The 54,752-nt window shown below is 40.9% G+C and carries 70 protein-coding genes, 2 rRNA genes and 2 other annotated features (1 of these 74 cut by a window edge); of the genes, 68 read left to right on the top strand and 4 right to left on the bottom strand.

Annotation, left to right across the window (positions count from 1 at the left end; all coding sequences use genetic code 11):
• The 68 genes from ACSVDJ_RS00515 to rpsI form a co-directional block, all read left to right on the top strand.
• Nucleotides 1–412 (top strand): 23S ribosomal RNA (locus ACSVDJ_RS00515); it begins 2,521 nt to the left of the window's first position.
• Between the two features lie 194 nt (nt 413–606).
• Nucleotides 607–722, top strand: a 5S ribosomal RNA gene (gene rrf, locus ACSVDJ_RS00520).
• A gap of 154 nt (nt 723–876) precedes the next feature.
• Nucleotides 877–1,338, top strand: coding sequence for a CtsR family transcriptional regulator (locus ACSVDJ_RS00525; RefSeq protein WP_439170746.1), 462 nt, complete (start codon nt 877–879; stop codon nt 1,336–1,338).
• 15 nt (nt 1,339–1,353) lie between these two features.
• A complete protein-coding gene (gene mcsA / locus ACSVDJ_RS00530; protein ID WP_439170748.1) occupies nt 1,354–1,905 on the top strand; it encodes a protein-arginine kinase activator protein McsA in 552 nt (183 codons plus the stop codon).
• The gene (gene mcsB / locus ACSVDJ_RS00535) at nt 1,896–2,951 is read left to right on the top strand and encodes a protein-arginine kinase McsB (RefSeq protein ID WP_439170749.1); all 1,056 of its coding nucleotides are present in this window, start codon (nt 1,896–1,898) and stop codon (nt 2,949–2,951) included. Before mcsA ends, mcsB begins: the two co-directional genes overlap by 10 nt.
• A gap of 20 nt (nt 2,952–2,971) precedes the next feature.
• Nucleotides 2,972–5,407 carry an ATP-dependent protease ATP-binding subunit ClpC gene (gene clpC / locus ACSVDJ_RS00540; protein ID WP_100404170.1) on the top strand — a complete coding sequence of 812 codons (2,436 nt, stop codon included), beginning with the start codon at nt 2,972–2,974 and terminating at the stop codon, nt 5,405–5,407.
• Nucleotides 5,408–5,496: 89 nt separating this feature from the next.
• Complete coding sequence (radA, locus tag ACSVDJ_RS00545; RefSeq protein ID WP_439170750.1) at nt 5,497–6,870, top strand: DNA repair protein RadA; 1,374 nt, start codon at nt 5,497–5,499, stop codon at nt 6,868–6,870.
• A gap of 100 nt (nt 6,871–6,970) precedes the next feature.
• Complete coding sequence (locus tag ACSVDJ_RS00550) at nt 6,971–8,059, top strand: PIN/TRAM domain-containing protein (protein WP_439170751.1); 1,089 nt, start codon at nt 6,971–6,973, stop codon at nt 8,057–8,059.
• Between the two features lie 14 nt (nt 8,060–8,073).
• Nucleotides 8,074–8,754, top strand: a complete 681-nt coding sequence (gene ispD, locus ACSVDJ_RS00555) for a 2-C-methyl-D-erythritol 4-phosphate cytidylyltransferase (RefSeq protein WP_439170752.1) — start codon at nt 8,074–8,076, stop codon at nt 8,752–8,754.
• 13 nt (nt 8,755–8,767) lie between these two features.
• Nucleotides 8,768–9,250 carry a 2-C-methyl-D-erythritol 2,4-cyclodiphosphate synthase gene (ispF, locus tag ACSVDJ_RS00560; RefSeq protein ID WP_439170753.1) on the top strand — a complete coding sequence of 161 codons (483 nt, stop codon included), beginning with the start codon at nt 8,768–8,770 and terminating at the stop codon, nt 9,248–9,250.
• Between the two features lie 75 nt (nt 9,251–9,325).
• Nucleotides 9,326–10,786 (top strand): glutamate--tRNA ligase, encoded by a 1,461-nt coding sequence (gene gltX, locus ACSVDJ_RS00565; protein ID WP_439170755.1) that lies wholly within the window; start codon nt 9,326–9,328, stop codon nt 10,784–10,786.
• 44 nt (nt 10,787–10,830) lie between these two features.
• Nucleotides 10,831–11,054: a binding site (T-box leader), on the top strand.
• Nucleotides 11,055–11,118: 64 nt separating this feature from the next.
• Nucleotides 11,119–11,784 (top strand): serine O-acetyltransferase, encoded by a 666-nt coding sequence (gene cysE / locus ACSVDJ_RS00570; protein ID WP_439170757.1) that lies wholly within the window; start codon nt 11,119–11,121, stop codon nt 11,782–11,784.
• Entirely contained in the window at nt 11,765–13,165 is a 1,401-nt protein-coding gene (gene cysS, locus ACSVDJ_RS00575; RefSeq protein WP_439170759.1) for a cysteine--tRNA ligase, read from the top strand. The genes cysE and cysS overlap by 20 nt, the downstream gene beginning before the upstream one ends.
• A gap of 2 nt (nt 13,166–13,167) precedes the next feature.
• A complete protein-coding gene (locus ACSVDJ_RS00580; RefSeq protein WP_439170760.1) occupies nt 13,168–13,569 on the top strand; it encodes a Mini-ribonuclease 3 in 402 nt (133 codons plus the stop codon).
• An 18-nt stretch (nt 13,570–13,587) separates the two neighbouring features.
• Nucleotides 13,588–14,331 (top strand): 23S rRNA (guanosine(2251)-2'-O)-methyltransferase RlmB, encoded by a 744-nt coding sequence (gene rlmB / locus ACSVDJ_RS00585; protein ID WP_439170762.1) that lies wholly within the window; start codon nt 13,588–13,590, stop codon nt 14,329–14,331.
• 3 nt (nt 14,332–14,334) lie between these two features.
• Nucleotides 14,335–14,844 (top strand): NYN domain-containing protein, encoded by a 510-nt coding sequence (locus ACSVDJ_RS00590; RefSeq protein WP_439170764.1) that lies wholly within the window; start codon nt 14,335–14,337, stop codon nt 14,842–14,844.
• A 66-nt stretch (nt 14,845–14,910) separates the two neighbouring features.
• A complete protein-coding gene (gene sigH, locus ACSVDJ_RS00595; RefSeq protein WP_518620569.1) occupies nt 14,911–15,561 on the top strand; it encodes an RNA polymerase sporulation sigma factor SigH in 651 nt (216 codons plus the stop codon).
• A 68-nt stretch (nt 15,562–15,629) separates the two neighbouring features.
• Nucleotides 15,630–15,776, top strand: coding sequence for a 50S ribosomal protein L33 (gene rpmG, locus ACSVDJ_RS00600; RefSeq protein WP_439170768.1), 147 nt, complete (start codon nt 15,630–15,632; stop codon nt 15,774–15,776).
• Between the two features lie 38 nt (nt 15,777–15,814).
• Nucleotides 15,815–16,000, top strand: a complete 186-nt coding sequence (secE, locus tag ACSVDJ_RS00605; RefSeq protein WP_439170769.1) for a preprotein translocase subunit SecE — start codon at nt 15,815–15,817, stop codon at nt 15,998–16,000.
• Between the two features lie 147 nt (nt 16,001–16,147).
• The gene (gene nusG / locus ACSVDJ_RS00610) at nt 16,148–16,684 is read left to right on the top strand and encodes a transcription termination/antitermination protein NusG (protein WP_439170770.1); all 537 of its coding nucleotides are present in this window, start codon (nt 16,148–16,150) and stop codon (nt 16,682–16,684) included.
• A 166-nt stretch (nt 16,685–16,850) separates the two neighbouring features.
• A complete protein-coding gene (gene rplK / locus ACSVDJ_RS00615; protein WP_041101809.1) occupies nt 16,851–17,276 on the top strand; it encodes a 50S ribosomal protein L11 in 426 nt (141 codons plus the stop codon).
• Between the two features lie 124 nt (nt 17,277–17,400).
• On the top strand, nt 17,401–18,099 hold the full coding sequence (rplA, locus tag ACSVDJ_RS00620) for a 50S ribosomal protein L1 (RefSeq protein ID WP_439170772.1): 699 nt from the start codon (nt 17,401–17,403) through the stop codon (nt 18,097–18,099).
• A gap of 48 nt (nt 18,100–18,147) precedes the next feature.
• Nucleotides 18,148–18,293, top strand: a sequence feature (ribosomal protein L10 leader region).
• 71 nt (nt 18,294–18,364) lie between these two features.
• Nucleotides 18,365–18,865 (top strand): 50S ribosomal protein L10, encoded by a 501-nt coding sequence (rplJ, locus tag ACSVDJ_RS00625; RefSeq protein WP_439170773.1) that lies wholly within the window; start codon nt 18,365–18,367, stop codon nt 18,863–18,865.
• A gap of 66 nt (nt 18,866–18,931) precedes the next feature.
• Nucleotides 18,932–19,297, top strand: a complete 366-nt coding sequence (rplL, locus tag ACSVDJ_RS00630; RefSeq protein WP_439170774.1) for a 50S ribosomal protein L7/L12 — start codon at nt 18,932–18,934, stop codon at nt 19,295–19,297.
• A gap of 160 nt (nt 19,298–19,457) precedes the next feature.
• A complete protein-coding gene (locus ACSVDJ_RS00635) occupies nt 19,458–20,069 on the top strand; it encodes a class I SAM-dependent methyltransferase (RefSeq protein WP_439170775.1) in 612 nt (203 codons plus the stop codon).
• Nucleotides 20,070–20,303: 234 nt separating this feature from the next.
• Nucleotides 20,304–23,858 (top strand): DNA-directed RNA polymerase subunit beta, encoded by a 3,555-nt coding sequence (gene rpoB, locus ACSVDJ_RS00640; RefSeq protein ID WP_439170776.1) that lies wholly within the window; start codon nt 20,304–20,306, stop codon nt 23,856–23,858.
• Nucleotides 23,859–23,963: 105 nt separating this feature from the next.
• Nucleotides 23,964–27,557, top strand: coding sequence for a DNA-directed RNA polymerase subunit beta' (gene rpoC, locus ACSVDJ_RS00645; protein ID WP_439170777.1), 3,594 nt, complete (start codon nt 23,964–23,966; stop codon nt 27,555–27,557).
• A 131-nt stretch (nt 27,558–27,688) separates the two neighbouring features.
• Entirely contained in the window at nt 27,689–27,940 is a 252-nt protein-coding gene (locus ACSVDJ_RS00650) for a 50S ribosomal protein L7ae-like protein (protein ID WP_439170779.1), read from the top strand.
• Between the two features lie 94 nt (nt 27,941–28,034).
• Nucleotides 28,035–28,457, top strand: a complete 423-nt coding sequence (rpsL, locus tag ACSVDJ_RS00655; RefSeq protein WP_094833969.1) for a 30S ribosomal protein S12 — start codon at nt 28,035–28,037, stop codon at nt 28,455–28,457.
• 52 nt (nt 28,458–28,509) lie between these two features.
• Nucleotides 28,510–28,980, top strand: coding sequence for a 30S ribosomal protein S7 (rpsG, locus tag ACSVDJ_RS00660; protein ID WP_095479276.1), 471 nt, complete (start codon nt 28,510–28,512; stop codon nt 28,978–28,980).
• 51 nt (nt 28,981–29,031) lie between these two features.
• On the top strand, nt 29,032–31,110 hold the full coding sequence (gene fusA, locus ACSVDJ_RS00665; RefSeq protein WP_439170781.1) for an elongation factor G: 2,079 nt from the start codon (nt 29,032–29,034) through the stop codon (nt 31,108–31,110).
• A 126-nt stretch (nt 31,111–31,236) separates the two neighbouring features.
• Nucleotides 31,237–32,424 (top strand): elongation factor Tu, encoded by a 1,188-nt coding sequence (gene tuf / locus ACSVDJ_RS00670; protein ID WP_439170782.1) that lies wholly within the window; start codon nt 31,237–31,239, stop codon nt 32,422–32,424.
• A 307-nt stretch (nt 32,425–32,731) separates the two neighbouring features.
• The gene (rpsJ, locus tag ACSVDJ_RS00675; protein ID WP_025729837.1) at nt 32,732–33,040 is read left to right on the top strand and encodes a 30S ribosomal protein S10; all 309 of its coding nucleotides are present in this window, start codon (nt 32,732–32,734) and stop codon (nt 33,038–33,040) included.
• A gap of 37 nt (nt 33,041–33,077) precedes the next feature.
• A complete protein-coding gene (gene rplC, locus ACSVDJ_RS00680; protein WP_439170784.1) occupies nt 33,078–33,704 on the top strand; it encodes a 50S ribosomal protein L3 in 627 nt (208 codons plus the stop codon).
• Nucleotides 33,705–33,734: 30 nt separating this feature from the next.
• Nucleotides 33,735–34,358 (top strand): 50S ribosomal protein L4, encoded by a 624-nt coding sequence (gene rplD, locus ACSVDJ_RS00685; protein ID WP_439170785.1) that lies wholly within the window; start codon nt 33,735–33,737, stop codon nt 34,356–34,358.
• The gene (rplW, locus tag ACSVDJ_RS00690; RefSeq protein WP_439170787.1) at nt 34,358–34,642 is read left to right on the top strand and encodes a 50S ribosomal protein L23; all 285 of its coding nucleotides are present in this window, start codon (nt 34,358–34,360) and stop codon (nt 34,640–34,642) included. The genes rplD and rplW overlap by 1 nt, the downstream gene beginning before the upstream one ends.
• A gap of 31 nt (nt 34,643–34,673) precedes the next feature.
• Nucleotides 34,674–35,504, top strand: a complete 831-nt coding sequence (gene rplB / locus ACSVDJ_RS00695; RefSeq protein WP_439170789.1) for a 50S ribosomal protein L2 — start codon at nt 34,674–34,676, stop codon at nt 35,502–35,504.
• A 60-nt stretch (nt 35,505–35,564) separates the two neighbouring features.
• Nucleotides 35,565–35,843 (top strand): 30S ribosomal protein S19, encoded by a 279-nt coding sequence (rpsS, locus tag ACSVDJ_RS00700; protein ID WP_094833976.1) that lies wholly within the window; start codon nt 35,565–35,567, stop codon nt 35,841–35,843.
• A gap of 18 nt (nt 35,844–35,861) precedes the next feature.
• On the top strand, nt 35,862–36,203 hold the full coding sequence (gene rplV, locus ACSVDJ_RS00705) for a 50S ribosomal protein L22 (RefSeq protein WP_094833977.1): 342 nt from the start codon (nt 35,862–35,864) through the stop codon (nt 36,201–36,203).
• Nucleotides 36,204–36,206: 3 nt separating this feature from the next.
• On the top strand, nt 36,207–36,863 hold the full coding sequence (rpsC, locus tag ACSVDJ_RS00710; RefSeq protein ID WP_439170791.1) for a 30S ribosomal protein S3: 657 nt from the start codon (nt 36,207–36,209) through the stop codon (nt 36,861–36,863).
• A gap of 2 nt (nt 36,864–36,865) precedes the next feature.
• Nucleotides 36,866–37,300 carry a 50S ribosomal protein L16 gene (rplP, locus tag ACSVDJ_RS00715; protein ID WP_100404152.1) on the top strand — a complete coding sequence of 145 codons (435 nt, stop codon included), beginning with the start codon at nt 36,866–36,868 and terminating at the stop codon, nt 37,298–37,300.
• Nucleotides 37,290–37,493 carry a 50S ribosomal protein L29 gene (rpmC, locus tag ACSVDJ_RS00720; protein WP_041101766.1) on the top strand — a complete coding sequence of 68 codons (204 nt, stop codon included), beginning with the start codon at nt 37,290–37,292 and terminating at the stop codon, nt 37,491–37,493. Before rplP ends, rpmC begins: the two co-directional genes overlap by 11 nt.
• A 19-nt stretch (nt 37,494–37,512) precedes the next feature.
• Nucleotides 37,513–37,776 (top strand): 30S ribosomal protein S17, encoded by a 264-nt coding sequence (gene rpsQ, locus ACSVDJ_RS00725; RefSeq protein WP_095479271.1) that lies wholly within the window; start codon nt 37,513–37,515, stop codon nt 37,774–37,776.
• 46 nt (nt 37,777–37,822) lie between these two features.
• Nucleotides 37,823–38,191: a 50S ribosomal protein L14 gene (gene rplN / locus ACSVDJ_RS00730; protein WP_439170793.1), complete on the top strand. Its 369-nt coding sequence runs from the start codon at nt 37,823–37,825 to the stop codon at nt 38,189–38,191.
• 46 nt (nt 38,192–38,237) lie between these two features.
• A complete protein-coding gene (gene rplX / locus ACSVDJ_RS00735; protein WP_439170794.1) occupies nt 38,238–38,549 on the top strand; it encodes a 50S ribosomal protein L24 in 312 nt (103 codons plus the stop codon).
• Between the two features lie 30 nt (nt 38,550–38,579).
• Nucleotides 38,580–39,119, top strand: a complete 540-nt coding sequence (gene rplE, locus ACSVDJ_RS00740; protein ID WP_095479269.1) for a 50S ribosomal protein L5 — start codon at nt 38,580–38,582, stop codon at nt 39,117–39,119.
• A gap of 24 nt (nt 39,120–39,143) precedes the next feature.
• Nucleotides 39,144–39,329, top strand: coding sequence for a 30S ribosomal protein S14 (gene rpsN / locus ACSVDJ_RS00745; protein ID WP_001085700.1), 186 nt, complete (start codon nt 39,144–39,146; stop codon nt 39,327–39,329).
• 29 nt (nt 39,330–39,358) lie between these two features.
• Nucleotides 39,359–39,757 carry a 30S ribosomal protein S8 gene (gene rpsH, locus ACSVDJ_RS00750; RefSeq protein ID WP_439170797.1) on the top strand — a complete coding sequence of 133 codons (399 nt, stop codon included), beginning with the start codon at nt 39,359–39,361 and terminating at the stop codon, nt 39,755–39,757.
• Nucleotides 39,758–39,787: 30 nt separating this feature from the next.
• Nucleotides 39,788–40,324, top strand: a complete 537-nt coding sequence (gene rplF / locus ACSVDJ_RS00755) for a 50S ribosomal protein L6 (protein WP_439170799.1) — start codon at nt 39,788–39,790, stop codon at nt 40,322–40,324.
• A gap of 32 nt (nt 40,325–40,356) precedes the next feature.
• Nucleotides 40,357–40,719 carry a 50S ribosomal protein L18 gene (rplR, locus tag ACSVDJ_RS00760; RefSeq protein WP_439170801.1) on the top strand — a complete coding sequence of 121 codons (363 nt, stop codon included), beginning with the start codon at nt 40,357–40,359 and terminating at the stop codon, nt 40,717–40,719.
• A 20-nt stretch (nt 40,720–40,739) separates the two neighbouring features.
• Complete coding sequence (gene rpsE / locus ACSVDJ_RS00765) at nt 40,740–41,240, top strand: 30S ribosomal protein S5 (protein ID WP_439170802.1); 501 nt, start codon at nt 40,740–40,742, stop codon at nt 41,238–41,240.
• 12 nt (nt 41,241–41,252) lie between these two features.
• Nucleotides 41,253–41,435, top strand: a complete 183-nt coding sequence (gene rpmD, locus ACSVDJ_RS00770; protein WP_094833988.1) for a 50S ribosomal protein L30 — start codon at nt 41,253–41,255, stop codon at nt 41,433–41,435.
• A gap of 31 nt (nt 41,436–41,466) precedes the next feature.
• Nucleotides 41,467–41,907, top strand: coding sequence for a 50S ribosomal protein L15 (gene rplO / locus ACSVDJ_RS00775; RefSeq protein ID WP_439170804.1), 441 nt, complete (start codon nt 41,467–41,469; stop codon nt 41,905–41,907).
• On the top strand, nt 41,907–43,208 hold the full coding sequence (gene secY, locus ACSVDJ_RS00780) for a preprotein translocase subunit SecY (RefSeq protein ID WP_439170805.1): 1,302 nt from the start codon (nt 41,907–41,909) through the stop codon (nt 43,206–43,208). Before rplO ends, secY begins: the two co-directional genes overlap by 1 nt.
• A 48-nt stretch (nt 43,209–43,256) precedes the next feature.
• Entirely contained in the window at nt 43,257–43,907 is a 651-nt protein-coding gene (locus ACSVDJ_RS00785; protein ID WP_439170806.1) for an adenylate kinase, read from the top strand.
• Nucleotide 43,908: 1 nt separating this feature from the next.
• A complete protein-coding gene (map, locus tag ACSVDJ_RS00790) occupies nt 43,909–44,655 on the top strand; it encodes a type I methionyl aminopeptidase (protein WP_439170807.1) in 747 nt (248 codons plus the stop codon).
• Nucleotides 44,656–44,757: 102 nt separating this feature from the next.
• The gene (gene infA, locus ACSVDJ_RS00795; RefSeq protein ID WP_094833992.1) at nt 44,758–44,976 is read left to right on the top strand and encodes a translation initiation factor IF-1; all 219 of its coding nucleotides are present in this window, start codon (nt 44,758–44,760) and stop codon (nt 44,974–44,976) included.
• 35 nt (nt 44,977–45,011) lie between these two features.
• The gene (rpmJ, locus tag ACSVDJ_RS00800) at nt 45,012–45,125 is read left to right on the top strand and encodes a 50S ribosomal protein L36 (RefSeq protein ID WP_016205879.1); all 114 of its coding nucleotides are present in this window, start codon (nt 45,012–45,014) and stop codon (nt 45,123–45,125) included.
• 24 nt (nt 45,126–45,149) lie between these two features.
• Complete coding sequence (gene rpsM / locus ACSVDJ_RS00805; protein ID WP_094833993.1) at nt 45,150–45,515, top strand: 30S ribosomal protein S13; 366 nt, start codon at nt 45,150–45,152, stop codon at nt 45,513–45,515.
• 25 nt (nt 45,516–45,540) lie between these two features.
• Nucleotides 45,541–45,930, top strand: coding sequence for a 30S ribosomal protein S11 (rpsK, locus tag ACSVDJ_RS00810; protein WP_439170809.1), 390 nt, complete (start codon nt 45,541–45,543; stop codon nt 45,928–45,930).
• Nucleotides 45,931–46,099: 169 nt separating this feature from the next.
• Nucleotides 46,100–47,044 (top strand): DNA-directed RNA polymerase subunit alpha, encoded by a 945-nt coding sequence (locus tag ACSVDJ_RS00815; RefSeq protein ID WP_439170810.1) that lies wholly within the window; start codon nt 46,100–46,102, stop codon nt 47,042–47,044.
• 41 nt (nt 47,045–47,085) lie between these two features.
• Nucleotides 47,086–47,481: a 50S ribosomal protein L17 gene (rplQ, locus tag ACSVDJ_RS00820; RefSeq protein ID WP_094833996.1), complete on the top strand. Its 396-nt coding sequence runs from the start codon at nt 47,086–47,088 to the stop codon at nt 47,479–47,481.
• Nucleotides 47,482–47,784: 303 nt separating this feature from the next.
• Entirely contained in the window at nt 47,785–48,624 is an 840-nt protein-coding gene (locus tag ACSVDJ_RS00825) for an energy-coupling factor ABC transporter ATP-binding protein (RefSeq protein ID WP_439170811.1), read from the top strand.
• On the top strand, nt 48,600–49,469 hold the full coding sequence (locus ACSVDJ_RS00830; protein ID WP_439170813.1) for an energy-coupling factor ABC transporter ATP-binding protein: 870 nt from the start codon (nt 48,600–48,602) through the stop codon (nt 49,467–49,469). The genes ACSVDJ_RS00825 and ACSVDJ_RS00830 overlap by 25 nt, the downstream gene beginning before the upstream one ends.
• Nucleotides 49,466–50,263: an energy-coupling factor transporter transmembrane component T family protein gene (locus ACSVDJ_RS00835; protein ID WP_439170814.1), complete on the top strand. Its 798-nt coding sequence runs from the start codon at nt 49,466–49,468 to the stop codon at nt 50,261–50,263. Before ACSVDJ_RS00830 ends, ACSVDJ_RS00835 begins: the two co-directional genes overlap by 4 nt.
• A 14-nt stretch (nt 50,264–50,277) precedes the next feature.
• Nucleotides 50,278–51,021: a tRNA pseudouridine(38-40) synthase TruA gene (gene truA, locus ACSVDJ_RS00840; RefSeq protein WP_439170815.1), complete on the top strand. Its 744-nt coding sequence runs from the start codon at nt 50,278–50,280 to the stop codon at nt 51,019–51,021.
• Between the two features lie 150 nt (nt 51,022–51,171).
• The gene (rplM, locus tag ACSVDJ_RS00845) at nt 51,172–51,609 is read left to right on the top strand and encodes a 50S ribosomal protein L13 (RefSeq protein WP_439170816.1); all 438 of its coding nucleotides are present in this window, start codon (nt 51,172–51,174) and stop codon (nt 51,607–51,609) included.
• 30 nt (nt 51,610–51,639) lie between these two features.
• Nucleotides 51,640–52,032: a 30S ribosomal protein S9 gene (gene rpsI, locus ACSVDJ_RS00850; protein WP_100404139.1), complete on the top strand. Its 393-nt coding sequence runs from the start codon at nt 51,640–51,642 to the stop codon at nt 52,030–52,032.
• A gap of 68 nt (nt 52,033–52,100) precedes the next feature.
• On the opposite strand, the gene ACSVDJ_RS00855 is transcribed toward rpsI, so the two are convergent.
• From ACSVDJ_RS00855 to ACSVDJ_RS00870, 4 genes are all read right to left on the bottom strand, one after another.
• The gene (locus tag ACSVDJ_RS00855) at nt 52,101–52,550 is read right to left on the bottom strand and encodes a site-specific integrase (protein WP_439170817.1); all 450 of its coding nucleotides are present in this window, start codon (nt 52,548–52,550) and stop codon (nt 52,101–52,103) included.
• Nucleotides 52,551–52,603: 53 nt separating this feature from the next.
• Entirely contained in the window at nt 52,604–53,014 is a 411-nt protein-coding gene (locus ACSVDJ_RS00860) for a tyrosine-type recombinase/integrase (protein WP_439170818.1), read from the bottom strand.
• A 221-nt stretch (nt 53,015–53,235) separates the two neighbouring features.
• On the bottom strand, nt 53,236–53,430 hold the full coding sequence (locus ACSVDJ_RS00865; RefSeq protein WP_439170819.1) for a DNA-binding protein: 195 nt from the start codon (nt 53,428–53,430) through the stop codon (nt 53,236–53,238).
• 43 nt (nt 53,431–53,473) lie between these two features.
• Nucleotides 53,474–54,520 carry a hypothetical protein gene (locus tag ACSVDJ_RS00870; RefSeq protein ID WP_439170820.1) on the bottom strand — a complete coding sequence of 349 codons (1,047 nt, stop codon included), beginning with the start codon at nt 54,518–54,520 and terminating at the stop codon, nt 53,474–53,476.
• Between the last annotated feature and the right edge of the window lie 232 nt (nt 54,521–54,752).

A 54,752-nucleotide genomic window follows, 5' to 3' on the forward strand; every position in this document is an offset into this window, starting at 1 on the left:
AGGTTTGGCACCTCGATGTCGGCTCATCGCATCCTGGGGCTGTAGTCGGTCCCAAGGGTTGGGCTGTTCGCCCATTAAAGCGGTACGCGAGCTGGGTTCAGAACGTCGTGAGACAGTTCGGTCCCTATCCGTCGCGGGCGCAGGAAATTTGAGAGGAGCTGTCCTTAGTACGAGAGGACCGGGATGGACGCACCGCTGGTGTACCAGTTGTCTTGCCAAAGGCATCGCTGGGTAGCTATGTGCGGACGGGATAAGTGCTGAAAGCATCTAAGCATGAAGCCCCCCTCAAGATGAGATTTCCCATAGCGCAAGCTAGTAAGATCCCTGAAAGATGATCAGGTAGATAGGTTCGAGGTGGAAGCGTGGCGACACGTGGAGCTGACGAATACTAATCGATCGAGGACTTAACCAATAAAGCAGAGGCGACTGTTCAGACATGACAAGCAAATGTTCTGACGCTGGAAAGACGTTAGTCTTGTAAGCGGCAGGTTATTTGACTCGAATGTCTAGGAGCCGGAGCTAGAAATAGATACACCAATAGGCGATTTGCAAGGTTACAATACTTATTATCCAGTTTTGAAAGAACAACTCTTTCAAACTTTATAGTCTGGTGGCGATAGCGAAGAGGTCACACCCGTTCCCATACCGAACACGGAAGTTAAGCTCTTCAGCGCCGATGGTAGTTGGGGGGTTCCCCCTGTGAGAGTAGGACGTTGCCAGGCACCAACCAAAAGAACAGCTTATGCTGTTCTTTTTTTAGTATGGGAAAATATAAATTGGTTCATGCTAATCTATACATATAAATTGCCATAAACAAACTTCATCATGTATAATTAACGTCAAATATAGTCAAAGTCAGAAATGGAGGAGGTATTGGTGCGAAATATATCTGATATCATTGAGGATTATTTGAAAAGAGTGTTGAAAACAAGCGGTAGCGAAATAGTAGAAATAAAAAGAAATGAAATTGCTGATAAGTTCCAATGCGTCCCTTCGCAAATTAATTACGTCATTAATACTCGTTTTACCATTGAAAGAGGGTATATTGTTGAAAGTAAAAGAGGGGGTGGAGGATACATTCGAATTATTAAAGTGCAAGTTCATGATCAACAGGATTTAATTGATCAGATAATTGCACTTGTTGGGAAGCGGATTTCACAGGCGAATGCTGATGATATTCTTTCTCGCTTAGTAGAAGAAGAAGTGATTTCAAATCGAGAAGCAAAAATAATGATAAGTGTGACGGATCGCTCTGTTTTGGATATAGAACTTCCTAGTCGAGATGAACTCAGGGCAAGAATGATCATAGCTATGTTAATGGCATTGAAATACAAATAAAAGGAGGGATCTCTTTTGATTTGCCAAGAATGTAAAGAAAGTCCAGCTAACTTGCATGTTACTAAAACAATAAATGGCGAAAAAACAGGACTGTATTTATGTGAAAGGTGTGCACGGGAAAGAGGAGAACAATATATGCTCAGTGGTCATCCTCAATTTTCTATCAACAATTTGCTTAGCGGCTTGTTTAATCTCGATTCTCTTTTTTCATCAAAGCCCGCTCAATATCCACAACAAAAGCCATTGAAATGTGATCATTGTCAAGTAACCTTTCAGCAATTCGTTAATATGGGTAAGTTTGGGTGTCCTCATTGTTATGAAGCGTTTAGTGAGCAATTAGATCCCATTTTAAAAAGGCTTCAAAATGGTAATAATGTGCATGTAGGGAAGATTCCACAAAGAGCAGGCGGAACTCTTCAATTGAAAAAAGAAATAGGAGTTCTTAAAGAGGAACTTCAACAGTTAATTATGCACGAAGAGTTTGAGCAGGCAGCTGAACTAAGAGACAAAATTCGCTCCCTCGAAAAAAATTTACATTTTGAAGGAGGAGAGTCTTCATGTCTCTAGAAAGATTTATTAATCAGGCTGCTAGCTCATGGATGAGCAGTGAAGGCCCTCAATCTGATATTGTGTTAAGTTCTAGAATTCGTTTAGCTAGGAATTTGGCACAATATAAATTTCCTGTTTTTTCAACAGCTGAAGAAGCAGTGGAAATGACAGAAGAGATTACTAAGGCTGTACAATCTTATTCTCCTGTCGAGCTACTTACAATGAAAGAGTTGTCTTCCTTGCAAAAAAGAGTATTAGTAGAGAAGCACTTAATAAGCCCTCTACTAGCAGATTCCTCTCCTTATGGGGCGGTTCTCCTCTCTGAAGTGGAAGATATTAGCGTCATGATTAATGAGGAAGATCATATTCGAATTCAATGCTTGTCACCTGGGTTACAATTAAAAGAAACGTTAGAAAAAGCGAATGCAATTGATGATGCGATTGAAGAGCAAGTGCAGTTTGCTTTTGATGAACAAAGAGGTTATTTAACGAGTTGCCCAACGAATGTTGGAACGGGATTAAGAGCATCCGTGATGATGCATCTTCCTGGTTTAGTATTAACCCAACAGATTAATCGAGTTATTCCGGCAATTAATCAATTGGGATTAGTTGTTAGAGGAATTTATGGTGAGGGTAGCGAAGTGTTAGGGAATATATTTCAAATTTCTAACCAACTTACACTTGGGAAATCTGAAGCTGATATTGTGGAAGACTTATTGAGTGTAGTTCATCAACTAATTGCACAAGAACACTCGGCAAGAGAAATGTTAATGAGTACTTCTGCTATCCGTTTGGAAGATAGAGTTTTTCGTTCATATGGCGTTTTAACGAATGCGCGAATTATTGAAACAAAGGAAGCAGCTCAATGTCTTTCCGATGTGAGACTTGGAATTGATATTGGATATATTAAACACATTTCAAAAAGCATTTTAAATGAGTTAATGATTTTAACACAACCGGGATTTTTACAACAGTATGCTGGTGAAGTTCTTCATCCAGAAGAAAGAGATATTAGACGAGCGGCTCTTATTCGCGAGCGGCTCAAAATGGAAGAAAACTGTTGATGTAAAGGAGATGGATGGACATGATGTTCGGTCGATTTACTGAAAGAGCTCAGAAGGTTTTAGCACTAGCACAGGATGAAGCAATTCGTCTTGGGCATAGCAATATAGGAACAGAGCATATTCTTTTAGGATTAGTGCGAGAAGGAGAAGGAATTGCGGCAAAAGCTTTGTACGGGCTTGGACTTAGCTCGGAGAAAATCCAGCAAGAAGTGGAGAAATTGATTGGTCGAGGAGAAGGAAGCGCACAAACAGTCCATTACACTCCTCGTGCAAAAAAAGTAACTGAATTATCAATGGATGAGGCAAGAAAGCTAGGTCACTCTTATGTCGGAACAGAACATATTCTGCTCGGGTTGATTCGAGAAGGAGAAGGCGTGGCGGCGCGAGTTCTCAGTAATTTAGGGGTAAGCTTAAATAAGGCTCGTCAGCAAGTTCTTCAATTATTAGGCAGCAATGAAGCTAATGGACATCAAGGGGGAGCAGCATCTAGTGTGAATACGCCGACGCTTGATAGTCTAGCACGAGACTTAACGGTGATCGCGAGAGAAGGTAGCCTAGATCCCGTTATTGGCCGTAGTAAAGAAATTCAACGAGTTATTGAAGTGTTAAGTAGAAGAACGAAAAATAACCCGGTGTTAATTGGTGAGCCAGGCGTCGGGAAAACAGCTATTGCAGAAGGTTTAGCTCAGCAAATTATTAATAATGAAGTGCCGGAAACTCTCCGTAATAAGCGAGTTATGACATTAGATATGGGGACGGTTGTGGCTGGTACGAAATATCGCGGCGAATTCGAAGATCGTTTAAAGAAAGTAATGGATGAAATTCGTCAGGCAGGAAATATCATTTTATTCATTGATGAATTGCATACACTCATTGGTGCAGGTGGAGCAGAAGGCGCGATTGACGCTTCTAACATTTTAAAACCATCTTTAGCTCGCGGGGAACTGCAATGTATTGGTGCAACTACACTAGATGAGTATCGGAAATATATCGAAAAAGATGCTGCGCTTGAGCGTCGTTTCCAACCGATTCAAGTAGACGAACCAACATTAGACGAATCCATTCAGATTTTAAAAGGATTACGAGATCGCTATGAAGCGCATCACCGTGTATCCATCACGGATGAAGCGATTGAAGCGGCTGTAAAAATGTCGGATCGATATATTTCAGATCGCTTTCTTCCAGATAAAGCGATTGACTTAATTGATGAGGCGGGTTCTAAAGTTCGATTACGCTCCTTTACAACACCTCCAAATTTAAAAGAATTGGAAGTGAAGTTAGAGAGTATTCGAAACGAAAAAGATGCAGCTGTCCAAAGTCAAGAGTTTGAAAAAGCGGCATCTTTGCGCGATTCAGAGCAAAAACTTCGTGAAGAGCTAGAGCGTACGAAAAACAGTTGGAAAGAAAAGCAAGGAAAAGAAAACAGTGAAGTGACCGTTGAAGATATTGCGATTGTTGTCTCTAGCTGGACCGGCATTCCAGTTTCTAAACTTGCTCAAACAGAAACAGAAAAACTGTTAAACTTAGAAGAAATTCTACACTCTCGTCTGATCGGACAGGAAGAAGCAGTGAAAGCTGTTTCTAAAGCAGTTCGTCGTGCAAGAGCTGGTTTGAAAGATCCGAAGCGACCAATTGGTTCATTTATTTTCTTAGGACCAACGGGTGTCGGTAAAACGGAACTAGCAAAAGCGTTAGCTGAATCAATGTTCGGTGATGAGGATGCGATGATTCGCATTGATATGTCTGAATACATGGAAAAACACTCAACATCTCGTTTGGTTGGTTCACCTCCTGGGTATGTCGGTTATGAAGAAGGCGGCCAGCTAACGGAAAAAGTTCGTCGCAAACCATACTCCGTTGTTTTATTAGACGAAATCGAAAAAGCGCATCCAGATGTATTTAATATTTTATTGCAAGTGCTTGAGGACGGTCGTTTAACAGATTCTAAGGGACGCACAGTAGACTTCCGTAACACGGTACTGATTATGACGTCCAATGTAGGAGCTCAATCACTGAAACGCAATAAATATGTAGGCTTTAATATTCAAGATGGAGAGCAAGATTTCAAAGATATGAAGGGCAAAGTGATGGAAGAGTTAAAACGTGCCTTCCGACCAGAATTCCTTAACCGGATTGATGAAATTATTGTGTTCCATGCTTTAGAGAAAAAGCATTTGAAAGAAATTGTAACATTGATGTCTGATCAGTTAACGAGTCGCTTGAAGGAGCAAGATATTATCGTTGAGCTAACCGATCAGGCGAAAGAAAAAATTGCCGATGAAGGGTACGATCCAGAGTACGGAGCTCGTCCGCTGCGTCGTGCGTTGCAAAAGCAAGTGGAAGATCGCTTATCCGAAGAGTTATTAAAAGGAAAAGTATTAACGGGTCAACATGTGATCGTCGATGTTGATAATAATGAATTTGTCGTGAAAATAAAGGAACCATCCGCTTTTTAATTAAGAGGAAAGGATGCACAACAAGAATTCATAGTGCATCCTTTTTTTAAATTTGATGAATATAAGGTAATATTAGAAAGGAACAAGATATGGCGAAGAAGAAAACAAAATTTATTTGTCAGTCATGTGGCTATGAGTCACCGAAATGGATGGGAAGATGCCCTGGTTGTAGTCAGTGGAACCAAATGGTTGAAGAAGTATCGATTACTGGTACGCCAAAGCGGACATTTATGCATTCAGAAACAACGGTTTCTACAAAGCCGGCTAAGTTGTCAGCAGTAGAAACAGTCCAAGAGCCAAGGGTGACAACGGATTTACAGGAATTTAACCGAGTGCTAGGTGGCGGTGTTGTACCAGGGTCGCTCGTCTTAATTGGAGGAGATCCAGGAATCGGGAAATCGACGTTGTTATTACAAGTTTCTTCACAGCTGAGTGCTAAAGCAAGTAAAGTGTTATATATTTCTGGTGAGGAATCGATTAAGCAGACGAAATTACGAGCGGATCGACTAGCGGTGAAGGATGATAATCTATTCATCTATTCCGAAACGAATTTGCAGCTTATTCATTCGGCGATTGAAGAGTTAGCACCATCCTTTGTGATCATTGATTCTATCCAGACGGTGTACCACCCTGAAGTGACGTCTGCTCCAGGAAGTGTGTCCCAAGTTCGTGAATGTACAGCTGAATTGATGCGAATTGCCAAAATGAATGGGATTGCGATCTTTATTGTCGGGCATGTGACAAAAGAAGGTTCGATTGCCGGGCCTCGATTGTTGGAACATATGGTTGACACTGTGTTATATTTTGAAGGAGAACGTCATCACACGTACCGAATTTTGCGAGCAGTCAAAAATCGTTTTGGTTCTACAAATGAAATGGGTATTTTTGAAATGAAGGAAGATGGACTAGAAGAAGTAGCGAATCCATCGGAAATTTTTTTAGAAGAACGTTCTCAAGGTACATCTGGCTCCACTGTTGTTGCCTCAATGGAAGGAACACGCCCCGTTCTTGTTGAAATCCAAGCACTCATATCACCCACTGTGTTCGGAAACCCTCGTCGAATGGCAACAGGCATGGATCATAACCGTGTGACACTTTTAATGGCGGTACTTGAAAAGCGAGTGGGCTTATTGTTGCAGAATCAAGATGCGTATTTAAAAGTGGCTGGTGGGGTAAAATTAGATGAACCAGCGATTGATCTAGCGATTGCTGTGAGCATTGCTTCAAGCTTTCGTGATCAGCCAACAAATCCGACTGATTGTATTATTGGAGAGGTTGGATTGACAGGTGAAGTGAGGAGAGTATCAAGAATTGAACAGCGAGTCTCTGAAGCCGCTAAGCTAGGGTTTACTCGAATTATTGTACCAGCTAATAACCTAGGTGGATGGAAAGTACCTGAAGGCGTAGAAATAGCGGCAGTCTCTACCGTTAACGAAGCTCTCAAAATTATTTTTGGTAAATAACTATTTTAAGATTTATAAAAATAAATAAAAATAGTTTTTTCAAAAAAACGGTTTTAAGTGGAAAAAAGTGTTTATAATAATATGAGGAGGTGAAAGTAGGATGTTAAAACGTCTTGTACAGGCGGGGTTTATTATTTTAGGTGGTACACTAGGTATTATTTTGATTCCGGACTTATTACAATTAATTAAATTAGATCAAGTGCACTTAATTAATAACTCGTATGCGGCAGCTATATTAGGAGCAGTGCTTTTCTATGTGCTAACTTTTTGGGCCATTGATCATATCGTTCACTTTGTGAAATGGTTAGAAGATCGTATTGTTACTGCTCCATTGACGGACATTCTTTCTGGAAGTTTAGGTTTGATTTTAGGGTTAATTGTAGCTTTCTTGGCGGGGAATGCCCTCTATTCTGTTGAAATTCCACTCGTGGATACGGTAGTACCGATTCTCTTAACGATATTACTTGGTTATTTAGGATTTCAAGTAGGTCTTAAAAAGCGAGATGAGATTATTAGCCTTTTCTCGATCAATAAAGGTGCAAAGAAAAAAGAAGTTGCTGAGGAGCCAGTAGTACCGAAGCGGCTTTATAAAATTTTAGATACAAGCGTGATTATTGATGGGCGGATTGCAGATATTTGTCAAACGGGATTTTTGGAAGGATGTATGATCATTCCTCAATTTGTCCTTGAGGAGTTACAGCATATTGCGGACTCTTCTGACACGTTGAAGCGAACGAAAGGACGAAGAGGGTTAGATATTTTAAATCGTATTCAAAAAGATATCCCGGTTGATGTGGAGATTATTGAGCGAGATTTTGAAGATATTCAAGAAGTCGATAGCAAGCTTGTAAAGCTAGCGAAAGAAATGAACGGAATCGTTGTGACGAATGATTTTAATTTAAACAAAGTGTGTGAGCTCCAAAAAGTCCAAGTGTTGAATATTAACGATTTAGCCAACGCGGTCAAGCCTTTAGTCATTCCTGGCGAGGAAATGCATGTGCTTGTCATTAAGGATGGGAAAGAGCAGAAGCAGGGGATTGCCTATTTGGACGATGGTACGATGATCGTTGTAGAAGAAGGGCGAGACTATATTGGCAAGCATATCGATGTAGTAGTAACAAGTGTGCTACAAACATCAGCGGGACGAATGATTTTTGCTAAACCGAAAATGATTGAAAAAGCGCTTTAAAGGGGAATCGAAGGATGGCGTATCAAGTAGTGATTCCGGCAGCAGGTCAAGGAAAGCGGATGAAAGCAGATCGTAACAAGCTGCTACTTTCGTTACAAGACCGCCCGGTCATTATTCATACATTAGAAGTATTTGAAAAGGACCCAGCTTGTGATGGTATAGTTCTGGCTGTTAAAGAAGAGGAGAAGCCGCTATTTACTCATTTGATCACTGAGTATAATGTGTCAAAAGTTTACAAACTCGTAACGGGTGGAGAAGAGCGGCAGCAAAGTGTATATAGCGGCTTAAAGCAGCTTGAGCACGCCGACATTGTTCTTGTTCACGATGGTGCTCGTCCATTTATGACGAGCAAGATGATCGATCAATTAGTTGAGCAAGCAAACATATCAGGAGCGGCGATTGCTGCTGTTCCTGTGAAAGATACAATTAAGCGTGTACACGATGGGACTGTTGTTGAGACAGTCGAGCGTTCTAGCTTGTGGGCGGTACAAACACCACAAGCTTTTCGCTTGTCTTCTTTACTTCAAGCACACGAACAAGCAGAAAAGGATGGCTTTTTAGGAACCGATGACGCTTCTTTGATCGAAAGAATGAACGTTCCTGTTCAAATTGTAGCAGGTGACTATGATAATATTAAATTGACAACGCCGGAGGACTTAGTCTTCGCTGAGGCAATTATTCAAAAAAGAAAATAAAGGAGGCGGAATCATGTTTCGTATTGGACAAGGCTTTGACGTTCATCAATTAACGGAAGGACGTCCGTTAATTATTGGAGGAATTGAGATTCCATATGAAAAAGGATTGCTCGGACATTCTGATGCAGATGTTTTACTACACACGATCGCCGATGCTTGCCTTGGGGCGGTTGGCGAAGGAGACATCGGTAAGCATTTCCCAGATACTGATCCGGCGTTTAAAGATGCGGACTCCGCTGTTTTACTACAGCATGTTTGGAAGTTAGTTAAAGAAAAAGGTTACGTTTTAGGTAATATAGATTGTACGATCATGGCGCAACAGCCGAAAATGGCTCCACATATAGAAAAGATGCGCAATCGAATTGCCGAGCTTTTAGAAGCAGAGGCTACACAGGTGAATGTGAAGGCAACCACAACGGAGAAACTAGGCTTTGTTGGTAGAGAAGAAGGGATTGCTTCACAAGCGACGGTTCTTTTAGTTAAGCCTACGGTGTAACCATCTTTCTTCTAATTAGCAACAGTGGTAAAATAGAAAAATAATTATTTTAGGGAAAATCGAGGAGGAAACAGCATGGCCAATGACATTCGCGTGCGGTATGCGCCAAGCCCGACAGGTCACTTACATATTGGGAATGCACGTACAGCGCTGTTTAACTATTTATATGCCCGCAATAAAGGCGGAAAATTTATTATTCGGATTGAAGACACCGATCAAAAGCGAAATATTGAAGGTGGCGAAGAAAGTCAATTAACTTACTTACGCTGGCTCGGTATTGATTGGGATGAAGGTGTCGATGTTGGTGGAGAATATGGCCCATATCGTCAATCTGAACGCAATGATATTTATAAAAAATATTATGATCAATTATTAGAAGAAGGCAAAGCTTATAAATGCTATTGTACGTCGGAAGAGCTAGAAGCGGAACGTGAAGCTCAACAAGCGGCAGGGAAAGATATGCCAGGATATTCTGGAAAGTGCCGTCATTTAACAGCGGAAGAACAAGCGAAGTTAGAAGCGGAAGGTCGCACACCGAGCATCCGTATTAAAGTACCAAAAGGCGAGATTCTATCATTTAACGATATGGTGAAAGGCGAAGTGTCTTTTGAGTCGGATGGCATTTCTGACTATGTCATTGTGAAGCAAGATGGAACGCCAACGTATAACTTTGCTGTTGCGATCGATGATCATTTAATGGAAATGTCTCACGTTCTGCGTGGAGATGACCATATTTCAAACACACCAAAACAATTGGTTATTTATCAAGCTTTAGGTTGGGAGCCTCCTGTTTTCGGACACATGACGTTAATTGTGAACGAAAGCCGTAGAAAGTTAAGTAAACGGGATGAATCGATTATTCAATTTATTGAACAATATAAAGAACTTGGCTATTTGCCGGAAGCGCTGTTCAATTTCATTACGTTGCTTGGCTGGTCTCCAGAAGGGGAAGAAGAGATCTTTTCCAAAGAGGAATGTATCGAAATCTTTACAGCTGACCGTTTATCGAAATCCCCTGCTTTATTTGATCAACAAAAATTGCAGTGGATGAATAATCAATACATGAAAAAAGTAGACGTTGAAAGAGTAGTTGAACTCGCTCTTCCACATTTAATTAAAGCGGGTCGTATCGATGAAAATCCATCTGCGGATCAGCTTGAGTGGACGAAGCAACTGATTGCTCTTTTCCAAGAAAAAATGAGCTACGGAGCAGAGATTGTCGAATTATCTGAGCTATTCTTTAAAAAGGAACTCACTTTTGAAGAAGAAGCGAAAGAAGTTCTTCAAGAAGAGCAAGTACGTGAAGTAATGACTTCTTTCTTGGCTAAAGTGGATGAGTTAGAAGCATTTGAAGCAGAAGAAATTAAAAAAGCGATGAAAGCTGTTCAAAAGGAAACGGGGCATAAAGGTAAAAAGTTATTTATGCCAATTCGTGCAGCGGTAACGGGGCAAACACATGGTCCAGACTTACCGAAAGCCATTGAGTTGATCGGGAAAGAAACAGTGAAAGAACGTCTACAACAGATTATCGATTAACATTTTCGTTCAAATGTAATATATTATAGTTAGATAAAACTCGATACAAAGCGTTGAAGAGGAAAAGTAGGTAATCGAAGCTTTCCAGAGAGAATCGTCACCGGCTGCGAGCGATTTAAGTGACTCGATTATTGAAGTGCCCCTCTGAGCCTGTGGCTGAATTAACAGTAAGCGACAGCGGGAACTCCCGTTAACAGTTTGAAGTTGGGGAGATAGGTATGCCTATTTCTCAAACAGAGTGGAACCGCGTAAATCAAACGTCTCTGTCAAATCAGAGGCGTTTTTGTTTTGCTTTTGAATCGGAAATCAACAGGGTGAGAGGAGGAAAGAGCGTGTTTAAAGTATTAAAAGAAGACATCGATACGATATTTGAACAGGACCCAGCGGCGCGCAGTTATATAGAAGTTGTGTTAACTTACTCTGGGTTACACGCCATTTGGGGACATCGTCTGGCGCATGCCTTTTATAAAAGAAAGTTCTATTTCATCGCTCGTCTAATCTCACAAATCAGCCGTTTCTTTACCGGGATCGAAATCCATCCAGGCGCTCAAATTGGCCGTCGGCTATTTATTGATCATGGCATGGGAGTGGTCATTGGTGAAACGTGTGAGATTGGTAATGATGTCACGATTTATCAAGGAGTGACACTTGGAGGAACCGGGAAAGAGAAAGGAAAGCGGCATCCGACAGTGAAAGATCATGTGTTGATTGCGACGGGAGCCAAAGTGCTCGGTTCGATTACCGTTAGTGAGAACTCGAAAATAGGAGCGGGTTCTGTCGTATTAAAGGATGTACCACCGGATTCGACAGTGGTTGGAATTCCAGGGAAAATCGTCATTCGTGATGGTAAAAAGATCACGAAAGATTTAAATCATCGGGATTTACCTGATCCAGTGGCTGACCGACTTCAAATAATGGAAAAAGAAATAACTCAGCTAAAACAAGAACTTAACGAGCTACGGAAGGGAGAATATCAAAATGACCATTCGTCTGTATAACACTTTAACACGTAAGAAAGAAGAGTTGATTCCTTTAGAAGAAGGAAAGATAAAAATGTATGTATGCGGTCCAACCGTATACAACTATATTCACATCGGTAACGCTCGCCCAGCGATTGTATTTGACACAGTTCGACGTTATTTACAATATCGCGGCTACGATGTGACGTTTGTTTCTAATTTCACAGATGTCGATGATAAATTAATTAAAGCGGCCAACGAACTTGGTGAAGAAGTGCCAGCGATCGCGGAACGATTTATTAAAGCGTACTTTGAAGATACAGGAGCACTAGGTTGCCAAAAGGCAGATGTGCATCCGCGTGTGACGGAAAATATCGAATTAATTATTGAGTTTATTGAGCAATTGATTGAAAAAGGGTTTGCCTATGAGTCAGCCGGTGATGTGTATTACCGTACAAGAAAATTTGATGGTTACGGAAAACTGTCACAGCAATCGGTCGATGAACTAAAAGTGGGTGCACGCATCGACGTTGGCGAAAAGAAAGAAGAAGCACTTGATTTCGTTCTGTGGAAAGCGGCGAAAGAAGGCGAAATTTACTGGGAAAGTCCATGGGGGAAAGGTCGTCCAGGTTGGCATATTGAGTGCTCGGCAATGGCGAGAAAGTATTTAGGTGATACAATAGATATACATGCAGGTGGACAAGATTTAGCGTTTCCGCATCATGAGAATGAAATCGCTCAGTCGGAAGCATTAACAGGAAAACCATTTGCTCGTTACTGGATGCATAACGGATATATTAACATTGATAATGAGAAAATGTCGAAATCTCTCGGGAATTTTGTGCTGGTTCACGACATTATTCAACAAATCGATCCGCAAGTGTTACGCTTTTTCATGTTATCCGTTCATTATCGTCATCCAATTAACTATAATCAAGAGCTGCTTGAACAAGCGAAAACGTCTCTTGATCGTTTAAAAACGGCCTATGAAAATTTAAAACATCGTAAGCAAGCGAGCACCAATTTGACTGAAGGCAATGAAAATTGGTTTGCCAAAATTCAAGAGGTTCATCAAGTGTTTACACAAGAAATGGATGATGACTTTAATACAGCGAATGCGATTTCTGTTTTATTTGATTTGTCGAAACAGGCGAACTATTACTTAATGGAAAAACATACGTCGACAGAAGTGATCGACGCTTTCTTAAAAGAATTTGAAGACTTATTCTTCATTCTCGGTTTAACTCTTGAAGAGGAAAAAGGGCTGCTTGATGAGGAAATCGATGGACTAATTCAACAGCGGGTTCAAGCGAGAAAAGAACGTAATTTCCAATTAGCTGATGAGATTCGTGATAAGTTGAAGGAAATGAACATTATTGTAGAAGATACGCCGCAAGGCATCCGCTGGAAAAGAGGATAAATATGCTAGAGTTCGCACCATTGAAAGATGCTAAGCAAATGAATAGTTTGGCCCTTGCCTATATGGGGGATGGTATATATGAGGTATATGTGCGACGTCACCTTCTCGAACTGGGCAAGGTAAAGCCGCAATTATTGCATAAACAAGCGACCAAATATGTGTCGGCAAAAGCACAGGCGAAAGTGTTATTTCAAATGATCGAAGAGGAAAGGTTAACAGAAGAAGAGTTAGCGATTGTTCGAAGAGGGCGTAATGCCAAATCAGGAACCGTGCCAAAAAATACAGATATACAGACATATCGGTATAGCACGGCGTTCGAAGCTCTTCTTGGCTCCCTCTTTTTAACCGGCCAAGATGATCGTCTTGTCGAAATTATCGAATATTGTCTAAATCAGGAAGTTTAAGGAGAGGAGGAAAAATATATGTCGAAAGAATTTATCGCGGGTAGAAACCCTGTATTAGAGGCGTTACGCTCTGATCGTGAAATTAATAAAATTTGGATTGCAGAAGGCGCTCAAAAGGGGCCGATGCAGCAAATTATGAAAATGGCGAAAGAGCAAAATGTGCTTGTCCAATTTGTTCCTAAACAAAAAGTCGATCAAATGAGTGATGAGAATCATCAAGGAGTAGTAGCATCAGTTGCTGCTTACAACTATGCGGAGCTTGATGATCTCTTTGCGAAAGCAGAAAAAAGTGGAGAAGCGCCGTTCTTTCTATTGCTTGATGAGATTGAAGATCCACACAATCTCGGTTCGATTATGCGTACAGCTGATGCGGTAGGAGCTCACGGTATCATTATTCCGAAGCGTCGCGCAGTCGGCTTGACGGCAGCTGTAGCGAAAGCCTCCACGGGGGCAATCGAATACATTCCAGTCGTACGTGTGACCAATTTATCGCGAACGATGGAGGAATTGAAAGAGCGTGGGCTATGGATTGCAGGTACGGACGCTAAAGGCGCCGATGATTATCGCAATTTTGATGGGACGATGCCTTTAGGGTTAGTGATTGGCAGCGAGGGCAAAGGAGTTAGCCGTCTTGTGAAAGAAAAGTGTGATTTTCTCATTCAGCTACCAATGGCTGGCCGTGTTACATCTTTAAATGCTTCTGTTGCCGCAGGATTACTCATGTATGAGGTTTATCGAAGACGCCATCCTCTAGGGGAGTAACAGATGAACATCCTGATTGTTGATGGATACAACATTATAGGGGATTGGCCGGAACTTCGAGAACTGAAGCAGCATGACCTTGCATCCGCTCGTGATCGGTTGATCGAGCGGATGGCTGAATACCGAGGGTTTACGGGTAGTCGAGTGATCATTGTGTTTGACGCGCATTTTGTTAAAGGCACAGAAAAGAAGTACCGGGACTCAAAAGTAGAAGTGATTTTCACAAAAGAAAATGAAACAGCAGATGAGCGCATTGAAAAGTTGGCCATTGAGCTGAATCATATAAAAAATCAAATTTCAGTTGCCACTTCCGATTTCACAGAGCAGTGGGTCATTTTCGCTCAAGGAGCTTTACGTGTTTCGGCGAGAGAGTTACTTACAGAAGTGAAGTCAGTGAGCAAAAAGATCGGAAGCAGCATGAAGAAAATTGAAGAAAAGCGGCCGAGTGCGAAAATCCAGCTTAGTGATGAAGTGGCAGAAATTTTTGAAAAGTGGCGTCGTGGACAGAAATGAGTAGTTGACGTTCAAAAAAACGGTACTGTATAATATTGCTAGTCTATGTTTTTGCAAGCGGAAGGGATGTGTGTGGGCGTGAAACGTTCAAATGGTTTAGCACTAGAAACGCTTAATGACGAGCAACTCATAGAACTTGTTCATAACGGGGACAGTGATGCTCTAGATTACTTGATCCACAAATACAGAAATTTTGTGCGAGCAAAGGCGCGCTCTTATTTTTTAATTGGAGCGGATCGGGAGGATATTGTTCAAGAGGGAATGATCGGTCTATACAAAGCCATTCGTGACTATAAAGAGGACAAGTTAACCACCTTTAAAGCTTTTGCTGAACTATGCATTACAAGACAGATTATTACAGCTATTAAGACAGCCACTAGACAAAAGCACATTCCGCTTAACTCTTACGTATCACTGGATAAGCCGATCTATGACGAAGAGTCAGATCGCACATTGATGGATGTGATTACGGGAGCAAAAGCGATGAACCCGGAAGAATTGATTATTAATCGAGAGCAATTCAATAGCATTGAGGATAAGATGAACGAGTTGTTGAGCGATTTAGAAAGAAAAGTATTAGCGTTGTATTTAGATGGGCAATCCTATCAGGAGATATCAGAAGAGCTAAATCGTCATGTGAAATCGATTGATAATGCGCTTCAACGGGTGAAACGAAAACTAGAACGTTACCTGGAATTTAAAGAGATTACAATGTAGGGAATCACTTGACTAGTTTCTATAACAATGATATTTTTTACAATTGAGATAGAGAAGGTGATTTCATAATGGCAAATAAATTAATTTTAGCTTGCTCGGAGTGTGGATCAAGAAATTATTCCACTCAAGGGAAAGCAACGGGCGATGGACGATTAGAAGTCAAAAAGTTTTGCAACACTTGCAACAAGCATACCGTTCATAAGCAAACGAAGTAAAGAACCGGTGTGCAAGTCATCATACGGAGGTTCTAGAAATGTCTAACATTACACAATTTTTTCGCAATGTAAATTCCGAAATGCGAAAAGTAAGTTGGCCAAAGAAAAAAGAATTAACAAGCTATACGATCACTGTTATCACAACAGTTGTTTTTCTTGCCCTTTTCTTTTTAGCTGTTGACCAAGGTATTTCCGCTGTTATTAACTGGGCGACGTCAAAGTAATTGGCTGATTTATTATTAAGGCTTGAATATACTGTTTTTTTATATGGTATAATGAAACATCATAGAGACAATAAAAAAGCCCGCTTCAACGGGTTTTTTAATTTGCTTTTAACAAATAAAGGAGGGAAGGACGCTTAGTCCCTTTCAATGGAGAAGAATTGGTATGTTGTTCACACATATTCTGGATATGAAAATAAAGTAAAAGCGAATCTTGAAAAGCGTGTAGAGTCGATGGCTATGCAAGATAAAATTTTCCGTGTCATCGTTCCTGAAGAGGAAGAAACGGATATTAAAAACGGTAAGAAAAAAGTAACGAAAAGAAAAGTATTTCCTGGATATGTTCTAGTAGAAATTGTTATGACTGATGATTCTTGGTATGTCGTTCGGAATACACCTGGAGTAACAGGTTTCGTTGGATCTGCGGGTCATGGCTCAAAACCGACGCCGTTATTGCCGGATGAAGTAACAAACATCTTAAAGCAAATGGGTATGGATGAAAAACGAAAAGAAGTAGACTTTGAAATCAACGAAACTGTCATCGTCAATGAAGGTCCATTTGCTGAATTTGAAGGTACAGTTGAAGAGATTGATTATGACAAAGCTAAACTAAGAGTGCTCGTCAATATGTTTGGTCGAGAAACGCCTGTTGAGCTTGATTTTGACCAAGTAAATAAATTAAAATGAAAACTGCTTGAAATGTTAAATGAAAAATGATAATATTTTTAAGTCGGTATGTCTCGGAATTTGAGACTAATTTTAATTGATCATCTTTATTTGAAATAAAGATATTATTTGAGTGGGAGGGGAAGATCCCCAAATACCACATCACGGACTTAAGGAGGTGTGTCTCGTGGCTAAAAAAGTTATTAAAGTTGTTAAGTTGCAAATCCCTGCAGGTAAAGCTAATCCTGCGCCACCGGTAGGTCCTGCACTTGGTCAAGCTGGTGTTAACATCATGGGATTCTGTAAAGAATTCAATGCTCGTACTGCGGATCAAGCTGGTTTAATCATTCCGGTTGAAATTTCGGTATTTGAAGACCGTTCATTTACATTTATCACAAAAACTCCGCCAGCTGCTGTACTTCTTAAGAAAGCAGCAGGTATCGAGTCTGGTTCTGGTGAACCAAACCGCAATAAAGTGGCAACAGTGAAACGCGATAAAGTTCGCGAAATCGCTGAAACAAAAATGCCTGACCTAAATGCAGCTAGCGTTGAAGCAGCTATGCGCATGGTTGAAGGTACTGCCCGCAGCATGGGTATTGTGATCGAAGACTAATTATTAGTCTAGTTGAAGTTGTTGTTCAAGGGTTGCGATGTGGATGTAGTTAAATATACTTCACTCGCAACCTTTATTCGTGGGAGGTTATTCCGCTAAAACCACATAAGGAGGATTTTTAATAATGGCTAAAAAAGGTAAAAAGTTTCAAGAAGCAACAAAGCTTGTTGACCGTTCAACAGCATATGCAATTGAAGAAGCAGTTGAGTTAGTGAAGAAAACAAACTTCGCAAAATTCGATGCAACAGTAGAGGTTGCTTTCCGTTTAGGTGTTGACCCTAAGAAAGCAGACCAACAAATCCGTGGAGCAGTTGTTCTTCCAAACGGAACTGGTAAAACTCAAAAAGTTTTAGTATTTGCTAAAGGTGAAAAAGCGAAAGAAGCAGAAGCAGCGGGGGCTGACTATGTTGGTGATGCTGATTACATCAACAAAATCCAACAAGGTTGGTTCGAATTTGATGTAATTGTTGCTACTCCTGACATGATGGGTGAAGTTGGTAAACTTGGTCGCGTGCTTGGACCTAAAGGTTTAATGCCAAATCCTAAAACAGGAACAGTTACATTCGATGTAACGAAAGCGATCACAGAAATCAAAGCTGGTAAAGTAGAATACCGCGTTGATAAAGCTGGTAACATTCACGTGCCAATCGGTAAAGTATCATTCGAAAACGAAAAATTAGTTGAAAACTTCAACACAATTTTCGATACAATGATGAAAGTGAAACCAGCAGCAGCTAAAGGAACATACATGAAGAATGTAACAATTACTTCAACGATGGCTCCTGGTATCAAAGTAGATCCTTCATCTGTAGCTGTAAAATAATAAGTTGACAATCAGAAATGTATCTGATAGAATACATTCTGTTGCAAAATAAATTTAACATTTATACCGTAGACAGCAGGGGCTTTAATAGCTTAATTTCCCGCCGAGGTAATACGAATATATATAGTGTAGCATCTTGCTGTACTTTTCGTACCTCCATGTCTGCAAAGCGTGGAGGTTTTTACTTGCTTCGAGGTATGAATGACAAAGTAAAGCGAAAAAGATGGTTCCGTCTTTTTCGGAGAAATCTACAGGAGGTGTAAAGATGAGCAGTGTAATTGAACAAAAGAAACAGTTAGTTACCGAAATCGCTGAAAAATTCAAAAATAGTGCAACTACAGTTGTAGTAGACTACCGTGGATTAACAGTAGGTGAAGTAACAGAACTTCGTAAGCAACTTCGTGAAGCAGGTGTTGAGTTCAAAGTATTCAAAAACACTTTAACTCGCCGTGCAGCTGAAATGGCAGAGATCTCTGGTTTAGAAGATTCTCTTACAGGTCCAAGCGCGATTGCGTTCAGTGCAGAAGATGCGATTGCACCAGCGAAAATTCTTAACAATTTTGCGAAAGAGCATGAAGCGTTAGAAATTAAAGCAGGTGTACTTGAAGGAAACGTTGTGTCTGTTGAAGAAGTTAAAGCTCTTGCTGAACTTCCATCACGCGAAGGACTTCTTTCTATGCTACTCAGCGTATTGCAAGCTCCTATGCGCAACTTCGCTCTTGCGACAAAAGCTGTTGCAGAACAAAAAGAAGAACAAGGTGCGTAAGCTAATCTATTTAGCGACAGCCTAAACTAATAAAACATAATGTAAAAATTAAGGAGGAAATTTAAAATGACTAAAGAGCAAATCATTGATGCGATTAAAGAAATGTCCGTTCTTGAATTAAACGACTTAGTAAAAGCTATTGAAGAAGAGTTTGGTGTAACTGCTGCTGCTCCTGTAGCAATGGTTGGTGGCGCTGCTGGTGGAGACGCTGCTGCTGAGAAAACTGACTTTGATGTTGTACTTACTGAAGCAGGTGCACAAAAAATTAAAGTTATCAAAGTTGTTCGTGAAATCACAGGTCTTGGTCTTAAAGAAGCAAAAGAACTTGTTGACAACACTCCAAAAGCACTTAAAGAAGGTGCTTCTAAAGAAGAAGCTGAAGAGCTTAAAGCTAAACTTGAAGAAGTTGGCGCTGGCGTAGAAGTTAAGTAATAAAGTAGTAATCAACAACAAAGGCTCGCTGAATCCAGCGGGCTTTTGTTTTGTCTTTGCATATCGATTCGAATTTTGGTTAAATGAGAGTAGCTAAGGCCTTCATGTGCAAATGGCACTTGAGCAGTCGCCTCGCTTGAAGATGATTGGAGGGATCTGCATGGCAAATCATTATTATTCATCAACTCCTGAAAGTGAAAGTAGCCCGGTATACTGGGAATACATGCTGAAAAATAAGACATTTCGTTTTAAGACGGATGCAGGAGTGTTTTCGAAAAAGGAAGTAGACTTTGGTTCACGTTTGTTAATTGAACATTTCGAGTTGCCCAAAATAGAAGGGGCGCTACTTGATGTTGGTTGTGGTTATGGTCCGATTGGTTTATCGATTGCTACACAATCTCCAGAGCGTCTCGTTCATATGGTTGATGTCAATCAACGGGCGTTAGCTCTAGCGAAAGAAAATGCGGAGTTGAATCGAATTAGCAATATTACTGTTTATGAAAGTGATCGTTTAGAAGCTGTCGTAGAAAATCAATTTGCGGCAATTTTAACGAATCCACCTATTCGTGCAGGGAAACAAGTAGTAATGGATATTTTCCGTCAAAGCTTTCGGAAATTGGCGGTTGGAGGTCAGCTTTGGGTTGTGATCCAAAAGAAGCAGGGGGCTCCATCAGCGATCAAAGAATTAGAGAGCCTGTTTGGTGAAGTGGAAACAGTCGAACGCTCCAAAGGATATTACATTCTTAAAGCAGAAAAATCATTGACTGACTAAAATCTTTATGGTATTATTGTAAAATGCCAATATAATATTTGTGTCCATTTTCTCGGAAATTGATGTATGATTTTTTAAGTAGATGGGAACAATGAAAAAATAATAGTTCATTATGTGAAAAAAATGAGGTTTTCTTTGAAAAACCCTTTTTCTTTTTGTCTTATAGAATAGACTGGCCGTCTACTATAAGGAATATATAGGCAACTAAAACGCTTGATTTGAGGGGTGAATCAGTTGACAGGTCAACTAGTTCAGTATGGACGACACCGCCAACGTAGAAGTTATGCACGTATTAGCGAAGTTTTAGAATTACCAAATCTTATTGAAATCCAAACATCCTCCTATCAATGGTTTCTTGATGAGGGCTTAAGAGAGATGTTTCAGGACATTTCTCCTATTGAAGATTTCACTGGTAATCTTGCATTGGAATTTATCGATTATAGTCTTAGCGACCCGAAGTATCCAGTCGACGAGTCTAAGGAGCGCGATGTAACGTATTCTGCTCCACTTCGAGTAAAAGTCCGTCTTTTAAACAAAGAGACTGGTGAAGTGAAAGACCAGGAAGTGTTCATGGGTGATTTCCCGCTTATGACTGAAACAGGAACATTCATTATTAATGGAGCAGAACGTGTTATCGTTTCCCAGCTAGTCCGTTCTCCGAGTGTATATTACAACGGGAAACTGGATAAGAACGGGAAGAAAGGTTTTACTGCTACAGTAATCCCAAACCGAGGCGCTTGGCTCGAGTATGAGACAGATGCAAAGGACATTGTTTATGTCCGTATAGACCGCACGCGCAAGCTACCAATCACCGTATTGCTTCGTGCGCTAGGGTTTGGCTCTGATCAAGAAATCATCGATCTAATCGGCGATAATGAATACATCCGTAATACGCTTGAAAAGGATAATACGGAGAGCACGGAAAAAGCGCTGATTGAAATTTATGAGCGCCTTCGTCCGGGTGAACCACCGACTGTTGAAAATGCAAAAAGCTTGTTGATCTCTCGTTTCTTTGATCCGAAACGATACGATCTAGCAAGTGTAGGACGATACAAAATCAACAAGAAGCTTCATACGAAAAACCGCTTGTTCGGTCAACGTTTAGCTGAAACGCTTGCGGACCCAGAAACAGGTGAAATTATCGCTGAAGCAGGAACGCTTCTTGACCGCCGTGCGCTGGACAAAATTATTCCTAACCTTGAAAGTGGGGCAGGATTTAAAACGTTCCGTCAATCTGGTGGCGTAGTAGAAGAAGATATTATCGTTCAATCAATTAAAATCTATGCTCCAAACAGTGAGGAAGAAAAAGTAATCAATGTTATCGGCAATGGTTTCCCTGAGTTTGATGTGAAGCACATCACTCCAGCAGACATCATTTCTTCGATTGGTTATTTCTTTAACCTTCTTTATGGAGTAGGAAATACAGACGATATTGACCATTTAGGTAATCGTCGCCTTCGTTCTGTTGGTGAATTGTTACAAAACCAGTTCCGAATTGGTTTATCACGTATGGAGCGCGTCGTTCGTGAAAGAATGTCCATCCAAGATACAAATACAATTACACCGCAGCAACTAATTAATATTCGCCCAGTGATCGCGTCTATTAAAGAGTTCTTCGGAAGCTCTCAGCTTTCTCAGTTCATGGACCAAACGAATCCGCTAGCTGAATTGACGCATAAGCGTCGTTTATCTGCATTAGGACCTGGTGGTTTAACAAGGGAACGCGCAGGCTTTGAAGTGCGTGACGTTCACTACTCTCACTACGGCCGTATGTGTCCGATTGAAACGCCAGAGGGCCCGAACATCGGTTTGATTAACTCTTTATCATCATATGCAAAGGTTAATCGATTTGGTTTTATTGAAACGCCATATCGTCGTGTTGATCCTGAAACAGGAAAAGTAACGAGTCGAATCGACTACTTGACTGCTGATGAGGAAGACAACTATGTTGTTGCTCAGGCGAACGTACCTTTAGATGAAGACGGCTCATTCCTTGAAGAGGAAGTAGTCGCGCGTTTCCGTGGAGAAAACACGGTCGTTAAACGCGAACGTGCAGATTACATGGACGTTTCACCTAAACAGGTTGTTTCTGCAGCGACTGCTTGTATTCCTTTCTTAGAAAATGATGACTCCAACCGTGCCTTAATGGGAGCGAACATGCAACGTCAGGCTGTGCCATTAATGCAGCCGGAAGCTCCGATTGTAGGAACAGGAATGGAGTATGTATCAGGGAAAGACTCTGGTGCTGCGGTTATTTGTAAGTATGAAGGTATCGTTGAGCATGTTGAATCTCGTGAAATTTGGGTTCGTCGCATTCAAGAAATCGATGGACAAGAGGTTAAAGGAAATCTCGATAAATATCGTTTACTGAAGTTTATTCGTTCTAACCAAGGAACATGCTATAATCAACGTCCGATTGTTAGTGTAGGAAATCGTGTTGTCAAAGGCGAAATCCTTGCCGATGGTCCATCGATGGAAAAAGGTGAACTTGCTCTCGGTCGCAACGTAATGGTTGGATTCATGACATGGGACGGTTACAACTATGAGGATGCCATCATCATGAGCGAAAGACTCGTGAAAGATGATGTGTATACATCTATTCACATTGAAGAGTATGAATCAGAGTCTCGTGATACGAAATTAGGACCTGAAGAAATTACTCGCGATATCCCTAACGTAGGTGAAGACGCGCTTCGTAATCTAGATGAGCGTGGAATCATTCGCGTAGGAGCAGAAGTGAAAGATGGAGATTTACTTGTAGGTAAAGTAACGCCAAAAGGGGTTACAGAACTTACGGCTGAAGAACGTCTATTACATGCAATCTTCGGTGAAAAAGCACGTGAAGTACGTGATACATCCCTTCGTGTACCACACGGTGGGGGCGGAATTGTCCTTGATGTAAAAGTGTTTAACCGTGAAGATGGAGATGAACTTCCACCAGGTGTGAACCAGCTTGTTCGCGTTTATATCGTTCAGAAGCGTAAAATTTCTGAAGGAGATAAGATGGCTGGACGACATGGTAACAAAGGGGTAATCTCCCGTATCTTACCGGAAGAGGATATGCCTTTCTTGCCGGATGGTACGCCAATCGACATCATGTTAAACCCGTTAGGGGTACCTTCTCGTATGAATATCGGACAGGTGCTTGAGCTTCATCTTGGAATGGCAGCTAGATACCTTGGTATCCATGTAGCTACTCCAGTATTCGATGGTGCGACAGAGGATGACGTATGGGAAACAATTGAAGAAGCGGGAATGTCTCGTGATGCGAAGACTGTTCTTTACGATGGTCGAAGCGGAGAGCCATTTGATAACCGTGTATCAGTTGGAATTATGTACATGATCAAATTAGCGCACATGGTTGATGATAAGCTTCATGCTCGTTCAACTGGACCTTACTCTCTTGTGACACAACAACCTCTAGGTGGTAAAGCTCAGTTTGGTGGTCAGCGTTTCGGAGAGATGGAGGTTTGGGCGCTCGAAGCATATGGAGCTGCTTATACACTTCAAGAAATCCTTACTGTTAAGTCGGATGACATTGTTGGTCGTGTGAAAACATATGAAGCGATTGTTAAAGGTGAAAATGTTCCAGAACCGGGTGTTCCAGAATCATTTAAAGTTTTAATTAAAGAGCTTCAAAGTTTAGGTATGGACGTGAAGATTATGTCCGGCGACGATCAAGAAATTGAAATGCGTGACTTAGAAGATGAGGATGACATTCAGCAGGCAGATACATTAAATATTGCCCCTGAAGAAACAGCAACTGAAAAAGTAAGTTCAACGGATTAATTAATGATGCCGGAGAAGTCTTATACGGGCTTCTCCGGCTATCTTGACTAAAAGCAACGAAGCGATCTTGGGTAAAACCTGTAGACTGAAAGGGAGGTAGGCCCCTTGCTAGATGTTAATAACTTCGAATATATGAAAATCGGCTTAGCATCACCAGATAAAATTCGATCTTGGTCTTTTGGAGAGGTCAAAAAACCAGAAACGATCAACTATCGTACATTAAAACCAGAAAAAGATGGTTTATTTTGTGAGCGTATTTTCGGACCGACAAAAGACTGGGAATGTCATTGTGGAAAATATAAAAGAGTACGTTATAAAGGCGTAGTATGTGACCGTTGTGGCGTGGAAGTGACAAAGGCAAAGGTTCGTCGTGAACGTATGGGTCACATTGAACTGGCCGCTCCAGTGTCGCATATTTGGTATTTCAAAGGAATTCCAAGCCGTATGGGACTTGTATTAGACATGTCTCCACGTTCTCTTGAAGAGGTCATTTATTTTGCTTCATACGTAGTAACAGAAGCAGGAGACACTTCATTAGAGAAGAAGCAACTGCTATCTGAAAAGGAATACCGCGCATACCGTGATAAATACGGAAGCAAATTCCAAGCAGGTATGGGAGCTGAAGCAATTAAAAAGCTTCTTGCTGACATCGATCTTGAAAAAGAAGTGGAAGCTCTTAAAGAAGAGTTAAAGAGTGCTCAAGGACAACGTCGTACAAGAGCAATTAAACGTCTTGAAGTCATTGAAGCATTCCGTCATTCGGGTAATGATCCAGACTGGATGATCTTAGATGTTCTTCCGGTAATCCCACCAGAATTACGACCAATGGTTCAATTAGATGGTGGTCGTTTTGCAACATCGGATTTAAACGACTTATATCGTCGCGTGATCAATCGTAACAATCGTTTGAAGCGTTTATTAGATTTAGGTGCGCCAAGCATCATCGTGCAAAATGAAAAGCGTATGCTTCAAGAAGCCGTTGATGCCCTAATTGACAACGGCCGTCGTGGTCGACCAGTTACAGGGCCAGGTAACCGTCCGCTTAAATCTCTTTCGCACATGTTGAAAGGGAAGCAAGGACGCTTCCGTCAAAATCTATTAGGTAAACGTGTTGACTATTCTGGCCGTTCCGTTATCGTTGTAGGTCCTAACTTGAAAATGTATCAATGTGGACTTCCGAAAGAAATGGCATTAGAACTGTTTAAACCGTTTGTGATGAAAGAGCTTGTTGAAAAAGGATTAGCTCATAATATTAAGAGTGCGAAGCGCAAAATCGAACGCGTACATCCAGAAGTATGGGATGTGCTTGAAGAAGTGATTAGAGAGCATCCGGTTCTTCTTAACCGTGCCCCAACACTTCACCGTCTAGGTATTCAAGCATTTGAACCGACGCTTGTTGAAGGGCGTGCTATCCGTCTTCATCCGCTCGTTTGTACAGCGTACAACGCGGACTTTGACGGTGACCAAATGGCCGTTCACGTACCTTTATCAGCAGAAGCTCAAGCGGAAGCTCGTATGCTTATGCTTGCTGCCCAAAACATTCTAAACCCTAAGGATGGAAAGCCAGTTGTAACTCCTTCACAGGATATGGTATTAGGTAACTATTACTTAACTCTTGAACGCGAAGGTGCAATTGGAGAGGGGATGATCTTCAAAGATACGAACGAAGCGCTAACTGCATACCAAAATGGATATGTTCATCTTCATACGCGTGTAGCAATTGCAACGTCTTCTTTAAGCAATCAAACATTTACTGATGAGCAAAGAAAAATGTTGCTAATCACGACTGTAGGGAAATTAATCTTTAATGAAATCCTTCCTGATTCCTTCCCGTATATCAATGAACCAACGGGAACAAACTTGGAAGTGAAAACACCAGAGAAATATTTCGTTCATCCAACAGTAAACGTAAAAGAACATATTCAAAAGCAAGAGCTAGTTGCTCCGTTTAAGAAGAAAATTCTTGGTAATATCATTGCTCAAGTCTTCAAGAAGTTTAAGATCACAGAAACGTCAAAAATGCTTGACCGTATGAAAGACTTAGGCTTTAAGTATTCGACTAAAGCTGGTATTACAGTCGGTGTAGCAGACATCGTTGTATTAGGTGAAAAAGAACAGATCCTTCAAGAAGCTCAAGGTAAAGTTGATAACGTTATGAAGCAATTCAGACGTGGTCTGATCACTGAAGATGAGCGTTATGATCGCGTCATCTCCATCTGGAGTGCGGCGAAAGATATCATCCAAGGTAAGTTAATGGCTTCCCTAGATAAACGCAACCCGATCTTCATGATGAGTGACTCTGGAGCCCGTGGTAACGCATCTAACTTTACGCAGCTTGCTGGTATGCGTGGTTTGATGGCCAACCCGGCTGGTCGAATCATTGAGTTACCAATCAAATCAAGTTTCCGTGAAGGTTTAACCGTATTAGAGTACTTTATCTCGACACACGGTGCGCGTAAAGGTCTTGCCGATACCGCTCTGAAAACTGCTGACTCAGGTTACTTAACTCGACGTCTAGTAGACGTAGCTCAAGATGTAATCGTTCGTGAAGACGATTGCGGAACAGATCGTGGTCTGCTAATCGGCTCAATTAAAGATGGTACAGAAGTGATCGAACCGCTAGAAGAACGTTTAATCGGTCGTTATGCTAGAAAAACGATTAAACACCCTGAAACAGGCGTTGTTCTTGTACAGGAAAATGAGCTAATCGACGAGGATTTAGCTAAAGTGATCGTTGATTCGGGTCTTGAGGAAGTATGGATTCGTTCAGCCTTTACTTGTAATACTCGTCATGGCGTATGTAAAAAATGTTACGGCCGTAACTTGGCAACTGGTCAACAGGTGGAAGTGGGAGAAGCAGTTGGTATTATCGCTGCCCAATCTATCGGTGAGCCAGGTACACAGCTTACGATGCGTACGTTCCATACAGGTGGGGTAGCCGGAGACGATATCACTCAAGGTTTACCGCGTATCCAAGAGTTGTTTGAAGCGCGTAACCCGAAAGGTCAAGCGGTCATTTCTGAAATTGATGGAGCTGTAACAGCAATCAATGAAGGTCGCGATCGCCAACAAGAAATCGTCTTGCAAGGTCAAGTAGAAACGCGCACATACACAGTGCCGTATACTGCTCGCTTAAAAGTAGCTGTGAACGACGAGGTTGTTCGTGGACAGGAATTAACAGAAGGGTCGATCGATCCGAAAGAATACTTGAAGATCACGGATGTTTCCTCAGTTCAAGAATACTTATTGCGTGAAGTACAAAAAGTATACCGTATGCAAGGGGTAGAAATCGGCGATAAACACATCGAAGTAATGGTACGCCAAATGCTTCGTAAAGTCCGTGTCATCGATGCAGGTGAAACAGATGTATTACCTGGAAGCCTTCTTGACGTACACCAATTCAGAGATGCGAACGAAAAAGCATTGCTTGAAGGTCGTATGCCAGCAACGGGAAGACCAGTTCTTCTTGGTATTACGAAAGCGTCGCTTGAAACAGACTCGTTCTTATCTGCTGCATCATTCCAAGAAACAACTCGTGTATTAACGGATGCCGCTATTAAAGGGAAACGTGATGAGTTGCTTGGTTTGAAAGAGAATGTTATTATCGGTAAGCTTGTTCCAGCTGGAACAGGTATGCAAAGATACCGCAGATCTGAACCTGTATTAACACAAACTGAAGAATCAGTGACTGTAGAATAAATAATTGTATCGGAGTCGATAAAATATTGACTCCGATACAATATTTCACTTTCAGTGTTGACATTTAAAAGTGTCGATGATAAGATAATCAAGGTGCTCCTATGAACCTTGTTACTTTGGAGGATGTTCGTATGTCTTATGAAAAAGTAGCAAAGGCGAAAAGCCTTAAAATAGGAACGAAACAAACAGTGAAGGCACTTGAAAGAGACAAAGCACAAGAAGTAGTTCTCGCTGCCGATGCAAACCTAACTATTACTCGTGTAATAGTTGAACTTGCGAATGAAAAAGCAGTGCCTATTACTTATGTTGATTCCATGCAAAAGCTTGGAAGAACATGTGGAATTGATGTCAAGGCAGTTGCTGTTGCTATTATTAGTGAATAATGTTTTTGCAGAGTACTGCAAAAGCTTTGTTTTTAACTTAAAATGAGCCACCTGGATGTGTGGGCTTAAGAAAAAAGGAAGGGAGGATATTTACATGCCTACTATTAATCAGTTAGTGCGTAAACCTCGTAAATCAAAATCTACTACTTCTAAATCACCAGCACTTAACAAAGGATACAACAGCTTCAAGAAAGCTCAAACAGATGTATCTTCACCACAAAAACGTGGAGTTTGTACACGTGTTGGTACAATGACACCGAAGAAACCGAACTCAGCTTTACGTAAGTATGCCCGTGTTCGTTTAAGCAACGGTATCGAAGTAACTGCTTATATTCCTGGTATCGGTCACAACCTACAAGAGCACAGTGTTGTTCTTATTCGTGGCGGACGTGTGAAGGATTTACCAGGGGTACGTTATCATATTGTACGTGGTGCGCTTGATACTGCGGGTGTTGAAACTCGTCGTCAAGGTCGTTCTAAGTACGGTACGAAGCGTCCAAAACCAGCTAAAAACTAATTACAAAATAAATGAACTAAATTAAAGCAACCTTTTGAAAGGAGGAAAACAAATGCCACGTAAAGGTCCTGTAGCGAAAAGAGACGTACTTCCAGATCCAATGTACAACTCTAAGCTAGTTACTCGTCTTATCAACAAAATGATGGTAGACGGTAAAAGAGGTAAATCACAAGCAATTCTTTACGCATCATTTGATCTTATTCGCGAACGTACGGGTAAAGACCCTATGGAAGTATTCGATCAAGCAATTAAAAACATCATGCCAGTATTAGAGGTTAGAGCACGCCGTGTAGGTGGAGCTAACTACCAAGTTCCAGTTGAGGTTCGCCCTGAGCGCCGTACAACTCTTGGTCTTCGCTGGTTAGTAAACTATTCTCGCCTTCGTGGAGAGAAAACAATGGAAGAACGCCTTGCTGCTGAAATTCTAGATGCAGCTAACAACACAGGTGCTTCTGTTAAGAAACGTGAAGACACTCACAAAATGGCGGAAGCAAACAAAGCGTTTGCTCACTATCGCTGGTAAGATTAAATTTATTATAAAAAACAACCCAATTAAGGAAGGAGAAAGACACCCATGGCAAGAGAGTTCTCCTTGGAAAACACTCGAAATATCGGTATCATGGCTCACATCGATGCCGGTAAGACAACAACAACCGAGCGTATTCTTTATTACACAGGCCGTATCCATAAAATTGGTGAGACTCACGAAGGTGCTTCTCAAATGGACTGGATGGAGCAAGAACAAGAACGTGGTATCACGATCACTTCCGCTGCAACAACTGCACAATGGGATGGTCACCGCGTAAACATCATCGATACACCAGGACACGTAGACTTCACTGTTGAAGTTGAACGTTCTCTTCGTGTACTTGATGGTGCAGTAACTGTACTAGATGCTCAATCTGGTGTTGAGCCTCAAACAGAAACTGTTTGGCGTCAAGCTACAACTTACGGAGTTCCTCGTATCGTATTCGTTAACAAAATGGATAAAATCGGTGCGGACTTCTTATACTCTGTAGGAACAATTCACAATCGTTTGATGGCAAATGCTCATCCGATCCAATTACCAATTGGTGCAGAAGATGAGTTCCGTGGCATCATCGATTTAATTGAAATGCAAGCAACTTTCTACGGTAACGACCTTGGAACTGATGTTCAAGTAGGTGAAATTCCTGCTGAGTATCAAGATCAAGCAGACGAGTACCGTGAAAAGTTAATTGAAGCAGTTGCTGAATTAGATGAAGACTTAATGGAGAAATACCTTGGTGGAGAAGAGCTTACGAAAGAAGAAATCAAAGCTGCGATCCGTAAAGGTACAACTAATGTTGAATTCTTCCCTGTTCTATGCGGAACTGCATTCAAAAACAAAGGTGTACAATTAATGCTAGACGCAGTAATTGATTACCTTCCAGCTCCAACTGACGTACCAGCAATTAAAGGTACATTACCAGATAGCGATGAAGAAGTAGAGCGTCCTTCAACTGACGATGCACCATTCTCAGCGCTAGCGTTCAAAGTTATGACTGACCCTTATGTTGGTAAGTTAACTTTCTTCCGCGTATACTCTGGTATCCTTAATTCTGGATCATACGTTCAAAACTCAACTAAAGGTAAGCGTGAGCGTGTAGGTCGTATCCTTCAAATGCATGCGAACTCACGTGAAGAAATCTCTGAAGTACATGCTGGAGATATCGCTGCTGCAGTTGGTTTGAAAGATACAACTACTGGTGATACATTATGTGACGAGAAAAATCTTGTTATCCTAGAATCAATGGAATTCCCTGAACCGGTAATTTCATTATCTGTGGAACCAAAATCAAAAGCTGATTCAGCTAAAATGTCTACAGCTTTACAAAAGCTTCAAGAAGAGGATCCTACTTTCCGTGCTGAAACTAACCAGGAAACTGGACAGGTTATCATCTCTGGAATGGGTGAGCTTCACCTTGATATCCTTGTTGACCGTATGCGTCGCGAGTTCAAAGTAGAAGCGAACGTTGGTGCTCCTCAAGTTGCTTACCGTGAAACTTTCCGTGGATCTGCTCAAGTTGAGGGTAAATTTGCTCGCCAATCTGGTGGACGCGGACAATTCGGCCACGTTTGGATTGAATTCTCTCCAAACGAAGAAGGCGCGGGCTTCGAATTCGAAAACGGAATCGTAGGTGGGGTTGTTCCACGTGAATACATCCCTGCAGTCCAAGCTGGTCTTGAAGATGCATTACAAAACGGTATTCTAGCTGGTTACCCACTTGTTGACATCAAAGCAAGATTATTTGATGGTTCATACCATGATGTTGACTCCAGTGAAATGGCGTTTAAAATTGCTGCATCTATGGCCCTAAAAAATGCTGCTTCTAAATGTAACCCAGTTCTACTTGAACCAATGATGAAAGTAGAAGTTGTTATTCCAGATGAATATCTTGGAGACATCATGGGTGATGTTACTTCTCGTCGTGGTCGTGTAGAAGGTATGGAAGCTCGCGGAAACGCTCAAGTAGTTAAAGCGTTCGTTCCTCTTTCTGAAATGTTTGGTTACGCAACTTCATTGCGCTCTAACACACAAGGTCGTGGAACATACTCTATGCACTTTGATCACTATGAAGAAGTACCAAAATCAGTTTCTGAAGAAATTATTAAAAAAACTAAAGGCGAATAATTGATTTATACTTCCTAATAAAGTATAAATACTATTGTAAGCTTTGGTACCTTTGAAGGTAGAAGCCTTTCTACCTTCGAAGCCAATATATACTTAAACTTTTATAACTCAAAGGAGGATTTCCTAATGGCTAAGGAAAAATTCGACCGTTCGAAAACACATGCGAATATCGGTACAATTGGTCACGTTGACCATGGTAAAACAACTTTAACAGCAGCAATCACTACTGTTCTTGCAAAAGCAGGTGGCAGTGAAGCACGCGGCTATGATCAAATCGACAACGCTCCAGAAGAGCGTGAGCGTGGTATTACAATCAACACTTCTCACGTTGAGTATGAAACTGAAACACGTCACTATGCACACGTTGACTGCCCAGGACATGCTGACTACGTTAAAAACATGATCACTGGAGCTGCTCAAATGGACGGCGGTATCTTAGTAGTATCTGCTGCTGATGGTCCAATGCCACAAACTCGTGAGCACATCCTTCTTTCTCGTAACGTAGGTGTTCCATACCTAGTTGTATTCTTAAACAAATGTGACATGGTAGACGACGAAGAGCTTCTTGAACTAGTAGAAATGGAAGTTCGTGACCTACTTTCTGAGTACGATTTCCCTGGTGATGATGTACCAGTAATCAAAGGTTCTGCTCTTAAAGCTCTTGAAGGCGAAGCTGAGTGGGAAGAAAGAATCCTTGAGCTTATGGCTGCAGTTGATGAATACGTTCCAACTCCAGAGCGTGACACTGACAAACCATTCATGATGCCAGTTGAGGATGTATTCTCAATCACTGGTCGTGGTACAGTTGCTACAGGACGTGTTGAGCGTGGACAAGTTAAAGTCGGTGACGAAATTGAAATCATCGGTATCACTGAAGAAGCTAAGAAAACAACTGTTACTGGTGTAGAAATGTTCCGTAAGCTTCTTGACTATGCTGAAGCTGGAGATAACATTGGAGCTCTTCTTCGTGGTGTAGCACGTGAAGACATCCAACGTGGACAAGTACTTGCTAAGCCAGGTTCAATCACTCCACACACTAAGTTCAAAGCAGAAGTTTACGTATTATCTAAAGAAGAGGGTGGACGTCACACTCCATTCTTCACTAACTACCGCCCTCAGTTCTACTTCCGTACAACGGATGTAACTGGTGTAGTTAACTTACCAGAAGGCGTAGAAATGGTTATGCCTGGAGACAACATTGAAATGTCAGTTGAACTTATCGCTCCAATCGCGATCGAAGAAGGAACTCGTTTCTCAATTCGTGAAGGTGGACGTACAGTAGGTTCTGGTGTTGTATCTACAATCGAAAAATAATCGAATGATTAAATAGCAGGCGGACTCTCCGTCTGCTATTTTTTTGCTCAATAAAATCAATTCGTTTTATTCCATAGTTGAAATGAAAGATAGATCTATGTATAATAATAAAAGTGCGTTGTTGAAGAAAGTTTTAAAAAATAGTTGCACATAGATCAATAACCATGTATAATTAACAATGTTGGTTTTTGACAGCGATGATGTGGAAGGTTGCTGACACACCCGGCCGCTTTGCCATGGCGCGTGTCGTTAGGATATTTCCGCGGAGAATGTCTATTATCAAATAGGCGATAAAGGAGGGAAAATAATGGCAAAACAAAAAATTCGCATTCGTTTAAAAGCATATGATCATAGAATTCTTGATCAATCAGCAGAGAAGATCGTTGAAACAGCAAAACGTTCTGGTGCAAGTGTATCGGGTCCAATCCCATTGCCAACTGAAAAGTCTGTTTACACTATCTTACGTGCGGTTCATAAGTACAAAGATTCTCGTGAGCAGTTCGAAATGCGCACACATAAGCGCTTAATCGACATTGTGAATCCAACTCCACAAACAGTTGATTCATTAATGCGTTTAGATTTACCATCAGGCGTTGACATTGAAATTAAACTTTAATTTATATAAACTTTAACAATTTTAGGAGGTGTGACTCATGACCAAAGGAATCTTAGGAAGAAAAATCGGTATGACACAAGTGTTTGCAGAAAACGGTGATTTAATCCCTGTAACTGTAATTGAAGCAGCAGCAAACGTTGTGCTACAAAAGAAAACAATCGAAAGCGATGGCTACGAAGCAGTTCAGTTAGGTTTTGACGATAAGCGCGAAAAGCTTGCGAACAAACCAGCTAAAGGTCACGTTGCAAAAGCAAACACTGCACCTAAGCGCTTCATTCGTGAGTTCCGTAACTTCGGTGAGGAACTAGAGGTTGGTCAAGAAGTCAAAGTAGATATTTTCGCTGAGGGAGATATCATTGACGTAACAGGAGTATCGAAAGGTAAAGGTTTCCAAGGTGCAATTAAGCGCCACGGACAAAGCCGCGGACCAATGACTCACGGTTCACGTTACCACCGTCGCCCAGGTTCAATGGGTCCTGTAGCGCCTAACCGCGTATTCAAAAATAAATTACTTCCTGGTCGTATGGGTGGAGAGCAAATCACTATCCAAAACCTACAAGTAGTGAAAATTGATGCGGAGCGCAACGTTATTCTAGTTAAAGGTAATGTACCTGGACCTAGAAAATCATTAGTAAAAATCCAAAGCGCTGTAAAAGCGAAATAATATAATTTTCCGAGAAAGGAGGAAACAAGAATGCCAAAAGTTACATTATTAAACCAAAGCGGAGCACAAGTTGGAGAAATCGAACTTAACGCATCTGTATTTGGTGTTGAACCTAACGAACATGTTGTGTTTGAAGCATTAATGATGCAAAGAGCTTCATTACGTCAAGGAACACACAAAGTAAAAACACGCTCTGAAGTACGTGGCGGTGGTCGTAAACCATGGCGCCAAAAAGGTACTGGACGCGCACGTCAAGGATCTATCAGATCTCCACAATGGCGCGGTGGTGGTACTGTATTTGGACCGGTTCCACGCAGCTACAGCTACAAATTACCTAAAAAAGTACGTCGCTTAGCGATCAAATCTGCTTTATCTTCAAAAGTAGCAGAACAAAACATTCTAGTATTAGAAGCTTTAGCTTTAGAAGCTCCTAAAACAAAAGAATTCGCAAGCGTTCTTAAAAATCTTTCTGTAGACACGAAAGCATTGATCGTAACAGAAAGCTTAAACGAAAATGTTGCTTTATCAGCTCGTAACATTCCTGGTGTAACAGTTGTAGAAGCAAAAGGCATTAGTGTTTTAGATCTAGTTGGTCATGATAAGTTAATTATGACTAAAGCAGCGGTTGAAAAAGTAGAGGAGGTGCTTGCATAATGGAAGCTCGCGATATCATTAAGCGCCCCGTTATTACTGAACACTCAACTGAAATTATGGTTGAAAAAAAATATACATTCGAAGTTGATGTAAGAGCAAACAAAACACAAGTTAAAGATGCTATCGAAGAGATCTTTGGTGTGAAAGTTGCTAAAGTCAATATCATGAACTACAAAGGTAAGTTCAAACGAATGGGTCGTTATGCAGGTTATACGAACAAACGCCGTAAAGCGGTTGTTACATTAACTCAAGACAGCAAAGAAATCGAACTTTTTGAAGTATAATTAAAAAATATTAGAAGAGGAGGGAAAAGACATGGCGATTAAAAAGTATAAACCAACCACAAATGGTCGTCGCGGCATGACAGTATCTGATTTTGCTGAGATTACAACAAGCACTCCAGAAAAGTCATTATTAGCGCCTATTAAAAGAAAAGGCGGTCGTAACAACCAAGGTAGAACTACTGTTCGTCATCAAGGTGGCGGCCATAAGCGTCAATACCGTATTATCGATTTCAAACGCGATAAAGATGGTATACCAGGACGCGTTGCCACAATCGAGTATGATCCAAACCGTTCAGCAAACATTGCGTTAATCAACTATGTAGACGGTGAAAAACGTTATATCTTAGCACCGAAAAACCTTAAAGTTGGAATGGAAGTAATGTCTGGCCCAGAAGCTGACATTAAAGTAGGAAACGCTCTTCCTTTAGTTAACATTCCTGTAGGTACGGTTATTCACAATATTGAATTAAAACCTGGAAAAGGCGGACAATTAGTTCGTTCTGCTGGTACTTCTGCACAAGTATTAGGTAAAGAAGGTAAATACGTTCTTGTACGTTTAACTTCTGGAGAAGTTCGTATGATTCTTGCTACTTGCCGTGCTTCTATCGGTCAAGTTGGTAATGAGCAACACGAATTAATCAATATTGGTAAAGCAGGTCGTTCTCGCTGGTTAGGTAAAAAACCTACTGTTCGCGGATCTGTTATGAACCCTAATGACCATCCACACGGTGGTGGTGAAGGACGTACACCAATCGGACGTAAATCACCTGTTACACCATGGGGTAAACCAACTCTTGGTTACAAAACTCGTAAGAAAACAAACAAAAGCGATAAATTCATCGTTCGTCGCCGTAAAAAATAACGTAATTGAACTACGGTTCCCTTGTCGAACCGTAGACCAGTTACGAAGGGAGGTACTACTATGGGCCGCAGCTTGAAAAAAGGACCTTTTGTTGATGATCATTTATTTAACAAGATCGAAAAGTTAAACGAAACTGATAAGAAACAAGTTGTGAAAACTTGGTCTCGTCGTTCAACAATCTTCCCAGCTTTCATCGGTCACACAATCGCTGTGTATGATGGTCGCAAACACGTTCCTGTATTTGTAACGGAAGATATGGTTGGACATAAACTTGGTGAATTCGCACCAACTCGTATGTACAAAGGTCACGCTAGTGACGATAAGAAAACAAGACGCTAATGAGAGGAGGGTATCCTAATGGAAGCAAAAGCTGTCGTAAGAACAGTTCGTATTGCTCCTCGTAAAGCACGCTTAGTGATTGACTTGATTCGAGGAAAGCAAGTAGGAGAGGCTGTAGCTATTTTGCGTCACACGCCAAAAGTTGCATCTCCTGTCATTGAAAAATTATTGAAATCTGCTGTTGCTAATGCAGAGCATAACTATGATATGGATATTAACAACCTTGTTGTAAAACAAGCATTTGTTGATGAAGGTCCAACTTTAAAACGTTTCCGTCCACGTGCTATGGGACGCGCAAGCCAAATTAACAAACGCACTAGCCACATCACAATCGTGGTATCAGAAAAGAAGGAGGGATAAATCGTGGGTCAAAAAGTACATCCTAATGGTTTACGTGTTGGTGTCATTCGTGACTGGGATTCAAAATGGTACGCTGAAAAAGATTATGCAGATCTTTTACATGAAGACCTTAAAGTACGCGGATACATCGAAGAGCGCTTAAAAGACGCTTCTGTATCTCGTGTAGAAATCGAACGTGCTGCTAACCGCATCAACATTACAGTTCATACAGCTAAGCCTGGTATGGTTATCGGTAAAGGTGGTTCAGAGGTTGAAGCGCTTCGTAAAGCTCTAAACCAATTAACTAGCAAACGTGTTCACATTAACATCGTTGAAATTAAGAGAGCAGATTTAGATGCTAAATTAGTAGCAGAAAACATTGCTCGTCAATTAGAAAATCGTGTATCTTTCCGTCGTGCGCAAAAACAAGCGATCCAACGTACTATTCGTTCTGGAGCGAAAGGAATTAAAACACAAGTTTCTGGACGTCTTGGCGGAGCAGACATCGCTCGTGCTGAACATTATAGTGAAGGAACAGTTCCACTTCATACACTTCGTGCGGACATCGACTATGCTCATGTTGAAGCTGACACTACTTATGGTAAGCTTGGTGTGAAAGTATGGATTTATCGTGGAGAGGTCCTTCCTACAAAGAAGAAGTCTGAGGAAGGAGGAAAATAATTATGTTATTGCCTAAACGCGTTAAACATCGTCGTGTTCACCGTGGTAAAATGCGCGGTCAAGCAAAAGGCGGTACTGAAGTAGCATTTGGTGAATTCGGTCTACAAGCTACAGAAGCTTCTTGGATCACGAACCGTCAAATCGAATCAGCTCGTATTGCTATGACTCGTTATATGAAACGTGGCGGTAAAGTATGGATCAAAATTTTCCCACATAAGCCTTACACAGCTAAGCCTCTAGAGGTACGTATGGGTTCCGGTAAAGGTGCTCCTGAAGGATGGGTAGCTGTAGTTAAACCAGGAAAAATTATGTTTGAAATTGCTGGTGTATCAGAAGAGGTAGCTCGTGAAGCACTTCGTCTTGCAGCGCACAAACTTCCTGTAAAATGTAAGTTTGTAAAACGAGAAGAAATTGGTGGTGAATCAAATGAAGGCTAATGAAATTATTGAATTAACCACTGCCGAAATTGAACAAAAACTTAAGTCTTTAAAAGAAGAGCTTTTCAACCTTCGCTTCCAATTAGCGACTGGACAACTTGAAAATACTGCTCGTATTCGTGAAGTACGTAAAGCGATCGCTCGAATGAAAACAGTCATTCGTCAAAGAGAGATCGATGTTAACAATCGATAATTGAGAGGAGGTTTGCATTATGAGTGAACGTAACCAACGTAAAGTTTATACTGGACGTGTTGTGTCTGACAAAATGGATAAGACAGTTACAGTCATGGTAGAAACTTACAAAAAGCACTCACTTTACGGCAAACGCGTTAAGTACTCTAAAAAATTCAAAGCTCATGATGAGTTGAATGAAGCAAAAATCGGCGATGTAGTTCGTATCATGGAAACTCGCCCACTTTCTGCTACAAAACGCTTCCGTCTTGTTGAAGTCGTTGAAAAAGCAGTTATTATCTAATATATAATTGTTCGGATAGATGCTAATCCGAAAGGAGGTAACATAAATGATCCAACAAGAATCTCGTTTAAAAGTAGCTGACAACTCAGGTGCACGTGAAGTATTAACGATCAAAGTTCTTGGAGGCTCTGGCCGTAAAACTGCGAACATTGGAGACGTTATCGTCTGCACAGTAAAACAAGCAACACCAGGTGGCGTTGTCAAAAAAGGTGATGTTGTTAAAGCTGTAATCGTTCGTACTAAACGTGGAATGCGTCGTAACGACGGATCTTACATCCGCTTCGACGAAAATGCTTGTGTTATCATTAAAGATGACAAAGGCCCACGCGGAACTCGTATCTTCGGACCAGTTGCACGCGAATTACGTGACAACAACTTTATGAAAATCGTTTCTCTTGCTCCAGAAGTAATCTAATGAAAATAAATTTTATCAACTTGGTCATTCAAGGAGGTGCGATAAAATGAATGTAAAAAAAGGCGATAAAGTCATGGTTATCACGGGTAAAGATAAAGGAAAAACTGGCATCGTGCTTGCGGCGTTTCCTAAAAAAGACCGTGTACTTGTAGAAGGTGTAAACATCGTAAAGAAACACTCAAAACCTTCACAAGTAAATCCGCAAGGCGGAATTATTAGCCAAGAGGCACCTATTCACGTTTCTAACGTAATGCTTTTAGACCCTAAAACTAACGAACCTACTCGTGTAGGATTCACAACGGTTGATGGTAAAAAAGTAAGAGTAGCAAAAAAATCTGGTGAAACTTTAGATAAATAATAAGTTAGTTAATGAAGGGAGGTACACTATATGAACCGCCTTAAAGCAAAGTATATTGAAGAAATTACACCTGCTTTAATGAACAAATTCAATTACGACTCTGTAATGCAAGTACCAAAAGTTGAAAAAATCGTAGTTAACATGGGGATTGGTGACGCAGTTCAAAACGCAAAAGCTCTTGATGTAGCTGTTGAAGAACTTGCTTTAATCACTGGTCAAAAACCACTAGTAACTCGTGCGAAAAACTCTATCGCTGGCTTCCGTCTTCGTGAAGGTATGCCGATCGGAGCGAAAGTTACATTACGCGGAGAGCGCATGTACGAATTCCTAGATAAATTAATCTCTGTATCACTTCCACGTGTACGTGACTTCCGTGGTATCTCAAAGAAATCTTTTGACGGACGCGGTAACTACACACTTGGTGTGAAGGAGCAATTGATCTTCCCTGAGATTGATTACGATAAAGTAAGCAAAGTACGCGGTATGGATATCGTAATTGTTACGACTGCAAAAAGCGATGAAGAATCTCGCGAATTGTTAACTCAAATTGGAATGCCGTTCCAAAAGTAATCGCTATAAAAGGGAGGCGAAAACGTGGCTAAAAAATCAATGATTGCGAAACAAAAACGCACTCCAAAGTTTAAAGTACAAGAGTATACACGCTGCGAGCGTTGTGGACGTCCACACTCTGTATATCGTAAATTTAAGCTTTGCCGTATTTGTTTCCGTGAACTTGCATATAAAGGACAAATTCCTGGTGTTAAAAAAGCTAGCTGGTAATACCACGACTTGGGAAGGAGGTAAATAATATGGTTATGACAGATCCGATTGCAGATTTGCTAACTCGCATCCGTAATGCGAACATGGTGCGTCACGAGAAGTTAGAAGTACCTGCTTCTAACATCAAAAAAGAAATCGCTGAAATTCTTAAACGTGAAGGTTTTGTACGTGATGTAGAATTCATCGAAGACAACAAACAAGGCATGATCCGTATCTTCTTGAAATACGGTGCCAACAACGAGCGTGTTATCACTGGTTTAAAACGTATCAGTAAACCTGGTTTACGTGTATACGCGAAAGCTAACGAGGTACCAAGAGTACTTAACGGTTTAGGTATCGCTCTTGTTTCAACATCTAACGGTGTATTAACTGATAAAGAAGCTCGCGCTAAACAAGTGGGCGGAGAAGTATTAGCATACGTTTGGTAATATTTTTGTAATGAATGGAGGTGCAACAGAATGTCTCGCGTAGGAAAAAAACCAATCGAGCTACCAGAAGGCGTAACAGTAACTAATGATAACAATACTGTAACTGTTAAAGGTCCTAAAGGTGAGCTTACTCGTACGTTTCATAAAGATATGAAGATCGAAATCGAAGGCAATGTAATTAACATTACACGCCCTTCTGAGTCAAAAGAGCACCGTACAAACCACGGTACAACACGTGCATTGTTAGCGAACATGGTTGAAGGTGTATCTAAAGGATTCGAAAAAGCACTTGAATTAATCGGTGTCGGGTACCGTGCGCAAAAACAAGGTAACAAGCTTGTTCTTAACGTAGGTTACTCTCATCCAGTTGAAATGGAACCAGAAGCAGGCGTAGAAGTTGAAGTTCCTGCCAACACGAAAGTAATCGTAAAAGGTGTGAGCAAAGAGCGCGTTGGTGCGTTTGCAGCTAACATCCGCGACGTTCGTCCGCCAGAGCCTTATAAAGGTAAAGGTATTCGCTACGAAGGTGAATATGTACGTCGTAAAGAAGGTAAAACAGGTAAATAATGTCGCTTAGGTAAAGGAAAGGAGTGACCACGATGATTACTAAGCCAGATAAAAATAAAACACGTAAAAAGAGACACGCTCGTGTACGTGCGAAAATCAACGGTACAGAGTCTCGTCCACGTTTAAATATTTTCCGTTCAAACAAACATCTTTACGCTCAAGTGATTGATGACATGAACGGTGTAACTCTTGCTAGCGCTTCTACAATCGAAAAAGATTTCGGTTTAGAAACTACAAGCAACGCTGAAGCTGCTGCTAAAGTTGGCGAATTAGTTGCGAAAAGAGCAAGTGAAAAAGGCGTTAAATCCGTAGTATTCGACCGCGGAGGATACCTATATCACGGACGCGTGAAAGCTTTAGCTGACGCTGCTCGTGAAAATGGATTAGAATTCTAATAAAAAGGAGGGACACATTAATGCGTCGCATTGATCCAAATAAACTTGAACTTGAAGAACGCGTAGTTACGGTCAATCGTGTTGCGAAAGTAGTAAAGGGTGGTCGTCGTTTCCGCTTTACTGCACTAGTTGTTGTCGGTGACAAGAACGGACACGTTGGCTTTGGAACTGGTAAAGCACAAGAAGTTCCAGATGCTATCCGTAAAGCTGTTGAAGATGCAAAGAAAAACCTTGTAACTGTTCCTATGGTTGGAACAACTTTACCACATGAAGTAATCGGTCGCTTCGGTGCTGGTGAAATTCTCCTAAAACCTGCTTCTGAAGGTACTGGAGTAATCGCTGGTGGACCTGTTCGTGCGGTACTTGAGCTTGGTGGAGTTGGAGATATCCTTTCTAAATCTTTAGGATCTAATACGCCAATCAACATGGTACGTGCTACAATCGACGGAATTAAGCAATTGAAGCGTGCAGAAGACGTTGCTAAATTACGTGGAAAATCAGTAGAAGAACTGTTAGGATAAGGAGGGATTATCATGGCTGAAAAATTACAAATTACCCTCACTCGTAGCGTGATCGGTCGTCCGCAAGATCAACGTGAAACAGTTAAAGCTCTTGGTCTTCGTAAGATGCACCAAACTGTAGAGCAACAAGACAATGCTGCTATTCGAGGCATGATCAATAAAGTGTCTCATTTAGTAACTGTAAAAGAAATTTAATTTAAAATACCGAATAAGGAGGTGCACGAACATGAAACTTCATGAATTAAAACCTGCTGAAGGTGCTCGTAAAGAGCGTAATCGTGTAGGTCGCGGTCCTGGTTCTGGTAACGGTAAAACTGCAGGTAAAGGTCATAAAGGTCAAAACGCCCGTTCAGGCGGTGGTGTACGTTTAGGCTTTGAAGGTGGTCAAACACCTTTATTCAGACGTTTACCGAAACGTGGTTTCACTAATATCAACAGAAAAGAATTCGCGATCGTTAACCTTGACGCATTAAACCGCTTTGAGGAAGGCACTGAAGTTACACCAGAACTTCTTATTGAAACTGGCGTAGTCAGCAATGAAAAAGCAGGAATCAAAATTCTTGCTAAAGGGAATGTAGAGAAGAAACTAACAGTCAAAGCTCACAAATTCTCTGCTGCTGCTAAAGAAGCAATCGAAGCTGCTGGCGGTACAACTGAGGTGTTATAATGTTTCGCACAATCTCCAATTTTATGCGTGTGGGTGATATAAGAAGAAAAATTATATTCACCCTTCTTATGTTAATCGTTTTCCGAATTGGCACATTTATCCCTGTTCCGTATGTTAATGCAGATATATTAAAAATGCAGGATCAGGCTGGGTTGATCGGATTTCTTAATACCTTTGGAGGGGGCGCCCTACAAAACTTCTCGATTCTCGCGATGGGAATTATGCCGTACATTACGGCCTCGATCATCGTGCAGTTACTTCAAATGGACGTTGTTCCGAAGTTTACTGAATGGTCAAAGCAAGGTGAAGTAGGTCGACGTAAGCTAGCGCAATTCACAAGATACTTCACAATTGTTCTAGGATTTATCCAAGCATTAGGAATGTCTTATGGATTTAACCGTTTATTCGGTGGAGTGCTAGTCGAGAGTCAAAATGTTACCTCTTATTTAGTCATTGCACTTGTATTAACTGCTGGAACTGCATTTTTAATGTGGCTTGGTGAGTTAATTACTTCTAAAGGTGTTGGAAACGGTATTTCAATTATCATTTTAGCTGGAATCGTTGCTGCGATCCCTAACGCTGTGAACCAAATTTATGCACAGCAAATTGAGGGAGCAGGAGATCAGCTTTTCTTAAAGATAGTTGTTTTACTATTAATCGTATTAGCAGCATTAGCTATCGTAGTTGGAGTTGTTTTTGTGCAGCAAGCATTGCGCAAAATTCCTATTCAATATGCGAAGCGAATGACAGGAGATGGTGGCATTAGTACACCAGGTGCTCAAGCAACTCATTTACCGTTAAAAGTAAATGCGGCTGGGGTTATTCCTGTAATTTTTGCTGTAGCATTCTTAATTACGCCACAGACGATTGCTTCGTTCTTTGGTTCTAACGATGTGACAAGAACAATTCAAGAGATATTTGATTATACTAAGCCTGTTGGTATGGTTATTTATATCGGATTAATTGTTGCGTTCACGTATTTCTATGCGTTTATTCAAGTGAACCCTGAACAACTTGCGGATAACTTGAAGAAACAAGGTGGATATATTCCAGGCATCCGACCTGGAAAGAACACGCAAGATTATTTAACTAGTGTTTTATATCGTTTAACGTTTGTTGGTGCAATTTTCTTGTCTGTCATCTCAGTTCTTCCTGTATTCTTTATTAAGTTTGCAGGGCTTCCAGAATCGGCTCAAATTGGTGGAACAAGTCTACTGATCGTCGTAGGTGTGGCATTGGAAACAATGAAACAGCTGGAAGCACAACTTGTAAAACGCCATTATAAAGGCTTTATTAAATAAAGAATCATTCTTTGCACGTCTCCAATTAGACTGAGGGGGTATATATAAATGAATCTAGTGTTAATGGGGCTACCGGGTGCCGGAAAAGGAACTCAAGCCGAAAAAATTGTTGAAAAATATAACATTCCACATATTTCTACAGGAGATATGTTCCGTGCAGCAATGAAAGAAGGCACAGAATTAGGACTTAAAGCGAAATCCTTTATGGATCAAGGCGCGCTTGTTCCTGATGAAGTAACTATCGGAATTGTTCGCGAAAGACTAAGCAAGCCAGACTGCGAAGGTGGTTTCCTTCTTGACGGTTTTCCAAGAACTGTTCCTCAAGCAGAAGCATTGGAAGGCATCATGGAGGAGCTTAGTAAGAGCATCAATTTTGTTATCAATGTTGATGTTGATAAAGACATTCTCATGGCACGTTTAACTGGACGTCGCATTTGTAAAGACTGCGGAGCTACTTACCATATGGTATTCAATGCACCTGCTGTTGAAGATAAATGTGATCGTTGCGGCGGCGAACTTTATCAGCGCGCAGATGATAACGAAGAAACTGTTCAAAATCGGTTGGATGTGAATTTAAAACAAACTCAACCATTACTAGACTTTTATGAGCAAAAAGGTTATTTAAAGAATATTAACGGTCAACAGGAAATTCATTTAGTCTTTGAAGACATCGATGAGTTACTTAAGGGACTTAAATAAAATGATCATTTGCAAAACCCCTCGAGAAATTGAGATTATGAGAGAAGCAGGTCGAATTGTCGCTTTGACACATAAAGAATTGCAAAAGCATATCTCTCCCGGTATAACAACAAAAGAGTTGGATGAAATTGCAGAGAAATTTATTAAACAGCATGATGCAATTCCTTCTTTTAAAGGGTATAATGGTTTTCGTGGCAGCATTTGTGCGTCAGTGAACGAAGAGTTGGTCCATGGTATTCCAGGAGACCGAGTATTAAAAGAAGGAGACATCATCAGTTTAGATATCGGTGCAAACTATCGAGGCTATCATGGTGATTCTGCCTGGACGTATCCTGTTGGCTTGATCGCTCCTGAGACTCAGAAGCTATTAGAGGTAACAGAGGACTCGCTTTTTATCGGTTTACAAGAAGCGAAACCAGGCGAACGTCTTTCAAACATCTCCCATGCGATTCAAACCTACGTTGAATCTAATGGCTTTTCAATAGTTCGTGAGTATGTAGGACATGGAGTCGGTCAAGACTTGCATGAGGAGCCTCAAATTCCTCATTATGGTCCGCCTGGCAAAGGTCCAAAACTCAAACCTGGAATGGTGCTTGCAATCGAACCGATGGTGAATGCTGGAAGTCGTTACGTCAAGACTCTTGGAGACAACTGGACAGTCGTTACCCAAGATGGAAAAATGTGTGCTCATTTTGAACATACTGTCGCGATTACCGAATCAGGTTTTGAAATTTTAACGAAAGCCTAAATCAAAAGGTGTTTTCCAAACGTTGATTCAAGAATTGATACCAGGCTCGCTTAACACCGGTATAGCGAGGTTCTGTATGAAAAGAGAAGGGAGAATAAATTCATGGCGAAAGACGATGTTATTGAAATTGAAGGTATTGTAGCTGAAACATTACCAAATGCAATGTTTAAAGTAGAATTAGAAAATGGACATACGATTCTAGCTCATGTATCTGGAAAGATCCGTATGCATTTCATTCGTATTCTACCAGGAGATAAAGTGACAGTGGAACTTTCTCCTTACGATTTGACTCGTGGAAGAATTACGTATCGTTATAAATAATTAATGCACTCCGGACTATGAAGGAGGTTGGAAAAATGAAAGTAAGACCATCAGTAAAACCAATCTGTGAAAAATGCAAGATCATCCGCAGAAAAGGTAAAGTTATGGTGATTTGTGAAAATCCTAAACATAAACAAAAACAAGGATAATTATAAAGGGAGGTGCACATATATATGGCACGTGTAGCAGGTGTTGATATTCCACGCGACAAGCGTGTAGTTATCTCATTAACTTACATCTATGGTATTGGCAGAAATACTGCTGAACAAATCTTAGCGGAAGCTGGTGTTTCTCAAGACACTCGTGTACGTGACCTTACGGAAGATGAATTAAACAAAATCCGTGAAGTCATTGACAAATTGAAAGTTGAGGGTGACCTTCGTCGTGAAATCTCTCTTAACATCAAGCGTCTAATGGAAATCGGTTCTTACCGTGGACTACGTCATCGTCGTGGTTTACCAGTTCGTGGACAAAATACGAAGAACAATGCTCGTACTCGTAAAGGTCCTCGTAAAACTGTAGCTAACAAGAAAAAATAATCGGTAAAGGAGGTCAAATTTCGACATGGCTCGTAAACAACAAACTCGTAAGCGTCGTGTGAAAAAGAATATCGAATCAGGTATCGCTCACATTCGCTCAACATTTAACAATACAATTGTAACTATTACAGACGTTCATGGTAATGCTCTGTCTTGGTCTAGTGCAGGTGCACTTGGTTTCAGAGGTTCACGTAAAGCAACTCCGTTTGCTGCGCAAATGGCTGCTGAAACAGCTGCGAAAGTATCAATGGAACATGGTATGAAATCTCTAGAAGTAACTGTTAAAGGTCCTGGTTCTGGTCGTGAGGCTGCAATTCGTGCACTTCAAGCTGCAGGATTAGAAGTTACTGCTATTAAAGATGTAACTCCTGTTCCTCATAACGGATGCCGCCCTCCAAAACGTCGCCGTGTTTAATTTTTCTGTATAATTTTTATATCTCTGTCAATAATGGGATATAATAGGATGTTACGTTCAATACAGACTTAGTAAACCAGTTGTTGTGCGCAATCGGGAACGTAAACATGAGGAAATTTCGGCTGAATGTTAAGTCGGGGTTTCGACGTATTGAAGGAGGTATAATTGAATGATCGAAATTGAAAAACCAAAAATTGAAACGGTTGAGATCAGCGATGATGCCACTCATGGAAAATTTGTCGTAGAACCACTTGAGCGTGGATATGGTACAACTTTGGGTAACTCCTTACGTCGTATACTATTATCCTCACTCCCAGGTGCTGCTGTCACATCTATTCAGATTGACGGGGTGTTGCATGAGTTCTCAACAATTGAAGGCGTCGTAGAAGATGTTACATCAATTATCTTAAATATTAAGAAGCTAGCGCTGAAAATTTACTCTGATGAGGAAAAAACGCTAGAAATTGATGTGCAAGGAAATGGCGTAATCACAGCTGCTGATATTACCCACGATAGTGATGTGGAAATTCTTAACCCAGATTTGCATATTGCAACGTTAGGTGAGAATGCACATTTCCGTATGCGTTTAACAGCGCAGCGTGGAAGAGGTTATAATCCAGCTGATCAAAACAAAAAGGAAGATCATCCAATTGGTGTGATTCCGATCGACTCCATCTATACGCCAGTTGAGCGTGTAAACTACCAAGTAGAAAGCACGCGCGTTGGACAATTAACAAACTATGATAAATTATCATTGGATGTTTGGACAGATGGCAGTATTGGTCCGAAAGAAGCAATTTCTTTAGGAGCAAAAATCTTAACTGAACACTTAAACATCTTCGTAGGCTTAACAGACGAAGCTCAAAATGCTGAGATTATGGTTGAAAAAGAAGAAGACCAAAAAGAAAAAGTTCTAGAAATGACAATTGAAGAGCTTGATCTTTCTGTCCGTTCTTACAACTGCTTAAAGCGTGCTGGTATTAACACAGTACAAGAGCTTGCAAGCAAGAGTGAAGAGGATATGATGAAGGTTCGAAATCTTGGCCGTAAATCACTTGAAGAAGTGAAAGCGAAGCTAGATGAGCTTGGTTTAGGATTAAGAAAAGAAGATTGATGACAGAATAAAAAACGATTTCAACAAAGGAGGGTATCTTCATGGCTTACAGAAAGCTAGGACGTACAAGCGCTCAGCGTAAAGCAATGCTTCGTGATTTAACGACTGACTTGATCATCAGCGAGCGCATTGAAACAACTGAAGCACGTGCGAAAGAACTTCGCTCAGTTGTGGAAAAAATGATTACACTTGGTAAACGTGGTGACTTACATGCTCGTCGTCAAGCAGCTGCTTTCCTTCGTAACGAAGTAGCATCAGTGGTTGAAGTAGAAGACGAGAATGGCAAGAAGAAAGAGAAGCCTGTATATGCAATACAAAAGCTTTTCTCAGACGTTGCTCCTCGTTACAGCGAGCGCCAAGGTGGTTATACACGCATTATGAAAATGGGTCCTCGTCGTGGTGACGGTGCACCAATGGTTATTATTGAGCTTGTGTAATTATCAATGAAACCACTACAAGGGCAGAACACTCCAGCTATGCTTGGGTTTTGCCCTTTTTTTATAACAATAAGAAAGCAGTACGCGCTCTTCTTATTGTCGTTGAAGACTGAATAGTATGAAGCTTGAGCGTTATGATGAGCAACTTAGGGTGACTCGTCTAGCTCATGCACCCCTTCCGCTCTTACTCGTATTAAGAGGCCGTTTTGCTGGCAGAAAAAGAACTTTTTTCTTTGGAATGGGGTGCGGGCTTTTTTTGTATAGGCAACTTTTTTGAATAGGAAAGTCGAGAGGGGGAGAGTCATGAAGGAGCCAATCATTTCGATTGAACATGTGTATTTTCGATATCCAGAACAAGCAGATTATGCTTTGAAAGATATTACATTGAATGTGTATCGAGGAGAATGGTTAGCCATTGTTGGTCATAATGGTTCAGGAAAGTCGACTCTCGCCAAAATGTTAAATGGTCTGCATTATCCTGAGAAGGGTAGTGTTGCTATTAGTGGCACTTTATTAGAAGAAGAGCAAGTTTGGGAGATTCGCAAACGGCTTGGGATGGTCTTTCAAAATCCAGACAATCAATTTGTCGGCACAACGGTGCAGGATGATGTGGCTTTTGGGTTAGAAAATAACGGCGTCCCATACGTGACGATGAAAGAAAGAGTACAAGCTTCCTTGCAGAAAGTAGGAATGCTTGATTTTCTGAATCAAGAGCCGCACCATCTATCTGGAGGTCAAAAGCAACGAGTGGCCATCGCCAGTGTCATTGCTTTACAGCCAGAGATCATCTTATTGGATGAGGCCACATCGATGCTTGACCCTAGAGGGAGAGAAGAAGTACTACAGACTGTACGTCAATTAAACGAAGAACAAGACTTAACTGTTATTTCGATTACACATGATTTAGAGGAAGCCGCACGAGCAGACCGAATCATTGTGTTAAATAAAGGGACGGTACATACGGTCGGTACGCCTGAAGAGATTTTTCAAATGAACGAAGAGCTAATTCAATTAGGGCTTGATGTTCCCTTTTCTGTGAAATTAAGTGATAAGCTACGATCACATGGCTTTTCGATTCAACAAAATTATTTAACAGAAGAAGAGCTGGTGAGGGAATTATGGATATCCAACTTCAAGAAGTAGAGTATCGTTATGCGGCAGGCACCCCTTTTGAGCATAAAGCCCTTCACAATGTCAGCTTCACGATTCCAAGCGGCACCTATTTGGCGATTATCGGGCATACAGGATCAGGAAAATCGACGATCTTGCAGCATTTAAATGCCTTGATACAGCCAACAAGCGGTCAAGTCCATATTGGTGATCGGATCGTTTCATCAGAAAAGAAGGAAAAGAATCTAAAAGACGTCCGTAAGCGTGTAGGGATTGTGTTTCAGTTTCCAGAGCATCAACTGTTTGAAGAAACGGTCGAAAAAGATATTTGCTATGGCCCGATGAATTTCGGTGTAGCGGAAGAAGAAGCGAAGCAACGGGCAAAACAAGTGATCCGCCAGGTGGGGTTGTCTGAGGACATATTAAACAAATCTCCCTTTGATTTATCAGGGGGGCAAATGCGGCGAGTGGCGATTGCTGGTGTACTGGCGATGGAACCCGAAGTGATTGTATTAGATGAGCCAACAGCCGGTCTCGATCCGAGAGGGCGTAAGGAAATGATGGAGATGTTTGCTACCCTTCATAAGGAGCGAAACTTATCGACCATTCTTGTGACGCACAGCATGGAGGATGCCGCTCTGTATGCCGATGAAATGGTCATTATGCATCAAGGCGAGGTGTATCAAAAAGGTAAGCCGCGCGAGCTGTTTTCTAAGCGGGAAGAACTGTTTCGTTTAGGGCTAAGTATACCCGAAGTGATTCGCTTTCAGCAGCAGTTTGAAGAAGAGTCCGGTATTCAGCTCGGAAAAACTTGCCTCTCGATGGATGAGCTTGTTGAGCAGTTACAACTCGTGCATAAGCGAGGTGAGGGCCGATGATGGAAAAAATGGTCTTTGGCCGCTATTTGCCGCTTGACTCTGTTGTCCATCGACTAGATCCTCGGGCGAAGCTATTATTTATTTTTGCCTATGTAGTGATCGTCTTCTTAGCTAATAACGTAGTCACTTATGGTTTATTGGTCTTATTTACTTTTCTAGCGATCTTTTTATCTAAAATTAATATTCGCTTTTTAATTATTGGGTTAAAGCCGGTCTTATGGATCATTATTTTTACGTTTTCATTGCATCTGTTTTTGACGAAGGAAGGAGACCTTCTTTGGAAAGCTGGCTGGATTGAAATCTATGAAGGCGGTTTACAGCAAGGGGCATTTATTTCTCTGCGGTTTCTACTGTTAATCTTTATGACGTCGCTATTGACGTTGACGACGTCGCCTATTTCCATCACAGATGGGCTAGAAAGCTTATTGAAGCCATTTAAGAAGATGAAGCTACCCGTTCATGAGCTAGCGTTAATGATGTCGATTTCCTTGCGTTTCATTCCGACATTAATGGACGAAACCGAGAAGATTATGAAAGCGCAAATGGCTCGGGGAGCGGACTTTTCTAGCGGCCCAATCAAAGAGCGAGTAAAGGCGATTGTGCCACTTTTGATTCCGTTGTTTGTTAGCGCATTTAAGCGAGCAGAGGACTTAGCAACAGCGATGGAAGCGAGAGGCTATCGCGGTGGAGAAGGACGGACGAAATATCGGTTATTGCAGTGGACGATGAAAGATACTATCTCGCTGCTTGTGCTGCTAATTTTAGCTGTCGTCCTGTTTTATTTAAGGAGTTAACGGAGTGGTGAAAGATGAATCGCATCAAATGTATCATTTCTTATGACGGGGCGTTGTTTTCTGGCTATCAAATTCAGCCGAATGGTCGCACCGTGCAAGAGGAATTCGAAAAAGTGCTGAAAAAAATGCATAAAGGTCGCGATGTGAAAGTGACCGCTTCTGGGCGAACGGATGCTGGCGTTCATGCTGTTGGACAAGTCATTCATTTTGATACGCCGCTCATGCTTCCGGCTGAGCGTTGGCCTGTCGCATTGAATAGCCAGCTTTCAGGAGACATTGCTGTATTAACAGCGAAAATCGTTCCACACTCGTTCCACGCTCGTTTTTCAGCGACTGGCAAGGAGTATCGGTACAAAATCTATCAAGAGCCGCATAGAAGCCCTTTTAAGCGCTTTTACGCCTATCACTATCCATTTGACCTTAACTTGGAGTTAATGTGTCAGGCGGCTGCTTATTTGATCGGTACGCACGATTTCACGAGCTTTTGTTCAGCGAAAACGGAAGTGCAGGATAAAGTGAGAGAAGTAAAAGAAATTGCTATTCAACAGCGAGATGATGAAATTGAGCTGAAATTTGTTGGCAACGGATTTTTATATAATATGGTCCGTATTATGACCGGCACATTGATAGAAGTAGGGATGGGAAAACGAGATCCCTATGAAGTAAAAAAAATTTTAGAAGCGAAGGATCGGGGGCAAGCCGGTAAAACGGCACCAGCAGAAGGCTTGTATCTTCAGCAAGTATTCTATGGCAACTAATCCGGGTGTGACATTTTTTCTTGACAATGATTTCTGAAAGATATATTATATCATATGGTATGTTATTTAACCCCACGACGAGCCCCGGAAAGCTATTCGTGATATAAATACAGTGAACCAAAAACATATTTCTTAGGAGGGTAAAAACAAATGCGTACGACTTATATGGCAAAAGCTAACGAAATCGAACGTAAATGGTACGTTGTTGATGCTGAAGGCAAGACTTTAGGTCGCCTGTCAAGCGAAGTAGCGTCTATTTTACGCGGTAAACATAAACCAACATATACACCACACGTTGATACTGGTGATCACGTAATCATCATCAATGCAGAGAAAATCGAATTAACAGGTAAGAAATTAACAGACAAAATTTATTACCGTCACAGCATGTACCCAGGTGGATTAAAATCCCGTACTGCTTTAGAAATGCGTACTAACTATCCTGAAAGAATGCTTGAGCTTGCAATTAAAGGCATGCTTCCAAAAGGTTCTTTAGGACGTCAAATGGCGAAGAAGTTACACGTTTATGCTGGCCCAGAGCACAAGCATGAAGCACAAAAACCAGAAGTTTACGAACTTCGCGGATAATTAATAATTAATTAAGAGGAGGTCATTATCTTGGCACAAGTTCAATATATCGGAACAGGCCGCCGCAAGAGCTCAGTTGCTCGTGTGCGCTTAGTACCTGGAGATGGAAAAATCGTCATCAACGGACGTGACGTAGTAGACTATATCCCATTCGAAGCTTTACGTACAGTAATCAAGCAACCTCTAGTTGCGACTGAAACTGTAAGCAGCTACGATGTACATGTAAACGTAAACGGAGGCGGCTACACAGGTCAAGCTGGAGCAATCCGCCACGGTATCGCTCGTGCGTTACTTCAAGCAGATCCTGAATTCCGCCCAACATTAAAACGCGCTGGTTACTTAACTCGTGACGCTCGTATGAAAGAACGTAAGAAATACGGTCTTAAAGGCGCTCGTCGTGCACCTCAGTTCTCAAAACGTTAATCAATTCCTTATTGCATCAACGTTTACAAAGGTTTTTTGGTTCAAGTTGGTTCAAATCAGCTTGAACCTCATAAAGAACTTAACAGATTTAAAGCATCGGCATCTTGCTGGTGCTTTTTTTCTGGCATTAATTCCAGATAATAATTTTGCGTGGTTTGAATATTTATGTGTCCTAATCGTTTGGAAACATAAGCAATATCTATATCTTGAGCAAATAAAAATGATGCGTGTGTATCTCTCAGACCGTGAAAGGTAGTTCTTTTAATGTTTAACCCTTTCAATAACTCTGCTAATTGTTCGGATTGTTTAAAGCCGCCAAAGCCGAAAATATAACCATTCTCTTTGACAGGAATTTTACGAATAAGCTCATATACTTCTTTGTTTATAGAAACATCACGTTTTGCATTTTGTGTCTTTAGTGAAGTATCGTCAGAAGTAGGACTGATTGAGTGTCTAACTTCAATACCATATTCAAAAAGGCTTTCTGGTCGTATTGCAAGTAGTTCTCCACGTCGCATACCCGTTTCAAGTGCAAGTAATACAAGTAGGTTAAATTCATCCTCTGGGTGCTCTAGGACGTGATTACGAAGCTTTTTAAAGTCAGTGATAGAAATGCTCTGTTTCGCTTAGGAGGGTTTTCTCCGCGAGTTTTCACTAAACGAGCAAAATCATTTGCAATATAACCACGGGCATAGGCATCACGTAAGGATGTTTTTATTTTAAGAAGCACTTCGTGTGTTGTTTTTCGAGAATGTGTTTTCGCATATTCATCAATTTTCTTTTGAACGACAATGTCATTTAAATCTTTTAATTGGACATCTTGAAATAGGTTTCGAATTACGCCCAACGTACGAACGTAATTTTGGAATGTCGTTTCTTTAACATCATTTACTTTTACAAGGTAAATCCAATTCTCGAAAAAATCTGCAAAGGTTGTTGTTCTGTGGGCGAGTTCTTTACCTTCTCCTTTCGCTAATTCCATTTCTAAAGTCCAAAGTTCTGCTTCTTTCTTTGTTGGAAAAGTTTTAGAAAGTTTTTTATGTTTTCCTCGCTTATATAAAGATATTTGTGCTCTATATGATTTTCCTCTTTATAATAATACTAGCCATACTATCAATTCCCTTCAAAAAAATAGTTGATAGGTGCTAGCTGAATACAACTGTATTGTATTCTGAAATTAGCATGGTATCAACTGGAATTAATTTAGATTGATTTTTTTCCAATAAAGTTTATTAAAGATTTCATGGTATAACGCTCATGTCTACCAATCATAAAGCGTTCAAGTTCTTCATGAGAACGTATATATTTATCGAATGATTTAGGATCTATACCTAAAAAATTTGATGCTTGTACTCTTGTTAGTAAGTAGGGTGTAGTTATATATCCCTTGTATTCCATAAAATGATGCTCCTTTCTTTTCTTCTTATGTGAAATTTAATCACTATACTATCTTACTTATACCGAGTTTTTCAGCTAATATATTAGCAGGAGCGGACCAATTCAGGAATTCATCTGTCGTAAATTCTTTATGTACGCCCTGTTTTTCAATCAGTAAGACCTTTTTAATACGACGTAAAAAAGCTCTCCATACCTCCATTTTTTCTAATTGAATTGTTTCATATTGTTTTTTCAATGGTAAATTACTAATGATGTAAACTTTCGTGTAAGTAGCCTGTTTATTACTATAGCGAGAAGGTAACTCAAGAGGATACCCATCAAGATAATTTAACATATCTTGAATTTTTAATGAGCTTGAGAATTCTTCAAATACAATGACATCTTGCTGACGATACGAATCAAAAGGATGTAAATAATTGGTTACTCTAAAAACGTTCTCATAGCCATGCTTCTCCATAACAAATCGTGATTTTCCTGTACCTGTGGGACCGAGAATATAGGTTACTTCTAAATCTCGCCAGTCACTTTTGAATTTTTCTTCTAGAATTGCTTTTCGAGTACGGTCAATATGTTGGAGAAGTAAAATATTATCAGGGTTCAGTTCGATTATTTCTGCATTAGAAAAACCGTCCTGAATCAGTTCATACAGTTCAGCTAAATCTGTTCTATTTCCCGCCCTTTCAATGGGAATTTCCCCCCATTCCCAATGAGTGTCCTTTAGATTGGTTTCAGCTTTATTAGTATCTGCCCATTTCCCTTCTTTAAAGACATAGTGGCGATTGTTCTCCGCTGTTCCACGTGATTTGTCAATATGGGCATTTGGGAAATATTTTTTGATTTGACTGAACCTTACTGGGCTAGAGAATGCTAAGAAGATATGTTTATGGTGTTGACTTGCTACTTCGTCACTCATACAGGCATATATCAAACTCTTGAATTTGGTTGTTAATATCTCTTGTATTGATTCATGTGTGATACCATACTCGTTAGGGTTATTAATAGTGAGTAGGTACTTCCTAGATTTTGAATCTTTCTTTGGTGCTATTTCTTTTTCAACAGGTTTGTCTTTTGTTTCGTTTGAATCAATCATTTCGATTCTCCTTTCAGTAGAGGTAGCAAACGGTTTCTATTTAAACTTACTATTGAGCGCAATTAGAAAAATTAGTATATTTCTTTGACTCTGCTACAGGAATAAGGATGCTACAGAGGTTGGCTAGGTAATACTAAGCTAGCTAACTGCCATCGCAAGCGATGGGATGGCTAGTCTTTTGCTCCGCTTAACGCTCGCAACGCCTAGCCACATTCTCGATGACTTAACAGAG

The organism is Bacillus sp. Hm123, from assembly GCF_051842975.2.
In the GTDB taxonomy this organism is placed as follows: Bacteria; Bacillota; Bacilli; order Bacillales; family Domibacillaceae; genus Bacillus_CE.

What these genes read in the sequence shown, in the direction of transcription:
- mcsB (WP_439170749.1), top strand. Translation starts at nt 1,896, where the DNA reads ATGTCTCTAGAAAGATTTATTAATCAGGCTGCTAGCTCATGGATGAGC.
- clpC (WP_100404170.1), top strand. Translation starts at nt 2,972, where the DNA reads ATGATGTTCGGTCGATTTACTGAAAGAGCTCAGAAGGTTTTAGCACTA.
- radA (WP_439170750.1), top strand. Translation starts at nt 5,497, where the DNA reads ATGGCGAAGAAGAAAACAAAATTTATTTGTCAGTCATGTGGCTATGAG.
- ACSVDJ_RS00550 (WP_439170751.1), top strand. Translation starts at nt 6,971, where the DNA reads ATGTTAAAACGTCTTGTACAGGCGGGGTTTATTATTTTAGGTGGTACA.
- ispD (WP_439170752.1), top strand. Translation starts at nt 8,074, where the DNA reads ATGGCGTATCAAGTAGTGATTCCGGCAGCAGGTCAAGGAAAGCGGATG.
- ispF (WP_439170753.1), top strand. Translation starts at nt 8,768, where the DNA reads ATGTTTCGTATTGGACAAGGCTTTGACGTTCATCAATTAACGGAAGGA.
- gltX (WP_439170755.1), top strand. Translation starts at nt 9,326, where the DNA reads ATGGCCAATGACATTCGCGTGCGGTATGCGCCAAGCCCGACAGGTCAC.
- cysS (WP_439170759.1), top strand. Translation starts at nt 11,765, where the DNA reads ATGACCATTCGTCTGTATAACACTTTAACACGTAAGAAAGAAGAGTTG.
- ACSVDJ_RS00580 (WP_439170760.1), top strand. Translation starts at nt 13,168, where the DNA reads ATGCTAGAGTTCGCACCATTGAAAGATGCTAAGCAAATGAATAGTTTG.
- rlmB (WP_439170762.1), top strand. Translation starts at nt 13,588, where the DNA reads ATGTCGAAAGAATTTATCGCGGGTAGAAACCCTGTATTAGAGGCGTTA.
- ACSVDJ_RS00590 (WP_439170764.1), top strand. Translation starts at nt 14,335, where the DNA reads ATGAACATCCTGATTGTTGATGGATACAACATTATAGGGGATTGGCCG.
- sigH (WP_518620569.1), top strand. Translation starts at nt 14,911, where the DNA reads ATGTGTGTGGGCGTGAAACGTTCAAATGGTTTAGCACTAGAAACGCTT.
- rpmG (WP_439170768.1), top strand. Translation starts at nt 15,630, where the DNA reads ATGGCAAATAAATTAATTTTAGCTTGCTCGGAGTGTGGATCAAGAAAT.
- secE (WP_439170769.1), top strand. Translation starts at nt 15,815, where the DNA reads ATGTCTAACATTACACAATTTTTTCGCAATGTAAATTCCGAAATGCGA.
- nusG (WP_439170770.1), top strand. Translation starts at nt 16,148, where the DNA reads ATGGAGAAGAATTGGTATGTTGTTCACACATATTCTGGATATGAAAAT.
- rplA (WP_439170772.1), top strand. Translation starts at nt 17,401, where the DNA reads ATGGCTAAAAAAGGTAAAAAGTTTCAAGAAGCAACAAAGCTTGTTGAC.
- rplJ (WP_439170773.1), top strand. Translation starts at nt 18,365, where the DNA reads ATGAGCAGTGTAATTGAACAAAAGAAACAGTTAGTTACCGAAATCGCT.
- rplL (WP_439170774.1), top strand. Translation starts at nt 18,932, where the DNA reads ATGACTAAAGAGCAAATCATTGATGCGATTAAAGAAATGTCCGTTCTT.
- ACSVDJ_RS00635 (WP_439170775.1), top strand. Translation starts at nt 19,458, where the DNA reads ATGGCAAATCATTATTATTCATCAACTCCTGAAAGTGAAAGTAGCCCG.
- ACSVDJ_RS00650 (WP_439170779.1), top strand. Translation starts at nt 27,689, where the DNA reads ATGTCTTATGAAAAAGTAGCAAAGGCGAAAAGCCTTAAAATAGGAACG.
- rpsL (WP_094833969.1), top strand. Translation starts at nt 28,035, where the DNA reads ATGCCTACTATTAATCAGTTAGTGCGTAAACCTCGTAAATCAAAATCT.
- rpsG (WP_095479276.1), top strand. Translation starts at nt 28,510, where the DNA reads ATGCCACGTAAAGGTCCTGTAGCGAAAAGAGACGTACTTCCAGATCCA.
- fusA (WP_439170781.1), top strand. Translation starts at nt 29,032, where the DNA reads ATGGCAAGAGAGTTCTCCTTGGAAAACACTCGAAATATCGGTATCATG.
- tuf (WP_439170782.1), top strand. Translation starts at nt 31,237, where the DNA reads ATGGCTAAGGAAAAATTCGACCGTTCGAAAACACATGCGAATATCGGT.
- rpsJ (WP_025729837.1), top strand. Translation starts at nt 32,732, where the DNA reads ATGGCAAAACAAAAAATTCGCATTCGTTTAAAAGCATATGATCATAGA.
- rplC (WP_439170784.1), top strand. Translation starts at nt 33,078, where the DNA reads ATGACCAAAGGAATCTTAGGAAGAAAAATCGGTATGACACAAGTGTTT.
- rplD (WP_439170785.1), top strand. Translation starts at nt 33,735, where the DNA reads ATGCCAAAAGTTACATTATTAAACCAAAGCGGAGCACAAGTTGGAGAA.
- rplW (WP_439170787.1), top strand. Translation starts at nt 34,358, where the DNA reads ATGGAAGCTCGCGATATCATTAAGCGCCCCGTTATTACTGAACACTCA.
- rplB (WP_439170789.1), top strand. Translation starts at nt 34,674, where the DNA reads ATGGCGATTAAAAAGTATAAACCAACCACAAATGGTCGTCGCGGCATG.
- rpsS (WP_094833976.1), top strand. Translation starts at nt 35,565, where the DNA reads ATGGGCCGCAGCTTGAAAAAAGGACCTTTTGTTGATGATCATTTATTT.
- rplV (WP_094833977.1), top strand. Translation starts at nt 35,862, where the DNA reads ATGGAAGCAAAAGCTGTCGTAAGAACAGTTCGTATTGCTCCTCGTAAA.
- rplP (WP_100404152.1), top strand. Translation starts at nt 36,866, where the DNA reads ATGTTATTGCCTAAACGCGTTAAACATCGTCGTGTTCACCGTGGTAAA.
- rpmC (WP_041101766.1), top strand. Translation starts at nt 37,290, where the DNA reads ATGAAGGCTAATGAAATTATTGAATTAACCACTGCCGAAATTGAACAA.
- rpsQ (WP_095479271.1), top strand. Translation starts at nt 37,513, where the DNA reads ATGAGTGAACGTAACCAACGTAAAGTTTATACTGGACGTGTTGTGTCT.
- rplN (WP_439170793.1), top strand. Translation starts at nt 37,823, where the DNA reads ATGATCCAACAAGAATCTCGTTTAAAAGTAGCTGACAACTCAGGTGCA.
- rplX (WP_439170794.1), top strand. Translation starts at nt 38,238, where the DNA reads ATGAATGTAAAAAAAGGCGATAAAGTCATGGTTATCACGGGTAAAGAT.
- rplE (WP_095479269.1), top strand. Translation starts at nt 38,580, where the DNA reads ATGAACCGCCTTAAAGCAAAGTATATTGAAGAAATTACACCTGCTTTA.
- rpsH (WP_439170797.1), top strand. Translation starts at nt 39,359, where the DNA reads ATGGTTATGACAGATCCGATTGCAGATTTGCTAACTCGCATCCGTAAT.
- rplF (WP_439170799.1), top strand. Translation starts at nt 39,788, where the DNA reads ATGTCTCGCGTAGGAAAAAAACCAATCGAGCTACCAGAAGGCGTAACA.
- rplR (WP_439170801.1), top strand. Translation starts at nt 40,357, where the DNA reads ATGATTACTAAGCCAGATAAAAATAAAACACGTAAAAAGAGACACGCT.
- rpsE (WP_439170802.1), top strand. Translation starts at nt 40,740, where the DNA reads ATGCGTCGCATTGATCCAAATAAACTTGAACTTGAAGAACGCGTAGTT.
- rpmD (WP_094833988.1), top strand. Translation starts at nt 41,253, where the DNA reads ATGGCTGAAAAATTACAAATTACCCTCACTCGTAGCGTGATCGGTCGT.
- rplO (WP_439170804.1), top strand. Translation starts at nt 41,467, where the DNA reads ATGAAACTTCATGAATTAAAACCTGCTGAAGGTGCTCGTAAAGAGCGT.
- secY (WP_439170805.1), top strand. Translation starts at nt 41,907, where the DNA reads ATGTTTCGCACAATCTCCAATTTTATGCGTGTGGGTGATATAAGAAGA.
- ACSVDJ_RS00785 (WP_439170806.1), top strand. Translation starts at nt 43,257, where the DNA reads ATGAATCTAGTGTTAATGGGGCTACCGGGTGCCGGAAAAGGAACTCAA.
- map (WP_439170807.1), top strand. Translation starts at nt 43,909, where the DNA reads ATGATCATTTGCAAAACCCCTCGAGAAATTGAGATTATGAGAGAAGCA.
- infA (WP_094833992.1), top strand. Translation starts at nt 44,758, where the DNA reads ATGGCGAAAGACGATGTTATTGAAATTGAAGGTATTGTAGCTGAAACA.
- rpmJ (WP_016205879.1), top strand. Translation starts at nt 45,012, where the DNA reads ATGAAAGTAAGACCATCAGTAAAACCAATCTGTGAAAAATGCAAGATC.
- rpsM (WP_094833993.1), top strand. Translation starts at nt 45,150, where the DNA reads ATGGCACGTGTAGCAGGTGTTGATATTCCACGCGACAAGCGTGTAGTT.
- rpsK (WP_439170809.1), top strand. Translation starts at nt 45,541, where the DNA reads ATGGCTCGTAAACAACAAACTCGTAAGCGTCGTGTGAAAAAGAATATC.
- ACSVDJ_RS00815 (WP_439170810.1), top strand. Translation starts at nt 46,100, where the DNA reads ATGATCGAAATTGAAAAACCAAAAATTGAAACGGTTGAGATCAGCGAT.
- rplQ (WP_094833996.1), top strand. Translation starts at nt 47,086, where the DNA reads ATGGCTTACAGAAAGCTAGGACGTACAAGCGCTCAGCGTAAAGCAATG.
- ACSVDJ_RS00825 (WP_439170811.1), top strand. Translation starts at nt 47,785, where the DNA reads ATGAAGGAGCCAATCATTTCGATTGAACATGTGTATTTTCGATATCCA.
- ACSVDJ_RS00830 (WP_439170813.1), top strand. Translation starts at nt 48,600, where the DNA reads ATGGATATCCAACTTCAAGAAGTAGAGTATCGTTATGCGGCAGGCACC.
- ACSVDJ_RS00835 (WP_439170814.1), top strand. Translation starts at nt 49,466, where the DNA reads ATGATGGAAAAAATGGTCTTTGGCCGCTATTTGCCGCTTGACTCTGTT.
- truA (WP_439170815.1), top strand. Translation starts at nt 50,278, where the DNA reads ATGAATCGCATCAAATGTATCATTTCTTATGACGGGGCGTTGTTTTCT.
- rplM (WP_439170816.1), top strand. Translation starts at nt 51,172, where the DNA reads ATGCGTACGACTTATATGGCAAAAGCTAACGAAATCGAACGTAAATGG.
- ACSVDJ_RS00855 (WP_439170817.1), bottom strand. Translation starts at nt 52,550, where the DNA reads ATGCGACGTGGAGAACTACTTGCAATACGACCAGAAAGCCTTTTTGAA.
- ACSVDJ_RS00860 (WP_439170818.1), bottom strand. Translation starts at nt 53,014, where the DNA reads ATGGAATTAGCGAAAGGAGAAGGTAAAGAACTCGCCCACAGAACAACA.
- ACSVDJ_RS00865 (WP_439170819.1), bottom strand. Translation starts at nt 53,430, where the DNA reads ATGGAATACAAGGGATATATAACTACACCCTACTTACTAACAAGAGTA.
- ACSVDJ_RS00870 (WP_439170820.1), bottom strand. Translation starts at nt 54,520, where the DNA reads ATGATTGATTCAAACGAAACAAAAGACAAACCTGTTGAAAAAGAAATA.